53 protein-coding genes and 1 tRNA gene (2 of these 54 running past the window's edge) are annotated in these 57,671 nt (G+C 36.9%); 34 read left to right on the top strand and 20 right to left on the bottom strand.

What is annotated here, in order from left to right:
• A protein-coding gene (locus CRT24_RS20790) for a KGG domain-containing protein (protein ID WP_180269046.1) crosses the window boundary here: on the top strand, nt 1-23 show its final stretch. 670 nt of this gene lie to the left of the window's left edge; the window shows 23 of its 693 coding nt (coding positions 671-693); its start codon lies beyond the left edge, outside the window; its stop codon occupies nt 21-23.
• Nucleotides 24-75: 52 nt separating this feature from the next.
• Nucleotides 76-672 carry a DUF892 family protein gene (locus CRT24_RS02510; protein ID WP_099369682.1) on the top strand — a complete coding sequence of 199 codons (597 nt, stop codon included), beginning with the start codon at nt 76-78 and terminating at the stop codon, nt 670-672.
• Between the two features lie 167 nt (nt 673-839).
• Here the strand turns inward: CRT24_RS02510 and CRT24_RS21145 are convergent, their stop codons facing one another.
• Nucleotides 840-974 (bottom strand): hypothetical protein, encoded by a 135-nt coding sequence (locus CRT24_RS21145; RefSeq protein ID WP_257213947.1) that lies wholly within the window; start codon nt 972-974, stop codon nt 840-842.
• Between the two features lie 286 nt (nt 975-1,260).
• Here CRT24_RS21145 and CRT24_RS02505 point away from each other — a divergent pair, with 286 nt between their 5' ends.
• Nucleotides 1,261-1,539 (top strand): hypothetical protein, encoded by a 279-nt coding sequence (locus tag CRT24_RS02505; RefSeq protein ID WP_099369681.1) that lies wholly within the window; start codon nt 1,261-1,263, stop codon nt 1,537-1,539.
• A 69-nt stretch (nt 1,540-1,608) separates the two neighbouring features.
• Here CRT24_RS02505 and CRT24_RS02500 read toward each other — a convergent pair whose 3' ends face one another.
• Together CRT24_RS02500 and CRT24_RS02495 are read right to left on the bottom strand one after the other, a co-directional pair.
• Nucleotides 1,609-2,403 carry a DNA topoisomerase IB gene (locus tag CRT24_RS02500; RefSeq protein WP_171017554.1) on the bottom strand — a complete coding sequence of 265 codons (795 nt, stop codon included), beginning with the start codon at nt 2,401-2,403 and terminating at the stop codon, nt 1,609-1,611.
• A gap of 25 nt (nt 2,404-2,428) precedes the next feature.
• Nucleotides 2,429-2,617, bottom strand: coding sequence for a hypothetical protein (locus tag CRT24_RS02495; protein WP_099369679.1), 189 nt, complete (start codon nt 2,615-2,617; stop codon nt 2,429-2,431).
• Between the two features lie 958 nt (nt 2,618-3,575).
• On the opposite strand from CRT24_RS02495, the gene CRT24_RS02490 reads away from it, so the two are divergent.
• The 4 genes from CRT24_RS02490 to CRT24_RS02475 are packed head-to-tail and all read left to right on the top strand — an operon-like array spanning nt 3,576 to nt 5,910.
• The gene (locus CRT24_RS02490) at nt 3,576-3,905 is read left to right on the top strand and encodes a helix-turn-helix domain-containing protein (RefSeq protein ID WP_099369678.1); all 330 of its coding nucleotides are present in this window, start codon (nt 3,576-3,578) and stop codon (nt 3,903-3,905) included.
• A gap of 47 nt (nt 3,906-3,952) precedes the next feature.
• Entirely contained in the window at nt 3,953-4,339 is a 387-nt protein-coding gene (locus tag CRT24_RS02485; protein WP_257213945.1) for a MobC family plasmid mobilization relaxosome protein, read from the top strand.
• A complete protein-coding gene (locus tag CRT24_RS02480; RefSeq protein WP_099369677.1) occupies nt 4,320-5,231 on the top strand; it encodes a relaxase/mobilization nuclease domain-containing protein in 912 nt (303 codons plus the stop codon). Before CRT24_RS02485 ends, CRT24_RS02480 begins: the two co-directional genes overlap by 20 nt.
• A 4-nt stretch (nt 5,232-5,235) precedes the next feature.
• A complete protein-coding gene (locus tag CRT24_RS02475) occupies nt 5,236-5,910 on the top strand; it encodes a hypothetical protein (protein ID WP_099369676.1) in 675 nt (224 codons plus the stop codon).
• A gap of 198 nt (nt 5,911-6,108) precedes the next feature.
• On the opposite strand, the gene CRT24_RS02470 is transcribed toward CRT24_RS02475, so the two are convergent.
• The gene (locus tag CRT24_RS02470) at nt 6,109-9,123 is read right to left on the bottom strand and encodes a DEAD/DEAH box helicase (RefSeq protein ID WP_099369675.1); all 3,015 of its coding nucleotides are present in this window, start codon (nt 9,121-9,123) and stop codon (nt 6,109-6,111) included.
• Nucleotides 9,124-9,309: 186 nt separating this feature from the next.
• Nucleotides 9,310-10,683, bottom strand: a complete 1,374-nt coding sequence (locus CRT24_RS02465; RefSeq protein ID WP_099369674.1) for a hypothetical protein — start codon at nt 10,681-10,683, stop codon at nt 9,310-9,312.
• A gap of 365 nt (nt 10,684-11,048) precedes the next feature.
• On the opposite strand from CRT24_RS02465, the gene CRT24_RS02460 reads away from it, so the two are divergent.
• Entirely contained in the window at nt 11,049-11,888 is an 840-nt protein-coding gene (locus tag CRT24_RS02460; RefSeq protein WP_099369673.1) for a tyrosine-type recombinase/integrase, read from the top strand.
• Between the two features lie 133 nt (nt 11,889-12,021).
• On the opposite strand, the gene CRT24_RS02455 is transcribed toward CRT24_RS02460, so the two are convergent.
• Nucleotides 12,022-12,095, bottom strand: a tRNA-Pro gene (locus CRT24_RS02455).
• A gap of 307 nt (nt 12,096-12,402) precedes the next feature.
• Here CRT24_RS02455 and rplS point away from each other — a divergent pair.
• The gene (gene rplS, locus CRT24_RS02450; RefSeq protein WP_099369672.1) at nt 12,403-12,747 is read left to right on the top strand and encodes a 50S ribosomal protein L19; all 345 of its coding nucleotides are present in this window, start codon (nt 12,403-12,405) and stop codon (nt 12,745-12,747) included.
• A 74-nt stretch (nt 12,748-12,821) separates the two neighbouring features.
• On the opposite strand, the gene CRT24_RS02445 is transcribed toward rplS, so the two are convergent.
• A complete protein-coding gene (locus CRT24_RS02445) occupies nt 12,822-13,811 on the bottom strand; it encodes an aldo/keto reductase (protein ID WP_099369671.1) in 990 nt (329 codons plus the stop codon).
• A 260-nt stretch (nt 13,812-14,071) separates the two neighbouring features.
• Here CRT24_RS02445 and CRT24_RS02440 point away from each other — a divergent pair, with 260 nt between their 5' ends.
• Nucleotides 14,072-15,682, top strand: a complete 1,611-nt coding sequence (locus tag CRT24_RS02440; RefSeq protein ID WP_099369670.1) for a CTP synthase — start codon at nt 14,072-14,074, stop codon at nt 15,680-15,682.
• Nucleotides 15,683-15,718: 36 nt separating this feature from the next.
• Entirely contained in the window at nt 15,719-17,542 is a 1,824-nt protein-coding gene (gene yidC / locus CRT24_RS02435; RefSeq protein ID WP_099369669.1) for a membrane protein insertase YidC, read from the top strand.
• Between the two features lie 318 nt (nt 17,543-17,860).
• On the opposite strand, the gene CRT24_RS02430 is transcribed toward yidC, so the two are convergent.
• A complete protein-coding gene (locus CRT24_RS02430) occupies nt 17,861-19,210 on the bottom strand; it encodes an acyl-CoA dehydrogenase family protein (RefSeq protein ID WP_099369668.1) in 1,350 nt (449 codons plus the stop codon).
• Between the two features lie 236 nt (nt 19,211-19,446).
• On the opposite strand from CRT24_RS02430, the gene CRT24_RS02425 reads away from it, so the two are divergent.
• From CRT24_RS02425 to CRT24_RS02380, 10 genes are all read left to right on the top strand, one after another.
• On the top strand, nt 19,447-19,665 hold the full coding sequence (locus tag CRT24_RS02425) for a hypothetical protein (RefSeq protein ID WP_099369667.1): 219 nt from the start codon (nt 19,447-19,449) through the stop codon (nt 19,663-19,665).
• A 417-nt stretch (nt 19,666-20,082) separates the two neighbouring features.
• A complete protein-coding gene (purB, locus tag CRT24_RS02420; protein WP_099369666.1) occupies nt 20,083-21,432 on the top strand; it encodes an adenylosuccinate lyase in 1,350 nt (449 codons plus the stop codon).
• Between the two features lie 75 nt (nt 21,433-21,507).
• The gene (locus tag CRT24_RS02415) at nt 21,508-22,062 is read left to right on the top strand and encodes a NifU family protein (protein WP_099369665.1); all 555 of its coding nucleotides are present in this window, start codon (nt 21,508-21,510) and stop codon (nt 22,060-22,062) included.
• Nucleotides 22,063-22,370: 308 nt separating this feature from the next.
• The gene (locus CRT24_RS02410; protein ID WP_099369664.1) at nt 22,371-23,219 is read left to right on the top strand and encodes a transketolase; all 849 of its coding nucleotides are present in this window, start codon (nt 22,371-22,373) and stop codon (nt 23,217-23,219) included.
• A gap of 25 nt (nt 23,220-23,244) precedes the next feature.
• A complete protein-coding gene (locus CRT24_RS02405; protein WP_099369663.1) occupies nt 23,245-24,198 on the top strand; it encodes a transketolase family protein in 954 nt (317 codons plus the stop codon).
• Nucleotides 24,199-24,211: 13 nt separating this feature from the next.
• On the top strand, nt 24,212-24,757 hold the full coding sequence (locus CRT24_RS02400; protein ID WP_099369662.1) for an RNA polymerase sigma factor: 546 nt from the start codon (nt 24,212-24,214) through the stop codon (nt 24,755-24,757).
• Nucleotides 24,758-24,791: 34 nt separating this feature from the next.
• Nucleotides 24,792-25,727 carry a hypothetical protein gene (locus CRT24_RS02395; protein WP_144034485.1) on the top strand — a complete coding sequence of 312 codons (936 nt, stop codon included), beginning with the start codon at nt 24,792-24,794 and terminating at the stop codon, nt 25,725-25,727.
• Nucleotides 25,727-26,161, top strand: a complete 435-nt coding sequence (locus CRT24_RS02390) for a hypothetical protein (protein ID WP_232046278.1) — start codon at nt 25,727-25,729, stop codon at nt 26,159-26,161. The genes CRT24_RS02395 and CRT24_RS02390 overlap by 1 nt, the downstream gene beginning before the upstream one ends.
• Before the next feature lie 55 nt (nt 26,162-26,216).
• Nucleotides 26,217-27,404 (top strand): aspartate aminotransferase family protein, encoded by a 1,188-nt coding sequence (locus CRT24_RS02385; RefSeq protein WP_099369659.1) that lies wholly within the window; start codon nt 26,217-26,219, stop codon nt 27,402-27,404.
• Nucleotides 27,405-27,447: 43 nt separating this feature from the next.
• Nucleotides 27,448-28,203, top strand: coding sequence for an SGNH/GDSL hydrolase family protein (locus CRT24_RS02380; RefSeq protein ID WP_099369658.1), 756 nt, complete (start codon nt 27,448-27,450; stop codon nt 28,201-28,203).
• 107 nt (nt 28,204-28,310) lie between these two features.
• Here the strand turns inward: CRT24_RS02380 and CRT24_RS02375 are convergent, their stop codons facing one another.
• The 4 genes from CRT24_RS02375 to thrA all read right to left on the bottom strand — a co-directional run bounded on the left by CRT24_RS02375 (nt 28,311) and on the right by thrA (nt 34,390).
• Entirely contained in the window at nt 28,311-29,495 is a 1,185-nt protein-coding gene (locus CRT24_RS02375) for a class I SAM-dependent rRNA methyltransferase (RefSeq protein WP_099369657.1), read from the bottom strand.
• 109 nt (nt 29,496-29,604) lie between these two features.
• On the bottom strand, nt 29,605-30,912 hold the full coding sequence (gene thrC / locus CRT24_RS02370) for a threonine synthase (protein WP_099369656.1): 1,308 nt from the start codon (nt 30,910-30,912) through the stop codon (nt 29,605-29,607).
• Between the two features lie 15 nt (nt 30,913-30,927).
• A complete protein-coding gene (locus tag CRT24_RS02365) occupies nt 30,928-31,920 on the bottom strand; it encodes a homoserine kinase (protein ID WP_099369655.1) in 993 nt (330 codons plus the stop codon).
• Between the two features lie 22 nt (nt 31,921-31,942).
• Nucleotides 31,943-34,390: a bifunctional aspartate kinase/homoserine dehydrogenase I gene (gene thrA, locus CRT24_RS02360; protein WP_099369654.1), complete on the bottom strand. Its 2,448-nt coding sequence runs from the start codon at nt 34,388-34,390 to the stop codon at nt 31,943-31,945.
• A gap of 485 nt (nt 34,391-34,875) precedes the next feature.
• Here thrA and CRT24_RS02355 point away from each other — a divergent pair, with 485 nt between their 5' ends.
• Nucleotides 34,876-35,451 (top strand): C40 family peptidase, encoded by a 576-nt coding sequence (locus CRT24_RS02355; RefSeq protein WP_099369653.1) that lies wholly within the window; start codon nt 34,876-34,878, stop codon nt 35,449-35,451.
• 102 nt (nt 35,452-35,553) lie between these two features.
• Nucleotides 35,554-36,069, top strand: coding sequence for a phosphoribosyltransferase family protein (locus CRT24_RS02350; protein WP_099369652.1), 516 nt, complete (start codon nt 35,554-35,556; stop codon nt 36,067-36,069).
• 42 nt (nt 36,070-36,111) lie between these two features.
• Here CRT24_RS02350 and CRT24_RS02345 read toward each other — a convergent pair whose 3' ends face one another.
• From CRT24_RS02345 to CRT24_RS02325, 5 genes are all read right to left on the bottom strand, one after another.
• Entirely contained in the window at nt 36,112-37,422 is a 1,311-nt protein-coding gene (locus CRT24_RS02345) for a lytic transglycosylase domain-containing protein (RefSeq protein ID WP_099369651.1), read from the bottom strand.
• Between the two features lie 152 nt (nt 37,423-37,574).
• Nucleotides 37,575-37,790 carry a twin-arginine translocase TatA/TatE family subunit gene (locus tag CRT24_RS02340; protein ID WP_099369650.1) on the bottom strand — a complete coding sequence of 72 codons (216 nt, stop codon included), beginning with the start codon at nt 37,788-37,790 and terminating at the stop codon, nt 37,575-37,577.
• A 76-nt stretch (nt 37,791-37,866) separates the two neighbouring features.
• Nucleotides 37,867-39,144 (bottom strand): murein hydrolase activator EnvC, encoded by a 1,278-nt coding sequence (locus tag CRT24_RS02335; protein ID WP_099369649.1) that lies wholly within the window; start codon nt 39,142-39,144, stop codon nt 37,867-37,869.
• Nucleotides 39,145-39,252: 108 nt separating this feature from the next.
• A complete protein-coding gene (locus CRT24_RS02330; protein WP_257213942.1) occupies nt 39,253-40,035 on the bottom strand; it encodes a DUF4292 domain-containing protein in 783 nt (260 codons plus the stop codon).
• Nucleotides 40,013-41,719: a tetratricopeptide repeat protein gene (locus CRT24_RS02325; protein WP_257213941.1), complete on the bottom strand. Its 1,707-nt coding sequence runs from the start codon at nt 41,717-41,719 to the stop codon at nt 40,013-40,015. Before CRT24_RS02325 ends, CRT24_RS02330 begins: the two co-directional genes overlap by 23 nt.
• 382 nt (nt 41,720-42,101) lie before the next feature.
• Here CRT24_RS02325 and rplM point away from each other — a divergent pair, with 382 nt between their 5' ends.
• From rplM to CRT24_RS02270, 10 genes are all read left to right on the top strand, one after another.
• Nucleotides 42,102-42,545, top strand: a complete 444-nt coding sequence (rplM, locus tag CRT24_RS02320; protein WP_093098741.1) for a 50S ribosomal protein L13 — start codon at nt 42,102-42,104, stop codon at nt 42,543-42,545.
• 11 nt (nt 42,546-42,556) lie between these two features.
• Nucleotides 42,557-42,943, top strand: a complete 387-nt coding sequence (rpsI, locus tag CRT24_RS02315) for a 30S ribosomal protein S9 (RefSeq protein WP_093098740.1) — start codon at nt 42,557-42,559, stop codon at nt 42,941-42,943.
• Between the two features lie 18 nt (nt 42,944-42,961).
• Nucleotides 42,962-43,768, top strand: coding sequence for a 30S ribosomal protein S2 (rpsB, locus tag CRT24_RS02310; RefSeq protein WP_099369648.1), 807 nt, complete (start codon nt 42,962-42,964; stop codon nt 43,766-43,768).
• A gap of 191 nt (nt 43,769-43,959) precedes the next feature.
• On the top strand, nt 43,960-44,796 hold the full coding sequence (gene tsf, locus CRT24_RS02305) for a translation elongation factor Ts (RefSeq protein ID WP_099369647.1): 837 nt from the start codon (nt 43,960-43,962) through the stop codon (nt 44,794-44,796).
• 176 nt (nt 44,797-44,972) lie between these two features.
• Nucleotides 44,973-46,037 (top strand): AI-2E family transporter, encoded by a 1,065-nt coding sequence (locus tag CRT24_RS02300; RefSeq protein WP_099369646.1) that lies wholly within the window; start codon nt 44,973-44,975, stop codon nt 46,035-46,037.
• Nucleotides 46,038-46,171: 134 nt separating this feature from the next.
• Nucleotides 46,172-46,915, top strand: a complete 744-nt coding sequence (locus CRT24_RS02295; protein WP_099369690.1) for an SDR family NAD(P)-dependent oxidoreductase — start codon at nt 46,172-46,174, stop codon at nt 46,913-46,915.
• 123 nt (nt 46,916-47,038) lie between these two features.
• The gene (locus CRT24_RS02290) at nt 47,039-47,905 is read left to right on the top strand and encodes a bifunctional transcriptional activator/DNA repair enzyme AdaA (protein ID WP_099369645.1); all 867 of its coding nucleotides are present in this window, start codon (nt 47,039-47,041) and stop codon (nt 47,903-47,905) included.
• Nucleotides 47,892-48,494, top strand: coding sequence for an alpha-ketoglutarate-dependent dioxygenase AlkB (locus tag CRT24_RS02285; RefSeq protein WP_099369644.1), 603 nt, complete (start codon nt 47,892-47,894; stop codon nt 48,492-48,494). The genes CRT24_RS02290 and CRT24_RS02285 overlap by 14 nt, the downstream gene beginning before the upstream one ends.
• A 153-nt stretch (nt 48,495-48,647) precedes the next feature.
• Nucleotides 48,648-50,237 carry an ABC-F family ATP-binding cassette domain-containing protein gene (locus tag CRT24_RS02280; RefSeq protein ID WP_099369643.1) on the top strand — a complete coding sequence of 530 codons (1,590 nt, stop codon included), beginning with the start codon at nt 48,648-48,650 and terminating at the stop codon, nt 50,235-50,237.
• 873 nt (nt 50,238-51,110) lie between these two features.
• The gene (locus tag CRT24_RS02270; protein ID WP_099369641.1) at nt 51,111-51,629 is read left to right on the top strand and encodes a hypothetical protein; all 519 of its coding nucleotides are present in this window, start codon (nt 51,111-51,113) and stop codon (nt 51,627-51,629) included.
• Nucleotides 51,630-51,713: 84 nt separating this feature from the next.
• Here CRT24_RS02270 and CRT24_RS02265 read toward each other — a convergent pair whose 3' ends face one another.
• The gene (locus CRT24_RS02265; RefSeq protein WP_099369640.1) at nt 51,714-54,881 is read right to left on the bottom strand and encodes a TonB-dependent receptor; all 3,168 of its coding nucleotides are present in this window, start codon (nt 54,879-54,881) and stop codon (nt 51,714-51,716) included.
• A gap of 377 nt (nt 54,882-55,258) precedes the next feature.
• On the opposite strand from CRT24_RS02265, the gene CRT24_RS02260 reads away from it, so the two are divergent.
• Nucleotides 55,259-55,792, top strand: a complete 534-nt coding sequence (locus CRT24_RS02260; RefSeq protein ID WP_144034484.1) for a YcxB family protein — start codon at nt 55,259-55,261, stop codon at nt 55,790-55,792.
• Nucleotides 55,793-55,873: 81 nt separating this feature from the next.
• Here the strand turns inward: CRT24_RS02260 and CRT24_RS02255 are convergent, their stop codons facing one another.
• Both CRT24_RS02255 and CRT24_RS02250 read right to left on the bottom strand, forming a co-directional pair.
• Nucleotides 55,874-56,737 (bottom strand): glycoside hydrolase family 16 protein, encoded by an 864-nt coding sequence (locus CRT24_RS02255; protein WP_257213940.1) that lies wholly within the window; start codon nt 56,735-56,737, stop codon nt 55,874-55,876.
• Nucleotides 56,738-56,772: 35 nt separating this feature from the next.
• Nucleotides 56,773-57,671, bottom strand: the 3' portion of a protein-coding gene (locus tag CRT24_RS02250; RefSeq protein ID WP_099369637.1) for a hypothetical protein. Its footprint extends 28 nt past the window's final position; only the last 899 of its 927 coding nucleotides appear in the window; its start codon lies beyond the right edge, outside the window — the gene reads right to left on this strand; the stop codon is at nt 56,773-56,775.

Below are 57,671 nucleotides of genomic sequence, written 5' to 3'. Positions count from 1 at the left end.
TCGGGGGCAGAAGGAATTCTTAATTAATATCATCCTTTCGGTGCCCTATTAAGGGCACTGAAAAAAAAAATACTTATGGCAAAAAAAGAATCGCTCAAAGAAGGGCAGACCACAGGTACCCAGGATACCGATCAAATAAACGAAACTGATAAAAAAGCTGAGCAATCTCCTCAAAAGGGCTCTCAGTTATATGTTTTTTTTCTTTCTGGCCTAAAGGATGTTCTCTATGCTGAAAACAAATTGGTTGAAGCTCTCCTGGAGATGGAAGGTGCAGCCTCTTCAGAGGAGCTTAAAGATGCCTTTGAAGATCATCATCTGTTGACCAAGAAGCACGTCAGCAGGCTCAACAAGATATTCGGTATATTGGAGGAAAAGGCGGAAGCCAAGGAGTGCAAGGCAATAGAAGGTATCCTAGAAGAGGCAAGGGAGATCATCAAGAATACCCCCGAGGGTTCGGCCACTAGGGACGTAGGTCTTATCATTGCGGCCCAAAAAGTCGAGCACTATGAGATCGCTACCTATGGAGGGCTTGCCCAATTGGCAATTACCCTGGGATTTGATAAGATTGCGGATCTTTTGGAAAGAACGCTTGAAGAAGAAGAAGAAACAGATCAGGATCTGACATTTATTGCAGAGAACCATATAAATCCAGAAGCTGAAAAAGAGGATTAAGCGTACATTTGGAACATATCCATAGTCTCTAATATCACAAAACGTCCATTTTTATGGACGTTTTTCATTCTTTGGGTTTTTTCGAATTATACGGCTCTCCCTCTACTCAGAAATAAGAGCCAACAAACTTTCTGCAATTCGAAGGGCGACATTCTCAAAAGATTTAATTAACCGGGAATGTTTCCACTCCATCTATCTTCCTTAGAACCATGCTCTTGACCATTCTCTTCCAAGATAGCTAACAGTAATAGATAATATCCCTTTTCCAGACCAAGTTCTTCTGCTGTTTTAAAATTTTCCATAAATAGTTCCCTTAGTTGATTTATTTTTAGATATTATTTCAAAGACCGTTCAACTTTATATTTTTTTAAGGGATTTTCTTGAAATATTTTATAATCGACTTTTTTCATGGAAAAAAGATCACCTACTTTTGTAAATCTTGTCCTCAACAATGGCTAGAATCGATAGGCCGTAGCTCCTTGTCTACAATTTTTTGATCAAATCATCCAATTTCCCCCAGAATTCTCTCCGAAGGATGGAATTTATATATTTTAGTATTAAAGGTCACTAAATCTACACCACCACCCTATGGAAAGCAATAATATGAACATCCTTGAATATGCGAAAGAAAAAGGTTTTGACGGATATCCCGACCCGACAGATATCCAAAGGTGGCTTAGAAATAAGGATGTGATCGTATTGGTAACGCTCCGGGAGGTTGATGAGGGGGACTTTAGGTTTTCCTATCAGGTTTTTGAACCTTCATCAATCTATTATCACCATCCCCCCCTTAGCTCCACAGTTTATTGGAATATGTACGAAGAGGCCCTAGATCACGGAATAAACCATGGTCTCAGGTTCGTTTGATCGGTGACGCAAGTTTTTCCACCTTAGCAAATTCCCCAGATTTTCAGGATAAAAAGAAAGATGGTCTATCTAACACTCTTTCAATAGCATCAGGAGCTTTTTTTGGACAATGGTATCCTTATCCCTGTTTGCAATGTTTGCATACCTCCTCATCCAGCCGTCAAGACCGCCCTCTGCGAACTTTTTTAAGATAACGGGACAGATGTAGTTCTTTCGTGCCACCGATGGCGTGTTTCCCAAAACGTGCGCGACATAACTGACAAGCTCCCTGCAACTTTTGTTCCTGTTCTTGGTGTTTTCAGGAAAGGTTTCCAAAAGATGTAACAGAGCCAAAAAACATGCATTCCACGTTCTAATGGTTTTAATGGTCACCTCCCCGCCATATATTTCAGAAAGATAGCTGTTCAGATGGCATGGCTTTATGGCCCTTTTTATATTCCTTTCATCCAGGTATTGGAGGAACTGGTTTCCAGAGTGTTGCAATATCTTTTCAACCTTATCATACAGCCTTTTGTTCCTAAATGTTTTCTCCTGCTTTACGCCCTTCTTGCCCCTATATCTCAATATTACCTTTCCTTGATGTAATTTAACATGTCTATTCTGGAGCGTGGTAAGACCAAAGGAACCATTGGAATTTCTATAGATGGTATTCCCTGGGCGTATGGAGGTGTGCTGGATGATCATGATGGCCAGTGCACAGACATATCTCTGGTCACACAGGTCCCTTTTGATATCCTTTTCCAACTGTTTTTTCAAGACTGGCAGGCTCTTTCCGAACAGATATAATCTGCTGAATTTATCCCGGTCCTGAAAAGCTGTCCAGAGCGGATGGTAGATATATTGCTTTCGCTGCCTATTGTCCAAGCCCGTAGCCTGGATATGACCATTTTTATGGTGGACAGATCCATACGTCGGTCCAATTTGGAGGGATCACAAGGGAATGGATCCGAGATAGGACCGCTGGATCCACGATCCTCACCTTTTTTTTGTCGTGGTATTCAAATACCTCACCTTTGTGGATCCTGGAGAATCCCTTTGAATTGCTGTTTACATATTTAAAAGGTTTCTTTGTTTCCATACAATATCATTGAATTATTCCTATTCCATTAATCTGTTTCCTGGGTATATTGTTTTAAGCATGTATGATTTAAGGATATAAATCACGCTATAGATGAGGCACCACCATTAATTTTTAGCACCTGTGCCTTTCATTTTGCGGATTCCTGATGTATTTTCAGGTTTAAGATCAATTCTCTGCCCGTGAATGTCGATACAACTTTCATGGGGTATTTAACTTTTTTTATCAGACATGATGATCAGAAAGGGTCGGAAATCAATTCCCATTGAGAATTTCAGTTTTAAATGATATTTCTGAATGTTAGAAATGGGAACTCGCTTTAGGCGCTAATTTTCTTCTATTGTCAGGCCTTTTTTGGGTATATGAAGATTCCGCGCTATGGCTCTTAAGATAGTATCGTTCTGTAAATTTAAATGCCAACCTAAATGGCTGGCATTTAAGAGAACCTATTTACCAGATATATATTACTCGGCTTTTGAATTTAAGTTCGTAATCAATCCAATAAAGAAGAGGCCGCTAAAGAGGACAGATTCCTGTTGCGCAACTGGGGTTACTATGGCCTGATCGAAAAGATCAGGTACAAGGCGAACATGGCAGGTATTAACGTAATCGTCGAATGAGGCAGGATAATATCTGACAATATTTAACAGCTAACTAAAATCAATTTAAATGAGCAATAGATAAAGACCAGAAAGAGACTGATCAAATCGAAACCTAGAGCTGGTAAATGAACCGGGTTGGACCTAACATATATCTATCTCTGAGAAAAGTTGATCGAACACAACAGTTAATGGCTGTCTCAGCAAAATTACCTCTGAGATCCATAATTAAAAATCCCCATACACTTTAGGTTCATGGGGATTTTTAATTTCTTCAATTCCCAAATTTGTCCATGTTAATTCACTCGAAGAAAGTGGCCACGACTTCGGACCGTTAAACGTGCAAACATGAACAAAGTATGATTCAATTTGATCAAAAAGCCCTTAGGGAATGTATCAAGGATGCGATAAGGGAAGAACTCCAGCCTTTTATTTCAAAGATAAGGGGCTTTTCTGACACTGAAAGAAACGGATTGCCCGAAAGGCTCCTGACCAAGAGGGAGATGGCGGACGAACTCGATATTTCACTTGTCAGCCTGACCGAATGGATGAAAAATGGACGCATCCCCTATATGCGTATGGGTAAGCGGGTATATTTCAGAAAAAGGGAGGTATTGGAATCCATGGAAGGTTACAACAGAAAGACCTCTTCAGGTCGTGGTTTATCCCAGGAAATTGATCGAAGGTAAAAGGAGCAAGGTTGTGTTTTGGTGACCCCAAAACCGATAAGCTCCCGATGGTCGCAGCGAAAAAGAACATCATGACAGACACCAAGAACAAAGGCGGTAGACCCGCACTGGAAAATAAAAAGCGGTTTAGGATCAATGTCCGTTTCGATGAAACGGAACATAAAAAGGTTCTGCAGAATGCAGAAACCGCAGGCATGAGCAAATCGGAATGGGTGCGCAGAAGTGCCATTATGCGAAAGATCGTTCCAAGATTTACCGAGGAACAGATCAAAGCGTTCAGGGCAATCACGGGGGCTTCGAACAACCTCAACCAACTGACTAAAAAGGCACACCAGACAGGACTGTTTGAAGTGGCACAGGAATGCCGGAATACGATCAGCCATATCAACCACTGTATCGATAAACTATTGCACCATGATAGCGAAGATAATTGAGGGACGGTCGTTTGGCGGATGCGTTGGGTACGTGCTAAAGAAAGACAGTGAGATTATTAATACAGTGGGATTGCGGACGGATTCGGCAAAGACCATTGTACAGGACTTTAATTTTCAACGGATGCTGAACCCCAGATTGGGCAAAGCCGTCGGACACATTATACTATCGTGGAATACGGCAGATAAGGATATGCTGAACAACGATATCATGGTATCATCTGCTAAACGCTACCTCGCCAAAATGGGGATCAGGGATACGCAGTGTCTGATGGTCAGACATCACGACCGCAAACATGATCATATCCACATCATCTATAACCGGGTGGACGATTATGGCAAGACCATATCCAACAGCAATCAGCGATATAAGAGTTTTAAGGCCTGCAAGGAACTCAATGCACTGTATGGCTTCAAGCAGTCCGAGGGCAAGCAGAACGTTAACAGAGGGAGGCTCAAAGGATATGACAGGACAAGATACCAGATTTACGATACCGTGAAGGCGGGTATCCGTAACAGCAGGAACTGGTCGGAACTACGGAACTATATCCGCTACAGAGGTGTGGAAATACAGTTTAAATACAGATCGGGGACGGATGAGGTTCAGGGAATTTCATTCAGCAAAAATGGACAGACATTTCAGGGATCAGCCATTGACCGCTCATTGAGCTATGGACAGATCGACAGAGCTTTAAATGGAATCGATAACGCTATGGAACAAACCCATCGGATGGAAAGCAATGTTTCGAGAGGTCAGTCTATAGATACCAATATTGGGGGAACTATCGGTTACTTAGCATCCGCTTTATTTTCGATCCCTGAAATTGCACCGGAGCAGGAAGATCCATTTATCAAGAAGAGAAAAAAGAAAGAAAATTACAGGTTAAAACGTTAAGAATATGCGCACAGAATTAGAAAACTTACAGCAAAAGGTAAACACTTTAGAGGAAAACACAGAACTGATCACGCAGGACATCGTACGGATCATGCCGACAGTAGTATCCCTGCTTTCTGATAACGAGAAAAACATGAAGGATCTTCATGAGATACGGACAAAGGATCAAGAACTATTACGCCAAATACAGATTTTCATGAAGAGCGAAAATGAAATCTTATCTAAAATAGTCAACGATTACGGTTCATTGCAGAATCTAGCAATCCAGATTGCAGATGTGACAGGACAGAATCTAAATAAATTGGTTGATAAGCAAAAAGAAATTGTTTTAAAGCTCGCTGAAATTCCTAATCGGGTCAATGTAAAACATCATTATGGGATTGACCTGAAATCCACGCCTGTCATTATTATCATGATAGTATTGTCGGTCATTATTTCATTGGGCATAGGCACACTATACGAAAAAAGTAGACAACTGGATGATAGAAAGTCATACGAAATGCGCTACCGTATGATGGAATTGGAGTTACCAAATATTACATCGCATATTGACTCCACATACACACTTGATCCCAATAAATTCCATGATCTAGTAATTAAAAGAGAAGAGGAAAATAAATTATTAAACAGCATAGACCGAAAACGTCGGGAGATTAAGAACTTAAACAATTCTGAATAACGGGCCGTGTATTGGCGATAGTGGCGGATTAGAAAGCCTAAACTTTCAATTTTGCACTAAGTAAAGCAACAGCCTTTTATTATTTTCTAAATTTATAAAAAAAGGAAATATAAAAGGCTGTTGCGACAAAAAAAGGAGAAACTTTCAATTTCACCCTTAAACCGCCATTTCGCCAATACGATGTTATACGACGTTCTTTTAGCAGTATATTTTCAGTTTTGCACCAACTTGAGATACACTATTCCATGTAGATCTAATTAAATATATTAATTGTATAGCCTCTGATTTAACTTTAGAAATATCTTTTTTATTTAATTCTTTTTTAAATGTGTTTATGTCAAACATATTTCCAACCATTAACCATACTTCTCTACTTGTTGTAGGATCTGAAATTAGTTTCATGTAAAGATTCCAAAATTGTTGAGGAGTTGCATTATTAGTAATAACGCGATTATTTATCTGCCCAACATTTTTTAGCGACCATGGATTTTTCCATTTATCAATATTTTGTTTTGGAACTCTTTGATAATATGGAGTTAAAAAGTCCAAATTTTTGGTTGCTTGCCCACATACCTCAGTGAAATTAGATGCAGATAATTTTGACTTTTTTGCTTTCGCGTGAATGAATACAACTCTTTTGTTTTTAATATCTAAGCCAATGAAATCTCCAATTTCACTGCCTAAATCATCACAAAGTAAGTAATCAAAATTAAACTCGCTTTCTAGCTTTTTATCATAACCTTTTGCCTGTCTAGCTATTAAACCAAACAAAGTATTCTTATTCCATAAGTTATTACTGATTTTTAACTTGCTATGTCCTTTTTCACTCCTAATTGTTGAAATACAACTATATGGATTAAAAAGTTGGTTTATATCTAGATTTTGTTTTTTACTATTTATATTTAAACTAGGCGTAAAGAAATTTTTATGAGCATAGATATATTTATTACCCTCTAAAACTAATCTAAAGCATTGGTTATTGTTAATGTAAGATAATAAGTTTTGTTCATTTGGATTTAGTGGTTGAATTTTGTCATTTATATCAGTACAACTTAGATAGAATCTTTCTAAGTTTGAATCGTAAACTATAGTAAAAGCAAATTCTTCATTATTTATTTCAACCACAAATTCATTATTAGTAATTAACGCACAATAGTCTTCAATAACTACATCCTTTTTACTATCTTCATAACCGTATCTATAAATTATTTCATCATCAATATCTAGCAAAATAGAGGTAGGGGTTGGATTTAATGGAGCGTCTACTTTTTCCGAAAATCTCCCCATGAAAGAGTTAATTTTATTATTTGTTGTATTTGTATTAATTTCTTGATGTATGCCATTTATCCATTCTATAAATTCGTCATATTCTATTCTTGCATTTGTAAAATCTGTGATCCTACCATTTTGAAATCCAACATATCTTTTTGCATAGTTTCCTTGGGAATCGGATATACTACCTTCAATTCGAGCAGGGAAGTATGAATAATCAGATAGTCCTGGTGCAGTATATTCGATTGCTCCAGCTTGTAATTCTTTGTTTCTAATATTATTTGAACCAATATCTGTATTCATTAAGAATATTTTGTTAACGGCTCTTTTATCTTTAAATAACTTAATTAAGTATTCTCTATTCAAAGGTTTTAAATTATCTAATTGTCGCATTGGAGAACTTTGTATACTATCGTAAAAGTAGATGTAATTACCTTTGATCTTTAAAAAAGTAAGAGCTAAAGTTTGTTCAATGAAAACTCCATTTTTAACTAGTGGTGAGTTTTCATATTTGATATACAAAACAAGTAATGTATCTGAATCAATACTTTGATGTTTTAATATGTGATAATCTCTACTTTCCCATTCTTCAAATAAATAACTACATAATTCTTCAAAATCTACTGTGCCATCATGTATATAAGCGTTTATTTTTTTCTGAAACAGTATACTTTCTTTAAGATTTATATTGGTAACATCAACTAATTCTCTGAAAGTACCAGAAAAATATAAAGTTTCTACCTCTTTGTTAACTTTTAAAATATCTGTAACATCGAATAGCTTTTTCTTTTCTGTTAGTAGAGAATCATATTTTAGATATTTTGTCCATTCATCATTTAGTGATTTTACATTTCTACAAAATAGATATGCAATTTGGTCCTTTAACTTTTGAGGATTGCGGAGAACTCTTCCTATCTGTTGAATAAGAAGACGGGTGCTTTTAAAATCCGAATATATTGCGACAATGCAAAAATCTGGGTTATCAATACCTTCTATAAGTTTATATTGATGAATGTAAAAATCATATTTTGATTGCTCACTATGAGGAGGGATCTGCTTTGAGTAATTTGCTCCTTTGGGTAGATTTTCATGTATTCCAAGTACTCTTTTTTTTAGTTTTTTTAAAGATATAACCATCCTTTTAATGTCCTCGACATTTTCACAACGAATTATTATTTTAGGATTATTAATACCCTGTTTTACAAGAACTGGTTCAAGTTTATTAACTTCTGATAATAAATCATTTAGAAAAGTTGAAGTATTATATGGGTTTGGATTTAAACTCTTGATTTCTAAATTTCTCAAAAAGTTTTGAGAAACACTATATTTATGTTCTAATGCAAAAAAATTATTTTTGTCAATGTTAAAAATCTTATAGTCATTCCTATATGGAGTTGCTGAAAATAATATTGTAGGAATTTTAAAAGATCTAATAGTTTCTCCCCAAGTATAAGCTGGCTCTTTATGTCCCTCATCAAATATTATACAATTCGGTAGTTTTTTAAATTCATTAAATTCATTTTCAATTTTTTTATTAGTTGAAATAGATTGAAGTGCTTGAATTGTAGTTACTATAATGAATTTATCATTTTTGATTTTTTCATATGTATCAACAAAGGTACTAGGAAGTAAGTCTTCAATAATCTGATTTTGTAGTTTAGTTAAATCATATCCGATTTTATTCCAAAACCTATCTTTTAATTCTGCAATTATTTGATCTCGTAACGACGTACTGGGTGTTACAATTATATAATTTTTTTTAGGATATACAATTCGAGTTAATGTAGCAAAAACACCTGTTTTTCCTGTACCTGTTGGCATCTTTACTAAATATGATTTTTCAGATTTTGATTTAAGATATTCTGAAATATTTGTAATAGCGTCTTTTTGATGATCCCAAATATTTAAAGATAACAAAGACTTGATTATTTTCTTGGCCATGGTTACAGTTTGTGAAAGAATGTCGTATAACGAGCCGCGTATTGGCGATAGTGGCGGATTAGAAAGCCAAAACTTTCAATCTTGCACTAAGCTAAACAACAGCCTTTTATTATTTTCTAAATTTATGAAAAAAGGAAATATAAAAGGCTGTTGCGACTAAAAAAGGAGAAACTTTCAATTTCTCCCTTAAACCGCCATTTCGCCAATACGATGTTGGTGGCTGCCTTTTTTATTTCTTAAAATCCTCGAATAATGTAGCAATAAAGGAGCAATAGGTTGAAGTCTTTTCCCAGACCATATAATCTCCTTATTTAAATTGCTTTTTCTATACTCTTTCAATGTATTATTCAATGGAATACTATGAAAACTAAATTGAAATTTATATAATTCTATAATTATCAAATTTTTTGTGATAAATATTGGAGCAGAAAAATTGTCATTCTCAATTCTGTCAGTTATCAATTGAGATAGGTAAGTTTTAAAAAAATACATATCCTTAAACTTTTGTTTTTCTTTACCGCTTATTTTACTGTCTAGTTTTCTGCTTAAAAATGCATTTATTAAATTGAAGCAACACAATGAATGAAAAAGGTCATCATTATCATTAGGATGTATTTTTAAAATGCCATATGCTTCCATTAAATCAGATTTTTTTATTTCGTATTCATTTTGTGTAGGATTGTTTATTTCCGCCAATAATTTATTATAATCAATATCTTCTGATTTATTTAGGTGATTTTGAAGAAACCGAATTTGTCCCTCATATTTATTCCTTATTTCAGAAGATTGTTTTTCAGAAAACTCATAAATCGATATAACTTGTGTATTTTGGTATTGACATCTTTGATATTTGGTATAAGTAGGATTGCAATAAACAACAATCAAGTTATGACATTGATTTGCGTTGTAAAAGGCTACTCTGTGTGCTTTTTCTTCTGTAAAAGAATAACATATCCATAATTCTCTACCTACGCTATATATTGGAGAATAATAGTTTATCTTTTTTCTTGGAAATTGTGGGTGTTCAGGAATATCAATAATGCCTTCTTTTGTAAATATAAATTCTTCGTTGTGTTTTCCGTTCAAATATGTTTCCTCTGCTATGTGAAGTATTAACGTCCTTATTAAAAGTGCAGAAACCGGGATTGATCTTTCATTATTAATTTTTTGAAAATTGCCTTTCATAAATCGAACGACATAATCTTTAGAAGGGTCTTCCTTTTTAGAAAATATCGTAATAAACTCATTATTGGGTGTATAAACTATTTGAAAAGTCGTATTCCACTTTCTTTGTTTCCATTCTTGTATTTTTGATTTTGGAAATGTAGCAATGTCAAACGTTGTTCTGAAGCGTCCGTTTTCCTGTAATTCAATTTTGGTTATTGTTACAAAGTAAGAAATGCCACTAAAATCAATTTGTTGCTCTTTATCAATTAAGTCATTGTCAAAGTTGATGTTTTTAAAAACATTGAAAGGGTATAGCTCCCTACACCATTTGTCGTTATGGTCAGGCGTATGATTTTTTTGCCATTGTTCAAAATTTAAATTTTTGAGTTTCATTGATTGTTTTCTGTCAACTTAAGGTTGCCACTAATGACTCGGCGACTTGGCGAAGTAGCGAAGCTGTATCGAAGATACAAAAGCGGAGCTATTTAGCCAAGTCGCTTGTTGTAAGCAGTCCGCGAAGCGGCGGCTTACGGCAAGCGACGTAAGTCGCCGAGCCATTGTTAGCAAGGAGCGCAGCGGATTGCTAACAACATATTCTTTAGCGAAGCTAATATACAAAAATTTCGCCAATCCGCCTCTATAGACGCACTTCGCCTTACAGACCCAAAGACGATATAACAGACTATATTTTAACATATTGACACAACATTAAATACCGTAAAGCGAAACAATTGATATGAATAAATCGTTATCTCTATATGGATAACGAAACTATACTGAAAACATTTGAAAAAAAGCTGACTACGCAAAGATATGCTCACAATACAGTTAAAGCATATAAAGATTATGCCCGTTTATTTCTCAAATATGTTGATAATTATCCCTCTTTAGAATCTATACCAATTACTATTATAGAATCCTTTATAAATGAAAAAGTTCAAAAAGAAAAAATCAGTATTTCCTATCAAAAAGGTTTAGTTGGAGCTATTAAGAAAATTTATGAATTGATACTGAATGAAAAAATTAAACTTGATTACTTATACCCTAAAAGACATTTAAACAAACTGCCAAAATTCTTTTCCAAAGAAGAGATCAGACTACTATTAGATAATACGGAAAACATTAAACATAAGGCCATATTAACAACTATATATAGCTGCGGACTACGCCTTAGTGAGTTACTAAACCTCAACATAAAAGATATCCGATCATCTGATAAGATGATACGTATCAACCAAAGCAAAGGAAACAAAGACCGAATTGTTTCATTACCTGATAAGTTGCTAGATATTTTACGCGAATATTATCTAATTTATAAACCTAGCGACTATCTTTTTGAAGGAGAAAGAGGAAATCGATATAGTGAAAGAAGTGTTCAGCTTATTTTAAAAAAATCATTATCAATGGCTAAGATCAAAACCGAAGGTACAGTCCATACGTTACGACATTCGTATGCTACACATTTAATTCAGTCCGGTATTGATATTCGAATTGTTCAGGAATTACTAGGTCATGAGAATATCAAGACTACCATGATCTACACACATATCACAGATATTGATAAGAAAAAGACCCCAAGCCCACTAGATTTTTTATAATTTCTAAGATAAACACTATATGAGACTACCCTAATCTAGACTTACCTATCTTAATATTAAGTTGAAAAATAAGTGATTTTTGTCCGAAATATGTCCGAAAACAGAAAAAGCCACTGAAAATCAGTGGCTTTTGTCGGGGTGGCAGGATTCGAACCTACGACCTCCACATCCCAAATGTGGCGCGATACCGGGCTACGCTACACCCCGAAAAGGTATCACCTTTGTTTTGTGTGGCACAAATATACGGCGAAAATTAATTATGTCAAGGATTTTTTAATAAAATTTCCTAATCCACTCATTTTATGAGGATTATTTTTTGTGACAAATATTATTTTCAATTATTTGGACTTTATTGATTCAATCCTATGGAAATCGAAGAGAATTTGATTACTTTTGCAGGCATTCTAGAAAATCTAGAATATTTTTAAAAAAGTATTTTCAAATATCAAAATAAAGCTGTAATATTGCATTCCGATTTTTACAGGTTAAATATCGTTATTAATTACTCAGAATCATGGATTTAGTAAAATTTGTAGAAGAACAAGCGGTAGTAAAAAATGAAATTCCCGCTTTCAAAGCCGGAGATACCATCAGCGTTCATTATAAAATTCGCGAAGGAAATAAAGAGCGTGTACAGGTGTACCAAGGTGTGGTAATTCAATTAAACAGCGAAGGAGCTAATGCTACTTTTACCGTTCGTAAAATCTCTAACGGTATTGGTGTAGAGCGTATTTTTCCTGTAAACTCTCCAAACATTGAGAAAATAGAAGTTAACAGCATTGGTAAAGTACGTCGCGCTAAATTATTTTATTTACGTGGTCTTACCGGAAAAGCTGCTCGTATCAAATCAAAAAGATAATCGAGTAACTCAAAAAATTATATTTAAGGGCTTGGCAATGCGCGAAGCCCTTATTTATTGTTTCTATACGCCAGCTAGTTTTGGATAACAACCGGACTAGTACCCATAATGGAATCTATCCTTTGCTTAACATCTTCCGTCAACAAAGGAAGAACATCCAATGCTTTAAGGTTTTCAGTAAGTTGACTTTCTTTTGTTGCTCCCAATATAGCAGTCGTCACATTTGGATTGCTAATACACCATGCAATGCTAAGGGTAGGTAATGTTACGCCTAATTCATTTGCAAACTCACCTAAAGCCTTTACACGATTTAATTTGTCATCAACTACAGATTTGTCACGAAGCCATTCATAGCCCTCTAAAGTCATCCTTGAACCTTCTGGAATCCCATCATTATATTTTCCAGTCAACAACCCTGACGCCAATGGGCTCCAAATAGTAGTACCCATCCCTATATTCTTGAAAATGGGAGCATAATCTACCTCTATTTTTCTTCTATTGAAGAGGTTGTATTCGGGCTGTTCCACAGCAGGACCTTCCAATCCAAATTCTCGCGCAATCATATGAGCCTCTACAATCTCCGCAGCAGACCATTCTGAAGTTCCCCAATAAAATATCTTTCCTTGTTGAATCAAAGTGTTCATTGTCCGGACAACTTCTTCGATTGGAACATTTTTATCGGGACGATGGCAATAATACAAATCCAAATACTCTACCTGTAATCTTTCTAATGCTTCATGGCATGCTTCCATCAAGTGCTTTCTGCTCAAGCCATGTTGATTTGGCTTCTTCCCCTCACCTTTCCACCCAAAAAAGGCCTTGCTCGACAATACAAAAGATGATCTATCCCAATTTAATTTCTTCAGCACCCGTCCCATCATTTCTTCTGATAATCCAGCAGAATAAACCTCAGCATTATCAAAGAAATTCACTCCAGCATCATACGCCTGAGCCATTAACCGTTCGTTGGTATTATCATCAGTTTGTCTAGCAAAAGTAACCCAAGATCCAAAAGACAGAGCACTTAATTGGAGACCACTTTTCCCCATTCTTCTATATTCCATATATTCAATTTTTAAAATAAAGTATATTCATTTTTATGATAAAGTTAAGAGAATTCTAGGTTCAAGGACATCTGTACAAAGTAAAATAATCGCTAAAAAAAGTCTCAAGTAATTGACTATAGTTCCTTTAAGCTGCAAAATGCCCTAGAACTATTTTTTTTAACCTTATTTCAGAAAATTTCGTACCTTTGTATCCCGTACATAGAGCAGATGAACGATGCTTTTTTCAGGAGCATCTAAGTTAGAAATCCATTATTGTTATGACTAAATATATCTTTGTTACGGGCGGCGTAACTTCGTCGTTAGGGAAAGGAATTATTGCAGCTTCCCTTGCCAAGCTTCTCCAAGCGCGTGGTTTAAAAGTAACCATCCAGAAATTTGACCCGTACATCAATATTGATCCAGGAACATTAAATCCATATGAACATGGCGAATGTTATGTTACAGAAGATGGTGCTGAAACCGACCTTGACTTAGGTCATTATGAGCGATTCTTAAATGTTCCGACTTCCCAAGCAAACAATGTTACAACAGGCCGTATCTACAGCCATGTAATTGAACAAGAACGTGCAGGAGCGTACTTAGGTAAAACCGTACAAGTTGTTCCACATATCACGGACGAAATCAAACGTCGTATGTTGTTGCTGGGCCAATCAGGAGAATACGATATCGTCATCACAGAATTGGGTGGAACTGTAGGAGATATTGAATCTTTACCTTTTATCGAAGCAGTTCGTCAGTTACGCTGGGAGTTGGGCAATAACGACTCGTTGGTGATTCACTTGACACTTGTGCCTTATCTTGCCGCTGCAGGTGAATTAAAAACTAAACCTACTCAACACTCCGTAAAAACTTTATTGGAATATGGTGTGCAACCAGATATCCTTGTGTGTAGAACAGAACACAAATTAAACAATGATATCCGCAAAAAATTAGCTTTATTCTGTAATGTCAACATCAACGCAGTAGTAGAATCTATCGATGCGCCTACGATCTATGATGTTCCTTTGAATATGTTGAGAGAGCAGTTGGACAAAACTGTTTTAGCAAAACTTAAATTATCTACTAAGAATGAACCTGATTTAGAAAACTGGAAATCATTCTTAGGGAAATTGAAAAACCCTACGGACGAGGTTAATATCGGATTAGTAGGAAAATATGTAGAATTGCCTGATGCTTATAAATCGATTGCAGAAGCATTTATTCATGCTGGTGCAACCAATGAAACTAAAGTAAAGGTAAAATATATCGCTGCAGAAAGTGTGAACCAAGAGAATGTTGCAGAGAAATTAAAAGGATTGGACGGCGTTTTGGTAGCACCTGGATTTGGTGAGCGCGGATTAGAAGGAAAATTAGAAACAATTCGTTTCGTTCGCGAAAATAAGGTTCCGTTCTTTGGTATCTGTTTAGGTATGCAATGTTCTGTGATTGAATTTGGACGTAATGTATTGGGTCTGAAAGGAGCAAACAGTTTCGAGATGGACGACAAAACTCCTCATCCAGTAATTAACTTGATGGAAGAACAAAAAACGATCAAGAACATGGGTGGAACCATGCGCTTAGGAGCTTATGATTGTGAAATCAAGAAAGGAACTAAAGCATTTTCTATCTATGGAAAGAGCAAAATTTCTGAAAGACACCGCCACCGTTATGAATTTAACAACGAGTATCTAAAAGATTACGAAAAAGCAGGAATGATAGCTTCAGGTATCAATCCGACCACTGGATTGGTTGAAATTGTGGAGTTAAAAGACCATCCTTTCTTTGTGGCAGGACAATTTCACCCAGAATTAAAATCAACAGTTGTGAATCCTCACCCACTTTTTGTTAGCTTTGTAGCCGCTGCTTTGGCTCATAAGAAATCAAAGTAGGTTTAAGACCATATAATATATAGTAATAAATAAACAATGGATAGAAATAACATTCTAGGTTTTGTATTCATCTTTGCCATCTTGGCGGGATCCTTCTGGTTGATGAAGCCCTCGCAAGATGAGATTAAAAAAGAACAACAATTACAAGATTCTATTAAAAGAGCGAAAGATGGATTAGCTCCTATCAGCGATTCTCTTAAAGCTGTCAAAGAAACTCCAAAAGTTGCTGATTCGGTATTATTGGCTCAACCATTTGGAGCGGCTTCAGTAGGTACTGAGCAAATCGTTACAATCGAGAACGAATTATTAAAAGTTAATGTTAGTTCTAAAGGTGGTCGCGTAAAATCTGTCGAACTTAAAGGCGAAACGAATTTTGACGGTTCCAAACTTGTCCTTTTTGATGGTGATGACAATAAATTCGGACTTGAATTCAATATCCCAGGAAAAGCTGTAAAAACCAATGACTTGTTCTTCCAAGCTCAGGGAGCAGAATTCACAGTGGCTGGACAAGATGCAAAATCATTGACTATGCGTCTTTCCTATGCTCCTGATAAATACATCGACTATATCTATACCTTAGCAGGCAACAATTACAACGTACAGTTTGATATTAAGACTGTGGGTATCGGTAACTTAGTTGATGTTAGTTCCAAAAAGATGTTGTTGAATTGGGAAACAACATTGAAACAAAAAGAACGCAATGCAAAATCTGAGCGCGAAAAATCAACCATATTCTATAAAGAAGCTGATGGTTCTGTAGATCACTTATCAGAATCTAGCGATGAAAAAGAAACCATTGAAGAAAAAGTTTCTTGGATTGCCTTCAAGCAACACTTCTTCTCAACAGTATTAACAAGCAAAGAAGGATTCAACAACCCTGAATTGGCTGTGACTTTTATCACACAAGACAGTATTGTAAAGAATTACAGAGCAAATGCTGAATTGACCTTCAACCAGCAAAATGATGCACAATATGGCTTTAGTTTCTTCTTCGGTCCCAATAAATATAAGACCTTAAAAGCTGAAGGCAACGGATTCGACAAAATCATCAACATGGGTTGGGGACCAATGGGCTGGATCAACAAGTTTATAACTGTTCCAATCTTTGACTTCCTTGATGGATTCAACATGAACTATGGTATCGTTATCCTGATCCTTACTTTATTCTTGAAATTATTGATGTTCCCATTAACATACAAGTCTTACCAATCAATGGGTAAAATGCGTGTGTTAAAACCTCAATTGGATGAAATCAAAGCTAAGGTTGGTGATGACAACCCTATGTTATTGCAACAAGAGCAAATGAAGTTATACAAACAAGCTGGTGTAAATCCTCTTGGTGGATGTTTGCCATTATTACTTCAAATGCCATTTACCTTAGCATTCTTCTTCTTCTTCCCGAACTTATTTGAATTACGTGGAGAGAGCTTTTTATGGGTAAAAGATTTATCAACTTATGATGCACCAATAACATTTGCTCCTATTTTTGGAGTTGACCACATTTCATTTATGTGTATCCTGATGACATTGACTACTTTGTTAACTACATGGTATAACAATTCAACTTCAGGAGCGGTGAACAACCAAATGAAATATATTGGTTACATCATGCCATTGATTTTCTTCTTCGTTTTGAATAGCTTCCCTGCAGGTCTGAACTACTACTATTTCCTTTCAGCAGTTCTTACCTTCTTAACTCAAGTGATTATCCGTCAATTCGTAAATGATGACAAAATCCTTGCAAGCATCGAGGCTAACAAAAAGAAACCTCAAGGCGAAAAGAAACAATCTTCTTTCCAAAAGAAAATGGAAGAAATGATGAGACAACAACAAGCTGCACAGCAGAATAAGAAAAAATAAGTCCAAAAAAAATCCCCGGTTCTTTAAAAACCGGGGATTTTTTTTGGACTAGACATGAGATGTGAGATATGAGTATTGAGATAGAAAACGACAATATTTAATTAGCTATCATCGATCATATAATGGATTAGATTTGAGATTTGAGTATTGAGAAAGAAAACTGACGATATTTTAATCAGCTATCATAGCTAATATAAAATAACTTTTTTCTTATTAACTTTCTATCTCACATCTCACATCTCACATCTCATATCTCACCTCTCACATCTATAAAACCCTACCTATCTCACATCTCACATCTCATATCCCACATCTACCTTATACAAACGCACTAAACCCTGTAATGCTTCTTCCAACGATCAAGGAGTTGATTTCTTTTGTTCCTTCGTATGAATAGATTGCTTCGGCATCGGCCAAGAAACGGGCAACATTATATTCTAATAGAATACCATTACCTCCCATTACTTCTCTAGCTTTCGATACTATATCTCGCATTCGGAGGGTACAGAATACTTTCGCTAAGGAAGCGTGTTCATCTTTCAGTTTATCGTCATCTTGCAATTCAGATAAGCGGAATACCAATGTTTGCATTGCTGTAAGATTGGAAAGCATTTCAACCAGATGGTTTTGAATTAATTGGAAAGATGCAATAGGTTTTCCAAACTGTTCTCTTTTTATTGTATAATCTAGAGCGTTTTCGTAGGCTCCTCGAGCACATCCTACTGCCATCCAAGCTACACCTGCCCTTGTCATTTGAAGTACCTTTGCGGTGTCTTTAAAGGAATTGGCGTATGGAAGACGGTCAGATTCGGGCACTACGCAATCTGTCAACGTAATCAAACCATTCTGAACGATACGCAGAGCCATCTTATCCTTGATTTTCTCTACAGCAAAGCCTGGATTCTCTTTGCGGACAATAAAACCTTTCACCTGCTGATCATCTAAATCTCTTGCCCAGATTATTGTGATATCAGAAAATGTGGAGTTTCCAATCCATTTTTTCTGCCCATTTAGTATCCATTTGTCACCATCTCTTTTACAAGTTGTTGTTAGTCCACCTGCCGTTGCAGACCCCACTAAAGGTTCTGTAAGGCCAAAGGCACCAATCTTGTTAAGTTGTTGCATTTGAGGTAGCCATTCATTTTTCTGTTCTTCAGAACCACACATATAAATGGATCCCATGGCTAATCCGCTTTGAACACCAAGGAAGGTAGCGATCGAGGGGTCTACCCTGCCAAATTCTGCAGCGATAATACCGTCCATTAAGGAACTTCCTCCAGCGCAGCCATATCCCTCATATACATATCCACATACATTCAATTCCCTAAGCTTAGGAATAATTTCGAACGGGAATTCATCACGCAACCAATATTTATTTACTAATGGTTTGATTTCAGTTTCAAGAAAGGAACGGACTTTCATCTGTAGGGCTCTGTCTTCTTCTGATAATTTGGCTGAAATATCATAAAAGTCGGCATTGATAGGAGGTGGATCTTTTTTCTTTTTACTTCCTGTCAACATTTTCATAGCCATTTTTAGCTGATTTTCGTCCATTTTAGATACTGCGCCCAAAACTTCTGCTAAATCTACTTTTTTTGATATTTTTTCTAATTGCTCCAAATCCACTGATTTAATGAGCTTTAGGATATTTTTTACCTTATCTAACATATTATTTGTTTAAATATTTAACAGAAATATAACAATTTTTGTGTTTTAATGTTGCAAATCAACAAAACAGTAGTATATTTGCCCTGCCTTTAGAAAAATAATTAAAAACAACACACTGACTATCAGTGGGTTTAATAAAAAAATTAAAAAAATATTATTTCTTGGGTTACCTTTTTAGGTATTGGGTATTAAGAATTAAATAAACAAATTTGTTTCAACTAAATAGAAAATTAAAAATGAAAAATTTATTCAAATTCGGATTCTTAGGTTTAGCATTAACTATCGCTGTTGCTTCTTGTAACAACGCTGAAACTAAAACTGAAGAAACAGCTGACTCTTTGTCAAACGTTGTTGATTCAACTACTGAAAACGTAGCTGATTCATTAGAAAACGTAGCTGATTCAGTTCGTGCTACTGGTGATTCAATCGCTGATTCATTGAAAAACGTTCAATAATCCGAACAGATTAAAAAATACTTCAAAAGCCCGTTTTAGAAACGGGCTTTTGTTGTTTAAGGGTAGATGTGGGATATGAGTTATGAGATGTGAGATAGAAAGCGACAAACTATCTAACTCTAACTTTCCTCCTGTCGCAAATCTCATATCTAACCTCGCATATTAAACCTTCCCCTATCACCCCTACTGTCACAAATCCCATATCCCACATCTCATATCCAGTTCCCCTATCACCCCTACTGTCTCATATCCCATATCTCACATCTCATATCTGATTTCCCCTATCACCCCTCCTGTCTCATATCCCATATCTCAAATCTCATATCTGATCTCCCCTATCACCCCTACTGTCGCAAATCTCATATCTCATATCTCATATCTATTTCTTATTTTTGCCTTCATACTAAAAAATACAGAATGACTTTATCAGCATTAACTGCAATCACTCCCATTGATGGCAGATATTACAATACCACAAAAGATCTATCGAATTACTTTTCTGAATTCGCATTAATAAAATACCGCGTTTTAGTGGAGGTTGAATATTTCATTTCCCTTTCGGAATCTGGCATTCAACAATTAGCTCATTTTGATGGCAGCTTAAATGATAAGTTACGCGATATCTATCGCAATTTTAGCTTAGAAGACGCTCAATGGATCAAGGATACAGAGAAAGTAACCAACCATGATGTCAAAGCAGTAGAATATTTTTTGAAGAATGAATTCGAAAAATTAGGTCTTAATGATTCATTAGAGTTTATCCATTTCGGGTTAACTTCTCAGGACATTAACAATACAGCAATACCTTATTCGTGGAAAGCAGCATTGAAAGATGTTTATCAGCCAGCAATTAATGAATTGGTTGACGAGCTCAAAAAATTAAGTGCAGAATGGGAAAATGTATCTATGTTGGCACGTACTCATGGTCAACCGGCATCACCTACTCGCTTAGGAAAAGAAATCAAAGTTTTCATCGAAAGAATTGAAAAACAATTGAACTTATTGAACCAAGTTCCATTTTCAGCAAAATTTGGAGGTGCAACCGGAAACTTCAATGCACATCACGTTGCTTACCCACAGAACAATTGGGTTGAGTTTGGAAATAAATTCGTCAATGAGGTCTTAGGATTAGATAGATCACAAACAACGACACAAATTGAACATTACGATAATTTTGCTGCAAGTTGCGATGGACTAAAACGCATCAATAATATTATGATCGACCTTTGTCGTGATATATGGACCTATATCTCCTTGGATTACTTTAAGCAAAAAATTACAGCAGGTCAAATTGGATCTTCGGCGATGCCTCACAAAGTTAATCCAATTGACTTTGAAAATGCTGAAGGAAATTTGGGATTGGCAAATGCGGTATTCGAACACTTAGCTGCTAAACTTCCGATTTCAAGATTGCAAAGAGATTTAACCGACTCTACTGTCTTGAGAAATATCGGTGTTCCTTTTGCTTACACCTTGATCGCTATTAAATCAACCTTAAGAGGATTGAGAAAATTGATTTTGAATGAGTCAGCTTTCCAAGAAGACCTTGAAAACAACTGGGCAGTAGTGGCGGAGGCGATTCAAACTATCCTACGCCGTGAAGGTTATCCAAAACCTTATGAGGCTTTGAAAGATTTAACACGTACAAATACGCATGTTACAAAAGATACTATTGCTGCCTTCGTTGACCAATTAAATGTGAGCGAAGAAGTTAAGGAAGAGATCAAATCAATCTCTCCTAGCAATTACACTGGTGTTAAGCTGTAAAGCTTTTACCATGTAATGACGTATCCGAACGGGTATTTACAGTATATTTGTTTTTTCAAATTAGAATTTTAGAACATGGCAACTATTAACGTATATACAGAGAGCACTCCAAATCCTGCTACAATGAAGTTTTTGGTTAATAAATTATTGATCAACGGCAGTTTGGATTATCCTGATAGAGAAAAGGCTCAAGAGTCTGCTTTCGCAAAGGAATTATTCAAGTTCAATTTTGTGAACGGAGTATTCTTTGCCAGCAATTTCGTTACCATTACCAAGACTGATGATGCGGAATGGTCTGATATCGAAGCTTTATTGAAGGAGTTTGTGAAAGGTGCTGTTGAATCAGAGCTTGCTGTAAAACCTATCGAACATTCAGAAGATGTTGTATTCGAAGGATCTGATGTTGAAGTTAAGATTCAACAAGTATTGCATGATTATGTACGCCCTGCGGTAGAACAAGATGGTGGAGCGATTGCATACAAATCTTTCGAAGATGGCAAAGTAACCGTTGAACTTAGAGGTTCATGTTCAGGATGTCCTTCTTCAACAATTACGCTTAAAGCAGGTATCGAAGGCTTATTGAAGCGTATGGTGCCAGAAGTAGAAGAAGTGGTAGCAGAAGCAATGTAATTGTATTAACAAACACATAGATAAAGAATTAAAGAGCTTGGGAATAATTACCAGGCTCTTTTTTATGGATTTAATTCTTCAAAAATCCATTCCGAAAATCCAAAACCTTCCTTATTTTTTAACTTATGTCTAGTCATTATCCATAAGTGCAAATTATCTGATCTCAAATGCTTCAGCATTTTCTATCTCAAATCCCATATCTCAAATCTCACATCCAGCTCCTTAATTAAATAATTCAGTTTAAGCCCCTGTAGTCCATTAAAAATCATTAACTTTATCCGCAAATTATCGAAATATTATACTTTAAAATGAGTGCAGACATAAACAAACTTGAACAAATCGCTTCACAAGTAAGAAGAGACATCGTTCGTATGGTACATGCATGTCAATCAGGTCACCCAGGGGGTTCTTTGGGCTGTACTGATTATTTCGTTGCATTGTATTTTCATGCGATGAAGCATGATCCATCATTTAACATGGATGGTATTGGGGAAGATATATTCTTCTTATCAAACGGTCACATTTCACCTGTTTTCTACAGTACATTGGCAAGAGCTGGATATTTTCCAGTGAGCGAATTGTCAACTTTCAGAAAGATTGACTCACGTCTTCAAGGCCACCCTACTACACATGAGCACCTTCCAGGTATCCGTGTAGCATCAGGATCTTTAGGACAAGGATTATCGGTTGCTTTAGGCGCAGCGCAAGCTAAAAAGTTGAACAAAGACAACAATTTAGTTTACGTATTAATGGGTGACGGTGAATTGCAAGAAGGACAAGTTTGGGAAGCAGCGATGTATGCCCCTCACAATAAAGTAGACAATATTATTGCTGCTGTTGACTACAACCGTGCACAAATCGATGGCTCTACTGACCAAGTACTTTCATTAGGTAACCTACGTGCTAAGTGGGAAGCTTTCGGATGGGATGTTCTAGAGGTGGACAATGGTAACAACATGGCAGCAGTAATTGCTGGCTTGGACGAGGCTAAATCTCGTACTGGCAAAGGAAAACCAGTTATTATCCTATTGCACACAGAAATGGGCTCAGGTGTAGATTTCATGATGGGATCTCACAAATGGCATGGTGTTGCTCCAAATGATGAGCAATTAGAATCAGCTTTAAACCAAATCCCTAGAACCATAGGTGATTATTAATATTCTTTAGACGTTAGTTTTTGTAATGAAAAAATATACATACACAGAATCAAAAGATACACGTTCAGGTTTCGGAGCCGGTTTATTAGAAGCTGGTCAACAAAATGAGAACGTAGTAGCCTTATGTGCTGACTTAATCGGTTCATTAAAAATGAACGACTTTATAAAAGCATTCCCTGAGCGTTTCTTCCAAATCGGTATTGCGGAAGCAAACATGATGGGTATCGCTGCGGGTCTTACTATCGGTGGTAAAATTCCTTTCACTGGTACATTCGCAAACTTCTCTACTGGCCGTGTTTACGACCAAATCCGTCAATCCATTGCTTATTCAGGTAAGAATGTAAAAATCTGTGCTTCACACGCAGGTTTGACCCTTGGAGAAGATGGCGCTACTCACCAAATCCTTGAAGATATCGGTTTGATGAAAATGTTGCCAGGCATGACAGTTATTAACCCTTGCGACTTCAACCAAACAAAAGCAGCTACTATTGCGTTAGTAGACCATGAAGGTCCTGCATATTTGCGTTTTGGCCGCCCTGTAGTTCCGAACTTCACTCCTGCTGATCAAAAATTCGAAATTGGCAAGGCAATCATGTTGAATGAAGGAACTGATGTTACTATCATCGCTACAGGTCACTTAGTATGGGAAGCAATCCAAGCAGGTGAGGAATTAGAAAAATTAGGTATCAATGCCGAAATCATCAATATCCACACCATTAAACCTTTGGATGAAGAAGCTGTACTTAAATCGGTTACAAAAACAGGATGTGTAGTTACTGCTGAAGAACATAACCGCTTAGGTGGTCTTGGTGACAGTGTGGCTCAATTATTGGCTAAGAAATTACCAACTCCGCAAGAATACGTGGCAGTGGACGATAGCTTCGGTGAATCGGGTACTCCAGCACAATTGATGGAGAAATACGGTCTAAATGCTGCAAATATTGTAAATGCAGTACGTAAAGTAATTACAAGAAAATAACAATCAACTATCTATGGAAGATTCCCTGATAATAGCAAAGTTTGCGGATGAGAAAACTCGTGAAGAGGCTTTCCGTTTACTGCTAAAAAAATATCAGCAAAAGATTTATTGGCATGTCAGAAGAATGGTCATTGACCACGACGATGCTGATGATGTTGTACAAGATATATTTATCAAAGTATGGCGTAATCTTGAGAAATTCAGGGAAGATTCTCAGTTGTATACTTGGTTATATCGCATTGCAACCAATGAGTGTATCACCTTCTTGAACAAGAAAAAACAAAAGCAGAGTGTTTCATTAGATGATGAAAACTCTGCTTATTTATCTGATTCCTTGGCAGACGGTGCTTATTTCAATGGTGACAAAGCGCAAATGAAATTACAACAGGCATTATTAACCTTGCCTGACAAGCAACGCTTGGTATTCAACATGAAATATTTTGAAGATATGAAGTATGAAGAAATATCAGAAGTGTTGGGAACAAGTGTAGGAGCATTAAAAGCTTCATACCATTTAGCAGTTAAAAAAATAGAGAACTTTTTTGCCTCAAACGATTAAACCTTTTGACGCAAAACCTATCTATTATGGTACTATGAAAGAAAATAACACATATTACGAAAACTTAGGAGACAATCAACTACCTAACTCGTTGCGTGTCAACCCTTTCATTGTACCTGAAAATTACTTTGAAAAGCTAGCCGAAAGAAGTTTATTCTTTGCTAAATTGGATCAAATTTCAGACACAGGAAAAATAGGATTGAGCACACCAAAAGGATTCTTCGAACAACAAGAATCTCAATTGTTAGGTCAGATTAAGATCGAGCAATTCAAGGATGCCGAAACATTCTCCGTACCTGATCAATATTTTGATCAAATGAGCGACCAAATTCTTGCCCAAGTGAAAATCGATGGGATTAAAGAATTGGAAAATGAAGAAGTTCCTACGGGTTACTTTGATGACTTAACTGCTCGAATTCTGAATAGAATTGAAGAAGAAGAGTTAACACTGGAAATTGCAGAACCAGGATTTACAGTTCCAGAAGGATATTTTGAACAAGCCGATGATCAAATCATGGCTTCAATTTATACCGAAGAATTGAAAACTCAGGTTCAGACTGAAGGATTTGAAGTCCCTGCGGGATATTTCGACCAAATGTCTGCTGCAATCCTTGACAAAGTTCAGGACAAGAAGGTTATACAATTGCCTTCACGTGATGAGTCTAAAACTTCAGATTCTAGGAAGAAAGGGAAAGTCTATGCTTGGTTAACTTCAGCAGCAGCAGCTTGTGTGGCAGCTGTAATCGGAGTATCTGTGTACAATGCAGATAATAACCAACCCATGGAAGCGGAACAGTTGTCGTTGAATGAAATTCCTGAAGAAGAAATCATCAACTACCTGTCAAACTACAGCGATGCTTCGGATCTAGAGTACTATGCAGAGTACATCTATCAACCAGAAGAATCTAAAGGCGTAGGGTCGGGAATTGATAAAGACGTTTTAGAAGATTACTTAAATTATACCTTATAATGATTCGTTTAAAACATATTATTTCAACGCTTTTTTTGATTTGGATAGCTTGTTTTGTTGCGAATGGACAGTCTCGCCAAGAAAGGTTTGAACAAATTGAGAACCAAAAAACGGCATATATTACCAAACAACTGAGACTGACTCCTACTGAAGCGCAAAAGTTCTTTCCATTATACAATCAGTATACGAAAGAAATTAGAAGTGTCAAATCAAAAAAATCAAGAGGCAATCAAATTGATCGCACAAGAGGTAATTCGTTCAGACCAGGAAACGATGCAATCGAATTCGACGCTCAAGAAGTAGATATCAAGAAAAAATACAGAGCCAAGTTCGCAGATGTTGTAGGCCAGTCCCGAGCATCACAATTCTTCTCTGTAGAACAAGAATTTATAGAACTGCTATATAAAGAACTTAATAGCAGAAGACAACATTAAAGAAAGAAGCTCAAATATTAGAGCTTCTTTTTTTTATCCCTATCTTTGCCCAATCATGATTAGCAATAGAGAACTTTTCCTAAAAAACACTGCTCAGACTTCCAACTCACCACGATTATTAGAAATTGAACGCGCCGAAGGCGTTTATCTATATGGTCCAAACGGTGAGAAATACATGGACTTGGTTTCAGGTTTTAATGTAAGCAACATTGGGCATAGACATCCAAAGGTTTTAGAAGCCATTCAAGATCAATTGAATCGTTTTATGCATGTCACGGTTTATGGAGAATTTGTTCAGGCTCCACAAGTCCAGCTGGCAACAGAATTATTGGAAGTACTTCCAAATTCATTTCAATCTGTATATTTCACCAATTCCGGAGCTGAAGCTGTGGAAGGTTCGATGAAAATTGCTAAAAAATATACAGGCAGACGTCAGATAATTGCAGCAAAACATGCCTATCATGGTAGTACCCAAGGTGCACTTAGCTTAATTGGCAATGATGAATATAGAGCAGCCTATGCTCCCCTACTTCCAGAGATATCATTTATTGAGTTCAACAATATCGATGACCTAGCCAATATTACCGAGAATACCGCAGCAGTAATAGTTGAAGCGGTTCAAGGTGAAGCAGGTGTAAGAGTTCCTTCAAAGGAATATATGCAAGCTTTAAGGCAAAAATGTACTGAAACAGGGACTCTTTTAATTTTCGACGAAATTCAAACTGGATTCGGTAGAACAGGAAAACTATTTGCCTTCGAACACTTCGAAATTATTCCAGACATTTTGATGCTAGCAAAAGGAATCGGCGGTGGAATGCCTCTCGGAGCTTTTGTCGCACCAAAAGAAATCATGGATGTTATAAAAGATAACCCTATGCTTGGACACATCACGACTTTCGGTGGACATCCCGTAAGTTGTGCTGCAGCAAGAGCCTCCCTAAAAGTTATTCAAGAAGAGAGCCTAGTTCAAGATGTTGAAAGAAAAGCAAACTTGTTCAGGTCTGAATTGAATATCCCTCAAATCAAAGAAATCCGTGGATTGGGACTTATGATGTGCTTACAGCTGGAAAACTTTGACCAAGTATATCAGGTCAGCAATTATTGTGCAAACCAAGGATTAATCATCGATTGGTATTTACATTGTGAAACAGCCTTACGAATAGCACCACCATTGACAATTTCTGATCAGCAGATCATTGAATCTTGTAAAATAATTAAGGCAGGAATTGCCAAATTCTGTTAGAATAATTAAATTGCTTATACAATATCAACCTATATAAGCAAAAATGGATAATAGAAGAGATTTTTTAAAGAAGAGCTTGTTGACACTTGGAGCAGCTGGCTTAGGAACATCATTGGCTAGTGCCATTGACTTTTCAACAGGTGCAAAAGCCAAATTAAGCATCAACAAAGGGGATGTCATTTTATTTCAAGGTGATTCCATAACCGATGCTGGCCGAAACAAGCAAAATTTAAAACCTAATGATGGGAATGCCTTCGGCAATGGATATGCCTTTATGGCAGCGAGCACTCTTCTTAACAAATATGCAGATAAAGACATTAAAGTATATAACAGAGGGATTAGCGGCAACCGCGTTCCAGACCTGATCAATCGTTGGCAAGAGGATGCCCTAGATATTAAACCTAATATCTTGAGCATTATGATCGGAGTTAATGATTTTTGGAGAACAATGGATAGCGGTGCTAAAAACACACCCGCCGAATATAAAGCCCAATATAAACAATTATTGGACTCAACAAAATCAGCATTGCCAAATGTAAAATTGATTATCATCGAACCATTTGGAGTGAAAAATGTAAAACATGTAACTGATGCTTGGTACCCTGAATTCCCAAAATATCAAAATGTCGCAAAAGAGATAGCCCAAGAATATGGCGCGATCTTCCTTCCATACCAACAAATTTTTGATCAAGGATTGAAAAGAAATAGCGACGGTGGTTATTGGACAACCGATGGTGTACATACAACCATGGCTGGAGCAAATCTGATGGCTGAGGCATGGTTGAACCTGATTAAATAATATACGAAGAGAGCATCATAAAATATAAATCTTAAATAAAGAAAAACAGGTTGGAACATAATCCAACCTGTTTTTCTTTATCAACATATTTTAGACGAAAGCAATGTTTAGACAACCCTTACCAACAATCCTTTCAGATATTCTCCTTCGGGAAAAGATGCTCTTACGGGATGATCTTCAGGCTGGCAATACTGGTAGATAAATTGTATTTCTTTACCAGCATCCAATGCCGCCCAGGCAATAACCTGTTTAAAGGTTTCAATATCCATAGCACCAGAACATGAAAAAGTAGCCAACAAGCCCCCACTGTTCAATAGCATTAAGCCACGTCTATTCAAATCCTTGTAAGCCCGAGAAGCTTTTTCAAGAGCTGCCCTTGATGGCGCATATTTTGGAGGGTCCAAAACAATAAGGTCAAATTTCTCTCCTTGTTCCCCTAATTCACGCAGGTATTTGTTAACATCTGATTGAACAGCAACATGGTTTTTACTGTCGAACCCATTGATTTTTATATTATTGTTTAATGTTTCAATGGCCAATGCAGAGCTGTCAACTGAGGTTACAGAACTTGCTCCCTCGCGAAATGCATTTAAAGTAAATCCTCCTGAATAGCTAAAGCAATCCAACACTTTTTTGCCCTTTACATATTTTGCAGTGATAGCGCGGTTCTCACGTTGATCACAGTAGAAACCAGATTTCTGTCCTTCAACGATATTGACTTGATAATGAATTCCATTTTCAATAATATCGACGAATTCTGGAGGTACATCTCCAAATAATTTCCCATTGGTATCGGGAAGCCCTTCATATTCTCTCGATTTCAGGTCGCTGCGCTCATATATTCCTTTGGGTTCAAGCAATTGAGCCAATTCGTCTATGATGATATCCTTGACCCGCTCAATACCAGCAGAGTGGATTTGGACTGAGATATAATCTGCATATTTATCAGCTATTAATCCAGGAAGGAAATCTGCCTCCGCAAAGATTAACCGCACTGTATTGTTTTGGTCGGTCAATAGACTTAAACGATTATTTACAGCCTTCTTGACACGATTCCGCCACCATTGCTCGTCAATCTCATTTCGAGGATCCCATTCCAATAAACGGACTGCCACCCTGGAATTTCCATTGTACATACCATAGGCAATAAACTCATCTTCTATATTGTAAACAGAAACGATATCTCCATTTTGTGGTTTGCCAAGAGCCTTTGAAATAGCTCCAGAAAAAACCCATGGGTGTAATTGCCAAGCGGCTTTATCCTTTCCTTTGTTCAGGATTATTTTATTCATGAATGCAAAAATAAATAGAATTGGAAGAAAATATTTAATCCGCAAATAAAAAAGGCAGAATAAAATTTATTCCGCCTTCCTTTTCTACTTAGATTAATAGAGGATTGGTTTAATTGTTTCTTATTAAATAGTCCTTGAAAGCAGTGTAATCCACTTCCAGGTCTTCAGCTAGTTTCGGCTTGCCATGTAGGTTTTCTGCTCCAACAGGCAATTTTACTTGTTTGTAAACATCAGAATCTATTGCCTCAGGGAATTTGCATGGATGCGCAGTCGAAAGAAAAACAGAAGCGTACTCACCTGGATGTTCCTTTCGATAAGCCTCAGATGCTAGATAAGCTATGGCTGTATGTGGGCAAGCAACATATTTGTATTTATTAAATAATTCGTCCATACCCACTTTTGTTTCTTCATCCTTATAAGTATATGAGCTGACCATACCTTTCAATTCTTCAAAATTATTTTCAAATAAATCCTGAATACGAACCCAATTACTAGGATTCCCAACATCCATAGCATTTGCTAAAGTTTGTATCGAAGCTTTTGGTTCATAAGCTCCTGAATTCAAAAACCGCGGAACAGTATCATTAACATTCGTTCCTGCAACAAAATGAGAAACAGGCAAGCCCATTTTATAAGCTAATAGGCCAGCCCCAATATTTCCAAAATTTCCACTCGGAACTGTAAAAACAACCTCATTCAATCCTTGGGATTTTAATTGAGCGTAAGCCCAGAAATAGTAGAATGTTTGAGGGATTAATCTCGCAATATTAATTGAGTTAGCTGAAGTCAATCTCAGTTTCTGGTTAAGCTCAGGATCATTGAACGCTTGCTTGACTAATGCCTGGCAATCATCAAAGGTTCCATCAACTTCCAATGCCCTTATATTTTGTCCATTCGTTGTCAACTGCTCTTCTTGCACCTTTGATACTTTTCCTTTTGGATACAATATGGTTACACGAGTACCCTCTACTCCAAGAAACCCCAATGCTACGGCTCCCCCGGTATCACCAGAGGTAGCCACCAACACATCTAATAATTGGTCACCTTTATTGGAAAAATAACCCATTACTCGGCTCATAAATCGTGCTCCAAAATCTTTGAAGGCATAAGAAGGACCATGAAACAATTCCAAGACTGCCGTTTCCGAATTTAAAAAAACCAATGGAGCATCAAAATTAATCGCTTCATTGATAATCTTCTTGAGGTCATCCGCAGGAATATCCTTGCCTATGATGGCATTGGCAATTTGAAAAGCAATCTCCTGAAAAGAATATTGTTGAATGTTTTTTATAAAATAAGGATCCAATTGAGGAATCGCCTCGGGCATATATAACCCTTTATCCTGAGGCAATGAGTTGAATACAGCCTCTTGAAAGGAAACTCTTAAGTCTTTATTGTTAGTACTGTAAAATTGCATTTTGTTAGGTTTAGATTAAGATAAAACTTTTGGGCCTTCTGCATTAACCGCAGAAACAAATTGTAAACTCTCGATGCCATTTGCGGTCAAGTGTTCTTGAATCCGGTCGACTGCTAGTTGGGCTGCTTCAAAACCTTTACTAATAGCAACGACAGAAGGTCCTGAGCCTGATATACCAAAGCTCAAAACACCTGAATCCATCGCAATTCGTTTCATTTCATAGAATTCCGGGATAAGGATAGCGCGAGTTGGTTCAATCAGTACATCATGCATGCTTCTGCTGATCAACTCATAATCATTGCGGTACAAGCCAGATACAAGGCCAGCAATGTTTCCCCATTGAACTACTGCATCCTTTAGGGAGACCTTTTCCTTGATCAATTGTCTGGCATCTCTCGTTGGCACATCAACCTGTGGAAACACTATCCCAGCAACCAATTGGTCAGGTACAGGCAAATTTATTATATCCAATGGTTGGGAACCACGGATCAATGTTATCCCCCCCATTAGGGCAGGAGCAACATTGTCTGCATGACCATGTCCACAAGCAAGTCTTTCACCTTCAACACAGAATGGCATTAATTCATCCTTTGTTAATGGATTACCTAGTAAGGTATTGATGGCAAATAAGCCAGCTACGGTACTTGCAGAACTCGACCCCAAACCACTTCCAATGGGCATATGCTTTGTTAATTCTATCTCAACTCCAATTTCAGTTTCTAGACCAAGATGGGCCAAGAGCATCATTACACAAGCACTTACTGTATTTTTATCCGGATCTAGAGGCAAACGGCCATCATCTCCTTTTATTGAACGGATCCTTACACCAGGATTACCAACCCTTTGCATATACACCTCGTCGCCAGGCTTGTCAACGGCAAAACCAAGAATATCAAATCCACAGATCATATTAGCTACGGTTGCTGGGGCAAATACCCTAACTTCATCTAGCCAGTGATCTTGATTTATTTTGCTTTGCTTATTTAATACTTGTTCAGGATTTGACATTTTTTCTTTATTTATATTTGAATTAAGCGCCTACGTTTACTAAATCTGCAAATACGCCAGCAGCGGTAACTTCAGCGCCTGCACCAGGTCCTTTCACAACTAATGGACGTTCCTTATAACGCTCCGTTGTGAAGGAGATAATATTATCACTTCCAGATAGCGCATAGAATGGATGACTTTCATCAACCATTTGAAGGCTGATAGATACTTTCCCATTTTCAAGAGATCCAATATATCGAATTACTTTCCCTTGCTCCTCCGCCTCTCTCTTTAGATTGTTGAAATAATCATCTGCTTTCAAAAGTTCTGCGTAGAATTCATCTACAGAATTTGCTTGCAAACAACTCTCAGGCAAAATATTCCCCAATTCTACGTCTGAAGATTCAATAGGATAACCCGCATCCCTTCCAAGAATCAACATCTTGCGCATAAAATCTATTCCTCCCAAATCATCTCTAGGATCGGGCTCAGTAAAACCAAGTTCCTGAGCCTTCTTCACTACATCATAGAAAGAAGCATCTCCTTTAAAGTTATTAAAGATATAAGAGATTGTACCTGAAAGAATGGCCTCAATCTTCAATAATCTATCGCCGCTCATCATCAGGTCTTTTAATACCCTCACAATTGGCAAGCCTGCACCGACATTCGTTTCATAAAAGAAATCCACGCCATGCTTGCGAGCAGTCTCGTGTAACAATTTATATTGGGAATATTCACCAGAATTGGCAATCTTATTACAAGTCACTATGGAAATATTAGACTGAAAAATATTTTCATAATAGGTTGAAGGCAATTTGCTGGCTGTATTATCTATGAACACACAATTCGGAAGATTCATCTCCTGCATTTTGGAAATAAAGGTCGCTAAATCGGCAACTTCGCCATCATTTTCCAATTCTTCTTTCCAGCTGTTCAGGTCAATTCCATCCTCATTGAAATACATCCTGCGCGAATTAGAAATCCCAACGACTTTGATTTCGATATCATTCTGCTCTTCCAGAAAGTCATGCTGTTTATTTAGCTGACTAAATAATGTTGACCCTATATTACCAGTTCCTATATTGAACACATGAAGAGTTTTCTTCAACTCAGCAAAAAAGGCATCATGCACAGCATTGAGGGCTTTTGATAAATCCTCCTTGTTGATGATAACAGATATATTGAATTCTGAAGATCCTTGCGCAATAGCTCGAACATTGATACCATTCCGACCTAAGGCATGGAATAGTTTTCCAGACATACCTGGAGTACGTTTCATGTTCTCCCCAACAATCGCCAAGATAGATAGGTCTCCTTCAACTACTGGCATGGACAATTTATTCGCCAATAATTCAAGCTCAAACTCATTTTGAATCAACTCAACAGCCTTTTGAGAATCATTTGGATTTACCGCAAATGTAATACTGTGTTCAGAGGACGATTGGGTAATTAGAATGACATTGATCTGCTCTCGGGCAAGTAGCGTGAAGAGCCTTCCGCTGAAACCTGATTTACCAACCATTCCAGAACCAGTCAGATTGATCACAGATACTTCTGAGATTGAAGATATACCTTTGATTGGATAAGCTGATTTACCACTCTCAAATTGAATAACCGTTCCTGGAAATTTCGGCTGAAAAGTATTGCGGATAACAATAGGGATTTTTTTCATGAAAGCTGGAACCATGGTCGGTGGGTAAATGACTTTTGCTCCGAAATATGAAAGCTCCATAGCTTCAGTATATGAAAGCAAAGGTAAAGAAAAAGCCTTTTTCACGATTCTAGGATCAGCAGTAAGCATTCCATTTACATCTGTCCAAATTTCAATCGCTGTAGCATTTAATACAGAACCAAAAATAGCAGCCGTATAATCAGAGCCTCCACGACCAAGAGTGGTAATACGTCCTTTCTCGTTAGAACCAATAAATCCTGTTACAAAGAGGAGTTTATCAGCATGTGTTTGAGAGAGTGCTTGAATAAGCTGATTAGTCAATGGTTCATTCAGGTGGGCATTCCCAAAATTTGAATCTGTCTTTATATAATATGACGCATTGATATACTCTGATTCGGGGATTTCTTGTTCCATTATTTTTGAAACAAGGTAATTGCTACAACGCTCACCATAGGAAATAATAAGGTCTTTACTTTGGTTGCTGAGTTCCTTTAGTGCTGTTACCCCCTGCAGAAGATCTTCAAGTTCATTGATTAACAATTTAAGTCTTGTAAGAACAGGGTTTTGAAATTTCACAGCAATCAATTTCTTGACTACTTCGAAATGTTTTTCTTCCATTAACTTGAGGTCCTCAGCGAAAGGTTTGCCTTCTGCAGCATCTTCAGCCATTTTTGTCAATAGGTTGGTGATTCCAGACATGGCTGACAGAACGACTAAAGGCTTTTCACCAGCATCATAAGATTCTTTGACGATGGATAGAACTGCTTTGATACTTTCTACGGAACCTACGGATGTTCCGCCAAATTTTAAAATTTTCATGTGCTTTAAAGCTGTTTATTTACTGTTAGTTTTGTTTTTTCAAAATAAAAAAGCCCTCCTCGTAAGAGGAAGGCTTCTAATATCTGTACTATTTACTATACAATAGAGTCACTTCCTCCTGGTTTCTGCCCCGGTGGTAATGATAATTGTAATAATAATAGATGAGTTTAACATTAAATTTGATTTTGATTTCTCAAATATATTATAAAATTTCATATATCTGATAAGTTTTATTAAAAAATTATTAAAAAACATAAAAAAGAGAGATACCAGGCGATAGAGCCTATTTTCGGGGATTTTTTTTCAAAAATGTAGATGATTATCGATTTTGGTTAAATGTTAAAAGTGTTAAAACTTTGTTAAATTTATGAAGGATTGTTTTGAATTCTATACAGTATGTATTAGATTTGCTTCAGCTCGTTTGAAAAATTACAGTAAAATGAAGGATTTCAGGGAGCATATGGTTGTATAAATTTAGCGAATTAATGAAAACAAAGAAACTAGTGGCAGTGATGCTATTCATAGGCTTATGTCTATTCTCGCAGGCTCAAACCAGCCAAAAATCCTCAGACCCTGATAACCTAGCAAAAGAGTACTTCTCCCAAATCATGGGCGTTGCCTCAAACGCTACTACAAACACTAAACTTTATCAATTTGTATACGAATGGTTAGGAACTCCTTACCGTTTAGGTGGTGATTCTAAAAGAGGTATTGACTGTTCTAAATTCTCTTTAGCAGTTTACGAAAATGTATTTAATACTACTATTGGCTACAATAGTCGCAATCAATATTCCAATGTAACTCCTATCCGTAAGAATGATTTACAACCTGGAGACTTAGTATTCTTCAAAATCAGAAGCAGAAGCATTACACATGTTGGTGTTTATTTAGGTGACGATAAATTCGCACATGCATCATCTAGCAAAGGTGTTATGGTTAGCAATTTAAATGAAGCATACTGGAAAAGATATTATTATAATGGTGGACGCCCTAAAGTGGATGAATCAGAACGTATCATGACGGCAGATGCAAACCCAACTAATAAATCCAATCTACACTAGATCGATCAAAAAATATTAAATATAAAATAAAGTCCGAGAGTCATACTTTCGGACTTTATTTTTTAAATTTTTGCTAAATTTACCCCTATTAAAATAGCTACAATGTCATCTAAGAAAACACTTATATTAAATAAGGAGCAAATTTTACAGAAGTCCAAAAGAATCGCATATCAAATCATCGAAGACAACTTTGATGAACCAACTATTGTGTTGGTAGGTTTGGCAGACAGAGGATATGTTTTTGCCGAAAGATTACAGAAAATATTAAAGGAGATAGCTCCAGACAAAACATTTGAATTGATCAAAGTAACAGTTCAAAAAACTAAGCGCAATCTGGAAGCCACAACAGACGTACCAGTAGAGTCTGCGAAGAACAAGGTGGTAATATTAATAGATGATGTTTTAAACAGCGGAAGGACCCTGGCATACGGACTTGGAGTTTTCCTTGATGTGCCGTTGAAAAGAATGCGGACAGCTGTCCTAATAGACCGTAGCCACCATCAATTCCCTGTATTTAGCGATTATTATGGTTTGAAGCTTTCAACTATCCTAAAAGAACATGTTGAGGTAGTATTAGAAGAATACGACAAAAAAGAAGATGCGGCATATTTATCATAGCCGCATCTTTTTTTTATTCTATTTGTTTAGGCAAAAACCTCACTAACTTTTCCCTTTATAAATCTTAAGTTTCTGACCAATCTTAAGATGTGAACCTCTAATATTATTATCAGATTTTATCTTCGTAACAGTAGCTCCTCGATGTTTATTTGCAATGTCTGATAAAGTATCCCCTTTTCTGACTACATAGATTACAAAGGTTGGGCTATTCTTTTTTGCAGTTGATTTCGATACCGCAGCCACCTTCTTAGTAAACTCTTTATATTCCTTATCCTCTTTAACCTCTACTGCAGCAATAGCTTGTTGTATAGCCTCATCTTGAGGGCTATTTAAAGCAGCATAGATCAACGAATCGCTCATAGATGCATTGACTGGAATTACTAATCGTCTTTGCTTCTCTGGGCTTGCGATTACAACATCACGCTTGTATCCAGGATTTAGTTGCCTAAGGACATCTGGAGAGCAAGTTAATGCCGACGCAACCTTAGTTAAATTTACAGATTTGTCAAGCATTAAAACCTTATGTTCAGATTGAAGATCATTAACCTGTGGAGTTAATCCATATAATTCAGCATGATTTAGCACATAAGTCATAGCAATGAATTTAGGAATGTAATTCTGGGTCTCTTTTGGTAAATAAGGGGACAATTGCCAATAGTTTGGACTTCTCAAGCCCGAACGGATTATTGCTCTTCTCACACAGCCTCTACCGCAGTTATAGGAAGCTAAAGCCAACAGCCAATCGTTGAACTCGTCATAAGCATCCTTCAGGTAAGTTGAAACAGCATAAGTAGTCGAATACACATCCTTTCGTTCATCAAAGTTTGAATCCATCGTCATGTTGTATCCTTTGGCTGTACCATAGATAAACTGCCATGGTCCTACTGCGCCGGATGTAGAAACAGTATGCGGATTCAAAGAAGATTCGATTACTGAAAGATACCTAACCTCTTCAGGGATACCCTGCTCGGCAAAAATCTGATTATATATAGGAAAATAATACTCACTCAGACCAAGTAATTTTTCCATATAAGGCTTATAATTTCTGGAAATATATTTATCCAGGTAAGCTTTAACGCGATGATTGTACTCTAAAGGAACAGTTTTTTGAATTCTAAGGATTCTTTGAGCAATATTAACGTCCTCATCACTGAATACGATGGAACCACCACTTACTTGTTTGATGGAGTCGAGCATGGAAAATGTCTTCTCCTTATCTTTCTCAATCTGATCAATTATGGAAGCCTGAAATGTCTCGGCATAAATTGATGGCTCTAAGTTTTGTTCCTGTGCGTCGCTGATCTTAAAGGCACACAAGCCTATTGTAACTAGGAAACTAATTTTTTTGTTCATGAGTATTGTTAGGTACGATTAAACTATCTGTGTTAGTTCTTCGCTTATCGTTGGCAATTTGTGCCAAATATAATGGTTAGTTATAAAAAAAAAGTTTCACCAGACATAACAGTATATCTAGTGAAACTTTTAAAAATCTTTAATGACCTGTATTAACGTTGGTTGTTAACTGTATCATTATTAGTTGTTGTATTTGTATTGCTTTCCGCATTTTGATCATCTTTTTGGCCTTCTTTGAATTCTTTCACGCCACGACCCAAACCACGCATCAATTCAGGAATTTTTTTACCCCCAAATAACAACAACGCCAATACCACAATTATAATAATCTCATTGGTACCGATAAATAATAATCCTGATGTATACATATTCTACTTATTTACTAATTCGTTTCAGTTGGTATATCTAACAAATATATAGATAAATTATTTAAAAACCATGTAACTATCTTGCTATCCAGATCGATGGATTCATAGATGTTGTACCACGGTATACACTTAAATCAATGTATGAATAACCCACTTCTGGATCTGAATCTGCCGCACCGATAACGGTTCCTGTCGAGATCTTCTGACCCTTTCTAACTGATACCGATTTCAAGTTAGAATAAGCAGTAAGGTACTCACCGTGCTGAACAACTACAGCATATGAACCAATATTGATAACCTGCAGTACAGTACCCTCAAATACGGTTTTTACAGGCGCTCCATCCGAAGTACGAATCCTGATATAATCATAGAAATCACGAACCCCACGCTCAACCGTAACACTACCATAATTACGGACAATATTACCCTGTCCTACTGGCCATGGAAGCCTACCTCTGTTGGACGAAAATCCTGCTGACAACTTAGTCGCTTCTGGCGAGTTGTTCAACACCGAAGAACCTGTTTTCTTTTCAATTTTCTTCTCAGCCTCTGTAACAGTAGTACCTGTTTTCTTAGCCTCAGCTTCAGCAAGTCTTCTTCTACGTTCTTCTTCTGCCCTTCGTGCAGCTTCTACTTCTCGAGCAATAGCTGACTTGATAGCAGCATCCAAACGTTTCTTCTCTTGTTGCTTCTTCGTCAACTGACCACGGAAAGTACGTTCTTCCCTTGCCAATTGATTCAACTCCTGCGAGTGAGCAGCCTTATCCTTAGCAATCGTATTACGTTCAGCTTCCTGTTCTTTTAACAATGACTGCTGTGTCTTCTTATCTCTTTCCAATTGAGCAATCTTCAACTCAATCTGCTTTTTAGTACCTTCGATTTCAGCAACCTTGATTTTACGTGCATCTGTAAACTGCTGTAAATATTTAACACGTTTAAATGCCTGATTAAAATCCTTCGAAGCAAAAATAAACATCATCTTGTTGTACGAGTTCTTATTCCTAAATGCGAAAAGGATCATTTTCTCATAATCCTGTCTCATCTTTTCGAGCTCCGCTTTCAGCTTGTCAACAATAGCGTGATTTGATGAAATATTTTTATTGATGATACGCAATTCAGAATTGATTGTACTGATTTTATTCTCCCTCAGATCCAATTGCTTGCTCAAAGCAGCAACCTCCTGTTGGGATAAAATCTTTTCTTGAGTCTTTGCGCTTAATATTTTTTGAAGTTCAGCAATCTCCCTATCTATTCTTTCTCTTTGTTTCTTTAATTCCAAACTACTCTGACCATAGCTTAGGCCAACAAAAAGTAAAAGGGAAAATATACTGAGTACAATCTTTTTAAAATCCATGAACTGCTAAATTCTTTATATCTAGTTTTTGTAGAATTTCCAAAAATAAGGATATAGTTAATACGAAAATAAAAAAAACACAATTTCTTTAATTTCGATCTCTCCTAATTAATTGATTGCCTTATATCTCGAAGGGATATTAAATGGCATTTCAACTGTTTTGTTAAATTCTGACTTGTTATATAGCATATCAGAAGACACTTTCGCGCCACTTCCTTCAATGTTTAACGTGAATCTTTGCGGAAAATTATGTCCATCAATAACTGCAAAATCACTGTAATGTGCTTCTAATTTATTGGTCTTTCCAAGCTCCATTAAATTAAATGCAAATGGCCTGTTGCTTTTATTGACACCATAATGAAAGGTTAACCCTTCCTTCACCCCTATTACTTGAACATCATCCTCACTTGTCGCAATTTGTAATTGGTCCGTACGCAACATTTCAGTTGATATATTTCCAATTAAAATATCCTCAAGCATTTTAAAAGTAATACCTGGGTTGGTATATTTATAAATGTAGGAAAATGGTTTCGCCACATATTCACTCTGCAATCTATTCATGATTTTTACACTGTCTGGAGTGATCAAAACTCGAGCAGCCTCAATCCCCAATAATGCAGTAACTGAAATCCAGATCGCCTTACTCCGTTCCATCCTGATGTTCAAAGTCACGTTTTGGGTTTCTTCACCAAATTGAACCTTAGCTTTTGCCCTCCCTGAAAAGGTAATAAAATTTAAGTTATTCAATTCATAGGTACTCAATAGATCCTTACCCTTTGCTGCTATGCCGGAATCATCTTTTTTCACTGCTGCCTTTTTACTTGCACATGAATATGTCAAGACCAAAACAGCAAGCACCAAGCTTAGTTTACTCAATATATTTTTTCTCACTTATTTTCTTTTTTAATTTCTCTTTATCAATAGAACTTCCATCTGCCAAGGTCAATGCCTTTTCCCACTGCTTCACGGCTTCTTTATTCTTACCAACTTTAGAAAGGATATCTCCATAATGTTCAAACAAAACCCCTGACGGTTCAGAATTTTTGATTGCTTTTTCTATCCAAGGGAGTGCCTCTTGATACTTCCCTTGTTGAAACAATACCCAGGCATATGTGTCTTGGAAGGTGCCGGAGCTAGGCTCAAGCTCATTAGAACGTCTGGAATATTCAGCCGCTTTTTCAAGGTCCTTTTTCTGTAACGCTAGGTAATAAGCTGCATTATTCAATACGGTAACATTATTACTGTCCAATTTGATGGCCTCGTCATAAGCAACTTCTGATGCCGATTCCATTTTAATCTCATGGTATAGATCACCCAATCCACCATATACCATCGATTTCACAAAATCGTTCTCATTCGCACTTTGGTCCAATGCTCGCTCAAGATATAACCTAGCATTATCGGTATCCTTTTTCATCATATAGGCAACACCTACAAAATAAGTAATGATAACATTGTTAGGATTGTTCCTCAGAGCTTCATTGCCGTCCACAATAGCTTCATCCAATTGATTGGCAGCCAACTCAACATTAATCAACTTACGCCATGCTTCAACATGTTGAGGATTCATCGTTACCGTAGTCAGGTATAATGACTTCGCCTGATCCAATTCACCGCGCATCCATAAAATGTCCCCTTTAAACATATGGCTATCCGGCATACGAGGATGTTTTAAAACTAGAACATTTGCCAGATCCTGTAATTGGTCCTTGCTGAAATCCTTGTTATTGTTCACCAAGCTCATCATGACGCGATGCTTATCAATAAAATTGACAGTATTCGACTGAAATGATTTCTTTATGTTTTCAAATGCTTGTGGACTTTTCTTTAATGCCATATTAGCATCCGCCATATCCATATACAGTAGATCATCCTTCGTCGTTACCAAACCTTCTTCCAAGACATCCAGTGCCTCTTTCGGTTTGTTTTGATCCATCATGATATAGCTTAAGGTACTATAGACTTGTCGAATTGGTGATTTCTTCTTGCGCCAAGTCTGCAATAGATCGTTTGCTTCTTTTGTACGGTCGAGGTCCATTAAAATTTCCGCCTTCAATACATCTAAAGTATCAGTTTCACCAAACTTGGCTTTAGTTTCGTCGTAGGTTTTTAATGCATCTTCAGATTTTTTACCTGCATGCTGCATCATTATTTTTTCACGGTAAACCTGTGGATTGTCGGGTTGGGTTTTTATAAAATCATCCAACAGCTGAACAGCAGAATCAAAATCACCCTTACTTTTATACAGTTCAAGGAGGTGATTATTATACAGAATGTTTTCCGGGGCGATCTTTACAGCCTCTTCAGCAGCAGGTAGAGCGACTTCAAAATTTCTTGCTTGAGCATATAATAAAGATTTAGCATAGTATACCTCAGCGCCTTTGGGATATCTTTCAAGTGTTTCTTCGATACTTTGTAAGGCATTTGCCAAATCGCCACTCTTCAGTTTTGACTCTATCGAAGCTAATTTTTCCTTATATCCCTTATCATCTTTCAATTCTTGCGCAAACAACACCTGTCCCGCCATCAACATTACCCCCAACACGAGAGGTTTGCACCATTGTGATTTTCTCATCTAAATCTCTTTAATTTTCTCCTATTATCTTGCCTATTGCACAGTCTAAGGCAATTCAAGGTAACAAATTAATTTTAAGAGCACAAAAATGCAGAAAAGTTTAAAGGATAAAGTTTAATAAATGTTAAATAAGAGATCCAAACGGAAAAGTTCCATACCCTCCTATAACACCGGCTTAACAAGATTATCAGCTAGGCTATACGAAGGTAAAATTTTGAACTTGGAGCTCATTGGAAATGAAAGAATTAGGTTTGTTAGGAAAACTTGCTTTAAAAAATAAAATTGGCTTTGATAATTGAATTAAATTATTGTACCTTTGCAGACCTCTTTGTAGTGATTACAAAAGGATTTAAAACATTATTAATTAATTAAATAAAAGCAAGTGAATACGTTAAGTTACAAAACTGTCTCTGCTAACAAGAACACCGTTAACAAAGAATGGATCGTTGTTGACGCTGAAGGCGAGATTTTGGGGCGCTTGGCAAGCGAAATCGCGAAAGTGATTCGTGGAAAACACAAGCCTTCATTCACCCCACACGTAGACTGTGGAGATAACGTGATTGTTATCAATGCAGACAAAGTTAGATTGACTGGAAACAAATTGGGCGACAAAGTTTATGTTCGCTACACAGGCTACCCAGGTGGTCAGCGTTTCGTTTCTCCAAAAGAGTTAATGGCAAAACACCCAGAGCGCATCATCGAGAAAGCTGTTCGCGGGATGTTACCTAAAAACCGTCTAGGACGTCAATTATTTAAAAACCTTTATGTTTATGCAGGTACAGAGCACAAACATGAAGCGCAGAATCCAAAACCAGTTAAATTTTAAGGAGAACGACTATGTCAACAACTAACACTTCAGGAAGAAGAAAAACTGCTGTTGCCCGCATCTACTTAACTGCTGGCAATGGAAATATTACCGTTAATGGTAAAGATTACAAGGAATATTTTCCTACATTACCTTTGCAATACATCGTTACTCAATCTTTATTGGTAGCTGATTCTCTTGCAAATTTTGACATCAACGTTAACGTTCAGGGTGGTGGGGTTAAAGGTCAAGCTGAAGCAGTTCGCCTAGCGATCGCTAAAGCTTTAGTAGAGCTTAACCCAGAAGTAAAACCTGCTTTGCGTGCTAAAGGATTAATGACGCGTGATGACCGTATGGTTGAGCGTAAAAAACCAGGACGTCGTAAAGCTCGTAGAAGATTCCAATTCAGTAAACGTTAATATAAGGAGGATCAAAAAATGGCAAGAACAACATATCAAGAATTATTGGATGCAGGTGTTCACTTTGGTCACCTTACTCGTAAGTGGGATCCGAAAATGGCTAAGTACATTTTCATGGAACGCAATGGTATCCACATTATCGACTTGAACAAGACTCTTACAAAATTAGAAGAGGCTGCTTCAGCGATCAAACAAATCGTAAAATCAGGTCGTAAAGTATTATTTGTAGCTACTAAAAAACAAGCTAAAGAAATCGTAGCAGAACAAGCGAAAGCAGTTAATATGCCTTTCGTAACAGAACGTTGGTTAGGTGGTATGCTTACTAACTTCGCAACTGTGCGTAAATCAATCAAAAAAATGTCAAACATCGATAAAATGCAAAAAGATGGCACTTACGATGTATTGTCTAAAAAAGAAAAATTGATGATTCAACGTGAGCGTATTAAGTTAGAAAACCTTCTAGGAGGTATCGCTGACTTAAACCGTTTGCCAGCTGCATTGTTCATTATCGACGTGAAAAAAGAACACATTGCAGTTGCTGAGGCGATGAAATTAAACATCCCTACTTTTGCAATGGTAGATACGAACTCTGACCCTACGAACATCGATTTCCCAATCCCAGCAAATGATGACGCTACTAAATCAATCAGCTTAATCGCTAGCGTAATTGGTAAAGCAATCATCGAAGGATTAGAAGAACGCAAACGCGATAAAGAAGAGGACGCGGAAAAAGAAGCTGCTGCTGCTAAAGCTGCAGTAGATAATGGTGAAGCTACTGAAGCTGCTCCAGGAAAACGCACTCGTAAAGCGAAAGACGTAGAATAATATTATTCTATTATATAAGCCGGATAGACTAGTGTTGGTTTCTGGAAGATCTGCTTCCTTTTACCGCAACTGTCTACCCGGTTTTTTGCTAAAAAGCAAAACCTATTGAACAAATAAAAAGTTAACATTCTCTTGTTATTAAAACAAAGAATCCTTAACACATCAATTGTAATTTTAACAAAAAATATACTATGTCAGTACAAATTTCTGCATCAGATGTAAACAAATTGCGTCAACAAACTGGCGCTGGTATGATGGACTGTAAAAAAGCATTAGTGGAAGCTAATGGTGATTTCGAAGCTGCTGTTGACTACCTACGTAAAAAAGGTGCTAAAGTTGCTGCTAGCCGTCAAGACCGCGACTCAAACGAAGGAGTAATCATTGCTAAAGCTTCTGCGGATGGCAAATCAGGTATCGTAGTAGAAGTAAACTGTGAAACTGACTTCGTAGCTAAAAACGCTGACTTCGTAGCATTTGCTGAATCAGTAGCTGACGCTGCATTGGCAAACAGCCCTGCTTCTCTTGAAGACTTAAAAGCATTAGAAATCGGTGGTACTAAAATCGCTGACTTATTAATCGAACAAACTGGTAAAATCGGCGAGAAAATCGACGTTTCTAAATTCGAAGCTGTTGCTGCTGATAAAGTGGTTGCATATATCCACGGTAACTACCGCCTAGGTGTATTAGTTGGCCTTTCTGCGGATGCTGAAGGAGCTGAAGAAGCTGGTAAAGACGTAGCTATGCAAATCGCTGCAATGAACCCAGTAGCTATCGATAAAGATGGTGTGGACTCTAAAACTATCGAACGCGAATTAGAAATCGCTAAAGAACAAATCCGTGCTGAAGGTAAACCTGAAGAAATGGTTGAAAAAATCGCTGCAGGTAAATTGAACAAATTCTACAAAGAAAGCACTTTGTTGAACCAAGAATTCGTAAAAGATTCTTCTAAAACTATCGCTCAATTCTTAGACTCAGTTGCTAAAGGATTAACAGTGACAGCTTTCAAACGTGTTCAATTAGGAGCATAAGCATATTAAAACAAAATAAGAATCCCATCCCATAAAGGATGGGATTTTTTTTGCCCCAAACAATAAGATCAACTTCTTTGTCTTTCCATTATAAGATATCAATATATGGGATTTGTCAAATCTCATATCCCATATCTCACTACTATTCCTTAAATTGTTTGCAGATTAAACCACATATGAGAATTAAGCAAATTAATAACAACTCCATCAATCAGATCATGTTGATACTGATCATCATCTTGATCTGTATCCTTATTTTCAAGAATCTATACTATTATCTTCCAGGCTTTTTAGGTGCAATTACGCTTTATGTTCTCTATAGAAATAGCTATTTCAAATTGACAGAAAAAAGAAGATGGAACAAACCCCTTACCAGTCTGCTCTTTATATTGATTTCCATAGTTTTTATTGTACTTCCTATTTGGGCATTGGTAGATTACCTTGTTCCCCAAATAACAAGTTTCTTAAACAATACAGATAAAATAGTCTCACAATTTAATATGTTGAAGGAATATATGGTAGATAAGCCTTTCCTCAAAGATATAGATATGTCAGACCAAGCTTTGTTGTCTACGCTACAAGGATTTACCAAATACGTGCCTACAGTCCTAAATTCCGTTGCTGAGGTAATGGTCAATATACTTGTAACTTTATTTGTTCTCTACTTTATGCAGGTTTATGGAAGACAGATGGAAGGATATATAGCCAGAGGTATTCCATTCTCACCAAAAAGTAAACAGGAACTTTGGAAGGAGTTTGATTCCATGGTTAGGTCAAATGCAATTGGAATTCCAATCCTAGGTTTCTTCCAGGGCTTAGTGGCAGTAGTAGGTTATTGGATATTTGGAGTAGAAAATTTTATCCTTCTTGGAATGTTGACCGGTATAGCTTCAATCGTGCCCGTGTTGGGAACCATGACCATATATGTTCCGTTGGGGGTAATAACCCTGGCTGGCGGAGAAACTGGTAATGGTATCGGAATATTATTGTATGGATTGTTATTAATCGGAAGTATAGATAATATTCTGAGATTCACGATCCTTAAAACATTGGGAAATGTTCCTCCATTGATTACGGTCTTCGGTGTACTATTGGGCCTGAAAATGTTCGGGATGTTGGGCCTAATATTTGGACCATTGATCCTTTCCTCAGTTGGCGTTTTAATAAAAGTATATTCAAATGAATATGGAAAGGGCGATTCCATAATCCTCAGCAGTGAATTCCCAGAAAAAAGAGAATAACTTTTATCAAAGATTTGTAACCTTTCTTATCATCTTTCCCATTAAAGTCATAATCAGTATTTTGTATGACTTTAGTCACACTTTGACTTTAGTATTCTTCGTATCTTATGTTAAAACTTAATACAAGGTATAAAATGAAACAACTAAACGACAAAGTGGCTATTGTAACTGGAGGAGCTTCAGGAATTGGAAAGGCTATCGTTGAACTTTTTGTAAAAGAAGGCGCAAAGGTAGTTGTAGCAGATTTGAATGAAAAACTTGGCAACGAGCTTATCAATAGCCTTGGAGATGCAGATGTAATCTTTATCAAAGCAGATGCATCCTCAGCAGAAGACAACAAGAAAATTGTTGACGCAGCTATTGAAAATTTCGGAGCATTACATATTGCTGTCAACAATGCTGGAATTGGCGGTGAAGCAAATCCAGTTGCTGATCTTTCTATCGAGGGATGGAAAAAAGTAATTGACATCAACTTAAATGGTGTGTTCTACGGGATGCATTACCAAATCCCTGAAATTGAAAAAGTGGGTGGCAGTATTATCAATATGGCTTCAATCTTGGGAGCTGTCGGATTTGCTCAATCTTCAGCTTATGTAGCAGCAAAACACGGCGTTGTTGGATTGACAAAATCTGCAGGTTGGGAATATGCAACTAAAGGTGTACGTATAAATGCGATCGGCCCGGGATTTATATCAACCCCATTGGTTGATGATAACTTAGATGCTGATACCCTAAAATACCTCGAAACACAACATGCTTTCCAAAGATTAGGAAAACCAGAAGAAGTAGCTGAGTTAACACTTTGGTTGGCATCAGATAAAGCCTCATTTGTCACAGGATCTTATTACCCTGTAGACGGTGGTTATTTAGCAAAATAAATTCCCTAATATTTAGTTTATTCTGAGAGGCATTTGATTTTTTCAGATGCCTTTCTATTTTGCAGTTTCGTAACTTAGCAAGAATCGGATTTTAATTTCTGCCAAGAGTAAGGAAATTTGAATATGGAAAAGACACAAAAAGAATTGAATTACGAAAGAATTGCAAAAGCAATTCAATATATCCAGGATCATTTCCAAGAAAAACCTAGCTTGGAAGAAATCGCTGAACATGTTCACTTAAGTCCATTTCATTTTCAAAGATTGTTCACTGATTGGGCAGGAACAAGTCCAAAGAAATTCTTGCAGTACACGCAAGTCAATTATGCCAAGAAACTTCTGAAAGAAGAACAAAAGACTTTATTTGAAACGCATCTGTTGACAGGCGTGGGCAGCACCAGCAGGTTGCACGATATGTTTGTACAGATTGAAGGGATGACACCTGCCGAATTCAAACAGGCTGGTGAAGGACTGACCATATCCTATAGTTTTCAAGAAACCCCTTTTGGAATCTGTTTAGTAGGATCTACCGAAAAAGGGATTTGCTATATGGCATTTGTAGACAATCAAGCAGCAGGACGAAAAGAACTGAAAGAAAATTTTGAAAATGCTGAATTTATAGAGAATGAATTACCTATTCATCTCGAAGCGATCAAAATCTTCAACCCAGAAGATCAATCCTTAAATAAGATAAAATTGCATCTGAAGGGCACAGCCTTCCAATTAAAGGTATGGCAAGCGCTGCTTCAGATTCCTCTAGGTAAGGTCAGCAGCTATAAAGATATTGCCATTGCGATCGATCAACCCTCCGCTTCTAGAGCAGTGGGAACTGCTATAGGACAGAATCCAATTGCCTTCTTGATACCATGCCACAGAGTAATTCAAACAACAGGACAAACAGGTGGATACCGTTGGAAACCAATCCGTAAAACCGTTATTTTAGGTTGGGAATTCGCACACAAAGACAAAGACATCACACATGAAGCTATTTAATACGGCAGAACCTTCAAAAAACCTAATACCTCAGGATGGGATTGTAAATTATTACGGTGTAATCTGTGATAATCCCAAATATTATTATGACCAACTTCTAAATGGAATAGAATGGAAAAATGATCAAGCCATTATCTTTGGGAAACATATCGAAACTAAACGCAAAGTCGCTTGGTATGGTGACAAACGATTTGAATACAGCTATTCCAATATCCAAAAAGTCGCCCTCCCCTGGACAAATGAACTGTTGGAGCTGAAATCCCTCGTAGAAAAAGAATCTGGAGAAACATTCAACTCCTGCCTATTGAACTTATACCATGATGGATCTGAGGGAATGGCCTGGCATAGCGATGGTGAAAAAGATCTGAAAAAACATGGTGCCATCGCCTCACTGACTTTTGGGGCAGAACGTAAATTCTCATTTAAACACAAAACCACCAAAGAAAAAATTGATATAATATTGGAAAATGGAAGCTTATTGGTGATGAAAGGAAGTACTCAAGACCACTGGCTACATAGACTCCCTCCAACTAAAGTCGCGTATGGCCCAAGGATAAACCTAACTTTCAGAACCATAGAAAATGCTTAAAAGCGAAATTTTTATGCTATTACAAAAAAAAGCTATATTTGCATAAATCTTAATACAAAACAAAATATATGTAATACCAGAAATTCTTTCAGAAAAACAATTCAAAAAGGCTGTTACAGCTTTTAATGGTTTTATCCCAAAAAGAAAGAATTTATGATTATTATACAGAACGCAACATATATTCATCCCAACAAGGACATATTATTTCAGGAAATCAACTTGACTATAGCAGATCAAGAGAAAATTGCTTTGATAGGCAACAACGGTTCTGGAAAGTCTACTCTTTTAAAAGTTATAGCAGGTCAGTTACAGCTTAACAATGGCACTGTCAGCTGTGATTCCATACCCTATTATATTCCACAATTGCTCGATGAATATAAAGATCTGACCATCGCAGCAGCATTAGGTATTGAAGAAAAATTAAGAGCCTTCAAGGAGATTCTATTAGGAAATATGACTGAACATAATCTCGATCTCCTAAATGATGATTGGAGCATTGAAGATCGTTGTCAAAATGCACTTTCAGAATGGAAATTGACAGATATTTCTCTTGACCATAAAATCGGGGAACTGAGTGGTGGCCAGAAAACAAAGGTATTTTTAGCCTGTATTACCATTCAGGAACCTCAAATAATTTTAATGGATGAACCCAGCAACCATCTAGACCACGAATCTCGGGAATTGCTCTATCAATTTATCAAAGATTGTCGGAAGACCCTTTTAGTCGTTAGCCATGACCGGACTTTGCTTAACCTAATTCCTGAAATCGCTGAAATGACCAAACAAGGCATCGTGAAATATGGTGGGAATTACGAATTCTTTGCCGAACAAAAAGAACAGGCCATGAATGCATTGGACCATGACGTCAAATCTAAAGAAAAGGAACTTCGCAAAGCTCGGGAAAAGGAAAAAGAAGCCTTGGAAAGGCAGAATAAACTCAATGCCAGAGGAAAGAAAAAACAAGAAAAAGCTGGAATACCTAAGATATTGATGGGCGGATTGAAAAACAAAGCAGAAGGGAGTAGTGGAAAACTGAAAACTGTACATGAAGAGAAAATATCTGGAATCAGAATGACCCTCCAGGATCTTAGAACCAATTTGCCCGAAATTGACCAAATGAAATTTGGTTTTGAAGAATCTAGCTTACATATTGGCAAAACTCTAGCTGAAGCAAAAGAGGTCAACTTGAAAATTAACGGAAGAAATTTATGGCACCAAAATCTAAATTTCAAGATCAAATCGGGAGATAGAATTGCATTAAAAGGAACCAATGGATCTGGAAAGACAAGTTTAATAAATTTAATCATTGGAAATAGACAACCCACTTCCGGAGAAATCTCTCAAGCAAACTTCAATTACGTATATGTTGACCAAGACTATTCCTTGATCAAAACGGAAATGAAAGTTTACGATATGGCACAATCTTTCAACCATTCAGGACTCCAGGAACATGAAATAAAAATTAGGTTGAATAGGTTTTTGTTCTCCAAGGATACTTGGGACAAAAGTTGTCTGTTTCTTAGTGGTGGCGAAAGAATGAGGCTATTGTTATGCTGTTTAAATATTCAAAGCCAAGCCCCTGACATGATAATTTTAGATGAACCTACCAACAATATCGATATTCAAAACATTCAGATCTTGACCGCAGCAATTCAATCTTATCATGGCTGTCTTATCGTTGTTTCACATGATCAATATTTCATGAATGAAATAAATATTCAGGAAACAATACAGCTTGGTTAATAATAGACAATAGACATAAGACAATAGACATTAGAAACTGAACACCGCCATGGTTGGTGTCCCCACCAACCATCACTTTCGTTAAAACCAACCCCATCGGAGGCATGTTTGTTAAATTCTCTGCTATAATAGTGTCAGCCCGATGGGATTATACTATTTTCTTATCCAAGGTGGTGACTGCGGCACGGCTAGCCAACCCCAGAGGGGTGTAACTATTATAGAATGAATTTAGCACCCCAATGTAACCCTGTAGGGGTGCAACTATTATAGAAAAAAACAAGGCCATTGGCATATTTTCAGTGGCAGGTGTGGACAACTGCCACGGCGAGATAGCCCCATCGGGGTGAAATGCCAGAGGCATGAAATATTTCTTAAATGCCATCGGCATGGAATATCTATAGAAACGAAAATCGCATCAAACACCAACGCCGTAGGTGTGGCATGATTGTTAAATTCCCTGCTATAATAGTGTCATCCCGATGGGGTTATACTATTTTCTTATGCAAGGTGGTGACACTGTGGCACGGCGAGCCAACCCCAGAGGGGTGCAACTATTATAGAAATGATTATATAACCGCCATGCAACCCTGTAGGGGTGTCACTATAAATTTCTGTATTAAAAATCCATTACCTATTCTCCTTAACCAATTTCTACAGATTATTTAAACATAAATTTTATTTCTCCGTAAGAAAATAGTAAATTTCACCCGTATTAAGAAACAGATTTATCGATTTGATAAAAACTTGATCAAAACACAAACAAATATTAACACATAAGTGTTTGATTATAACAGAGTTTAACTTAAATTTGATTAATCAAAGCTCATTTAACCTTTTAACAATTATTAAAAAGTCCTCAATTAGAACCAAAGCATGAAAGATAAATTGCTATTCTTACTGTTCATTGCCTTTCTCATAGGTTGTAAAGAGGAGGACATGTCTCTAGTTGATGGAGGGTTAAATCAAGCTATCCTGGAGAAACATATCTGGAAAAATGAAATATTGATAGATGAAGTTTTTACAGATAATACAACTCCCGAACGTTATTCTAGATTTACTACTTTAAGTTTCACTGGTACTCAATATTCACATTCAATACAAGACTCTATAAAAGAGAACTTCTTAAATAATTCAAATGTTGATCCAACATCAGGAAGATTAAGAGAATTCTGGGGAGATTATACCATTGACCCAGTAGACTCAACATTGATCCTGTCCTATAGAGTTAATGAGAAAATTCAGTCTGCAATGAATATACCTTCCGATTCACTGGTAATATCTACAAAATATAAAATCCTCAAACTTTCCGAAAATGAACTAACCGTTCAGATGAGGAATGACTCAACCTCTTATATTTATAATACACCGATGACCTTTAAACCGGTCAAGTAAATTCATCAGAAATTTAAAATAATTATAATAACAAAAAGGAAAGACAATTTAATTGCCTTTCCTTTTCCAATTTATGTGAATTAATTAAAACGCGTAGCGAAGTCCCAATTGAATCTGGAATGGATTTCCATTTAAATTCGAAACTCCAGTTTTTGAAGTAATTTTATAATTATACTCTTGTTTAGCAGCATCAAAACTGTTGATTGTATATAGATTCTGCTTACCTAAATTATGCCCAACACCCCATTCTTTGTTCAATAGGTTTGCCACATTGAAAATATCTATAGAAGCTTCAATACCATGAGTTTTATAGAATTTGAATTCTTTGGCCAAGTGTAAATCAAATACTCCATAAAACCCATTTACACCACCATTTCTTTCCGCCACTCTTCCAATATTGCTATTGATATAATCCTTAATACTCTGTTCAGCATCTGGATCTTCCAGAATTTCGGTAATGCCTTTTCTAATATTTTCTGGCGTAGATGGATTATTAGGATCGAAAATAAATGCCAAATCATTTGAATTTACAAAATCCCCATTCACGTTGCCATCAACAGCCAATGAATACCTTGTTCCAGCAACTCCACTAAATCGTAATCCCATAGATACACCCCAAATTGATGGCATCGTACCATAAAACACAACTTTATGACGGTACTGATTATCAGAATAGGTCATCGTACTCAAATTACGTGGGTCATCCTTTACCATTAAAGATAAGGTTGCCGAGTTAGCCACATTCCCATTGTAGGAAGTATTGTCCCTTGAATCGTTCCAAGTATATGACATCGTTACCTGACCGTCTTTATAGTAACGGTAAGTACCATCAATAACGACTGTATAGGTATTGTTCTTACCCTCTGAATTCATTTCCAAAACTCGACCAATAGCCTTTGTTTTTCTTCCATTAACCCAGTTTGCAGCTCCATTTTTCTCATTAATAGTGTTTGCAGGTACAAAAACACCCCTATCTCCTTCATTCTTTAATCTGAAATATGGGTCATCCACCATGTTACGATCTACGTACATATAATTATTTCTTGCCCAAGTACCAAATGCGGTAATACCAACACGTAACGATGGTGTAAAGAAGTGATTTAGGGAAAGGTTCGCTTTATATACGGTAGGTACCTTTACATCTTTATTGTTCATATTGATTGTCACCAATTTCTCCACTCCAGGTTGGTTTAACAAGTCTTTCCCAGGCGCAGTATTGGGATCTTGTCTATACCCAGCAAAATTTGGCTTAGGCATCAATCGAGGGTCAATAATATCAACTCCAGCAATACGGGTTCCATCAAACAACATGTTGTTCAACATGGAATAAGGATTCAATGAGGAACCAAAAATCCCTCCACCAAAACGGATGATATTTTTTCTTTCTTCGTTCACATCCCATGTAAACTGAATCCTTGGTTGAATTTGGAATGTATTGATTCCATTATCTGTAGAAAGGCCTAACTCATCATAGACAGTTTGATTAAAATTTGCCTTTTTTAGGTACTGTGTGTTGTCCAATCTAAGACCAGCGACCACATCTAATCCTCTGGTAATTTTAGCCTCCATCTGACCATATAATCCTACTGCAAGGTTATTGACTTGTGTATTTTCTTTATCTGTAATATATACATCTCTGGCATAACGGTAAGGCGTCAGGTTATCAAAGTTTTCCATACCGGTGAAATAAAATCTACCGTTCATCTCGCTTCCATAACGGAAATCCATGTTTGTGTACATGATATCTGCCCCGAAGATGTATTTTATTTTTTCTGTATTATAATACAAGTTGTTCACAGCCTGCACCATATTTCCATGGAACCACTCAGGGGAAAAACGTTGACCACCAATTTGAATGCTTCTGCTATAATTGTTCGTGCCATCCGTCGAAGTTACCTTTTCTACAATAGCTCTTGGAATACTTTGATCCTGCCCAATACCTTTTACATTATGTAAAGCGTCGGAGCTTTCATAAAAGTGCTGAACCTTAAAATCATTGGTCAATCTTGGACTGATCGATGTTCTCAAGGATGCCATTAAACTATTATTGATATACTTCCTGTTCATATGGGATTCGTAGGCATTTATATTAGAATTGTCACCTTCTTGCTGATTATCCTTATCATAAACAAAGTTATTCCTTATGGTTAATAGATTTTTATCGTTCAATTGCCAGTCTATCCGGGCAAACGCGGCATCTGTAATTTTCTTTTTATCGAATGCACCAAATAATTGACTAGGATCAGTTCCATACTTCTGTTCAGCGATCGCAGAAAATTTGTCCAACGTTTCTTGAGTTACCTTATACCTGGCAATATCCTCAGCATTTTGAATATCCGCAATATACAATGGCCTTGTATCAGTTTGATGATCCCAAGCAACAAAGAAATGTGCTTTATCTTTGATAATCGGCCCCCCAAGAGAGAAACCATATTGGTAGGTAGAAAATTCTTGCTGCCTTGGAGTACCATTCAGATTATACTGACTAGATAACCAGTCCGTCCTACCGAATGTGAAAGCACTTCCTGTTAAGGTATTTGTACCAGATTTTGTGACGGTTGTAACACTTCCACCACCACTGCGACCATAAGTAACATCATAGTCATTGGTCACAACTTTAAATTCTCGAATAGCTTCCATAGAAATAGAATACGCACCACCACTGTTTCCTCCAGCTACAGTACTTCTGGAGTTCATACCATCAACAGTAAAGTTTGTAGATGAAGCTCGCTGACCAGCTAAGTTAGACCCTGTACTAATTGGAGACAGGTCTATCAATGAGGAGAAATTCCGACCATTAACTGGCATTTTCTTCAGCTCATTGGCAGTAATCGCCGTTGAGGACCCTAATGACCTAATCTTATTCTGCAATCCTTGACCTTGGATGACTACTTCGTCAATGTTGTTTGATTCGTTGGTCAATTCCAAGTTGACGGTGATCTCATCACCATAATTTAATTTATAATCTGTTTGTTTCTGTTCATGATAACCTAGGTGGTTGGCAGTAACAGTGTAAGGACCGCCAAGAGGCAGTTGTTGAAAGGTAAAAATTCCATTTTGATTGGTTACGGTTTTCTGACTAAAACCAGTGGATTCATTTCGCACTGTAATTGTTGTCCCATTTAGTGCTCCATCTGAATCAGTGATTCTCCCCGTAATGGTAGCCTCAGTACTTTGAGAGAAACCTGCAATTGGTAAACAAAATAGAAGTAATAGACAGAAAATAGTCTGGAAACTCAAATTTTTCAGCATAGTGTAGTTTTTCGTTTAGTTGATTAGCGATACGTAATTTTTGGTATCGTTTAATTTGGTCACGAAAGTATTGCTGAGATGTTTTGAAAACGTTACCTTGACATTAATTAATGTTTAAATTTTATTGAATTATCATTTTTAATATTACCTTTTCTTAAGAAAAAACGTGTAAAACTATTTCAAAAACAAGGATTTATAATGTTAATAAATACTTAATTTAAGGAAATAAAAAATCAAGGATTAAACATAAAAAATTGTAAAAAGCGACAATTGATTGTAACTTGATTGAGAATCCGTTCCAATTGCCATCAATAGATAAGTTGTTGGTTTGCCAATTCTTTTCAATTAAATTATATTTGATTCAAATCAGAAATTCCATGAGATTCGAAATCAAACCAACTGAAGAAGATTATCTAGCCTTTCAATTATTTGCAGCTTCACAGTCAGAAAGGATACAAAAAAGAATTAGAAATTCTAAATGGCTCATAAGTGGATTCTTTTTAATGTTTGCTCTTTTCTATTACTTCGACGGAGAAAATATATTCTTAACGATCTATTTTATTGCCTTCAGTTTAGCTTGTATTGTGTTTTACAAACGATATGCGCTTTGGATTTATAAAAGACATTATAAAAAACATGGACAAGAGGTTTATTCAAAGAAGTTCGATCAACCCGCAATTGTAGAATTTACCGAAAAAGCATTACACACAAGTGACTTCACTGGTGAAGGAAAATATTATTATAGTCAATTAATTTCTGCTCCTGAAACAGATAATCATTTTTTTATTACCCAAACTTCTGGTATTGGAATAATAATCCCTAAAAGAGATTTAAAAAATATTGATGAATTTCGGGATGAAATTCTATCTCACGGAATCCCAATTGAGTATTTTAAGGGATGGAAATGGTAAGAGCATGAATAAAAAAGGGCCTGCATCAAAGATTTGATGCAAGGCCCATCACCAATAACTAAACTTATCTATTTACCCAATTTATGGATTCAATAATTCATAAACCCTTACAAAATCCACTTGATAAACTGCTGGGAAGGCGGTATCATCAATACCTTTTAAACCGCCCCAATTGCCACCAACAGCCAAGTTCAGCAACCAATGAAACCTTTTGTCAAAAGGCCATACCCCACTGCCCTTGCCTTCATTAGGAAAATGTAGGATCTGCTCCCCATCAACAAAACCTCGAATGTATTCTGGCGTCCAGTCAACACGATATTCGTGAAATTCAGTGGTCGCATTTTGAATCTTCTTGATGGCTTCTTTTTGGGTGCCCTTAATATGATTGTAATCATTTGTATGCATCGTGATATGCACGACATCAGGTTCATAACCTACATGTTCTAAAATGTCGATCTCCCCAGAAGCTGGCCAACCGCCATAAGCCCAGTCAGTTGGCAACATCCATGCTGCCGGCCAAGTTCCCCTCCCTTGAGGAACCTTTGCCCTAACCACAAATCTTCCATACAGGAAATCTCCTTTCCCCTTACTGATCAATCTCGTAGACGTATATTCTGAACCTTCATATTTTTCCTTCCGCGCAGTAATACTTAAAATCCCATCTGCGATATTGACATTCTCAGGTCGTGCATCAGTATAGTATTGCAATTCATTGTTCCCCCAACCACTGTCTCCGATTCCAACATCATAACCCCATCTCTCCGTATTTGGCAACCCATCAACATCAAACTCATCAAACCAAACTGGAGTTTCCGAAAACTTATATTCCTTTGGCTTTGGAGCAGTAGGTGGTTCCGGCACAATAATATTGTTCACATTAGATTTATCTGAACATGACAATAGCACAAGTATAGGTAAGATCCAAAAACTCATATTTCTTCTCATTTTTTATTAATTTATAAAATAAAATTGACAGCCAATTAAAATGAACGTAACGTTATTGTCCACCAAGCATCACCACCAATATTCACTCCGATCTTCATAATATCATAACCAGCACCATCTTTATTCTTAGTCATTTCTAAAATATCATATAGAACAAAATCATTTGCAGGACCAGTGGCAGTTTCGCCACCATTATGTGCTTTTTTCACACCGATATGTGCTCCTTTTCCAACTAATCTCAGTTGTCCCAATTTTTTGACCCCAGCACCTTCAGTTACTGAAAACTTAAAAGTCCCGGAATTCCACAAAGCTTGATCACCCGTCAGGTTGGAGGCAGGCTCGCATCCTGTAGTTTTGTTTCCTAGATATCCGTCCGCAAAGAAATCACCTTTGTTATCATATCCAAATGTGCCCTCTGCGTTAAAAGAAAAAGTAAATTCATCATTGAACTCGCAAGCTCTACCTGTTACTTCGCCTTCACCACTACTCCACCAATCACCATTATCAGCTCCAGGACCAACTTTAAATGCTCCTGCCTGCGGATTCAGTTTCCATTTCTTTTGCGTGCAACTGGCAATAAAACCAAGTGCTGTTTTATCATCACAGGCATTCGGGTCGCTTTGTTTTACGGTGATCGCCTTCGTCACACTTGCCATTCCACCCTGACCCACAACATCTAGTTTCACATCATAGTTGCCAGCAAAAATCAAAGAAACCTCTACAACATCTCCAGTCAACTTCTGGCCGCTGGACACGATCGTCCAACTAGGAATAGTTGGGGTACTCGTAATGTTTTTCAGTTGTATACGTCCTGGCGCTACTTCAACTGCTTCAAACTCTGGATTTGGCAATGCGCTCAAAGTAAGGTTATCACCCTCAGGTCGGCAGGCAATGATGACCAACGAAAAAAGCATAACCTTCCATAGGTTCTTAT

It is taken from the genome of Sphingobacterium sp. 1.A.5, assembly GCF_002734235.1.
GTDB lineage: Bacteria > Bacteroidota > Bacteroidia > Sphingobacteriales > Sphingobacteriaceae > Sphingobacterium > Sphingobacterium daejeonense.
Note: the sequence above shows the minus strand (reverse complement) of the source record. Positions and strands in the feature narration are given on the sequence as shown.

Bases quoted from the DNA above. Each gene is read 5' to 3' on its own strand.
- CRT24_RS02510 (WP_099369682.1), top strand. From the start codon at position 76: ATGGCAAAAAAAGAATCGCTCAAAGAAGGGCAGACCACAGGTACCCAG.
- CRT24_RS21145 (WP_257213947.1), bottom strand. From the start codon at position 974: ATGGAAAATTTTAAAACAGCAGAAGAACTTGGTCTGGAAAAGGGATAT.
- CRT24_RS02505 (WP_099369681.1), top strand. From the start codon at position 1,261: ATGGAAAGCAATAATATGAACATCCTTGAATATGCGAAAGAAAAAGGT.
- CRT24_RS02495 (WP_099369679.1), bottom strand. From the start codon at position 2,617: ATGGAAACAAAGAAACCTTTTAAATATGTAAACAGCAATTCAAAGGGA.
- CRT24_RS02490 (WP_099369678.1), top strand. From the start codon at position 3,576: ATGATTCAATTTGATCAAAAAGCCCTTAGGGAATGTATCAAGGATGCG.
- CRT24_RS02485 (WP_257213945.1), top strand. From the start codon at position 3,953: ATGGTCGCAGCGAAAAAGAACATCATGACAGACACCAAGAACAAAGGC.
- CRT24_RS02480 (WP_099369677.1), top strand. From the start codon at position 4,320: ATGATAGCGAAGATAATTGAGGGACGGTCGTTTGGCGGATGCGTTGGG.
- CRT24_RS02475 (WP_099369676.1), top strand. From the start codon at position 5,236: ATGCGCACAGAATTAGAAAACTTACAGCAAAAGGTAAACACTTTAGAG.
- CRT24_RS02470 (WP_099369675.1), bottom strand. From the start codon at position 9,123: ATGGCCAAGAAAATAATCAAGTCTTTGTTATCTTTAAATATTTGGGAT.
- CRT24_RS02465 (WP_099369674.1), bottom strand. From the start codon at position 10,683: ATGAAACTCAAAAATTTAAATTTTGAACAATGGCAAAAAAATCATACG.
- CRT24_RS02460 (WP_099369673.1), top strand. From the start codon at position 11,049: ATGGATAACGAAACTATACTGAAAACATTTGAAAAAAAGCTGACTACG.
- rplS (WP_099369672.1), top strand. From the start codon at position 12,403: ATGGATTTAGTAAAATTTGTAGAAGAACAAGCGGTAGTAAAAAATGAA.
- CRT24_RS02445 (WP_099369671.1), bottom strand. From the start codon at position 13,811: ATGGAATATAGAAGAATGGGGAAAAGTGGTCTCCAATTAAGTGCTCTG.
- CRT24_RS02440 (WP_099369670.1), top strand. From the start codon at position 14,072: ATGACTAAATATATCTTTGTTACGGGCGGCGTAACTTCGTCGTTAGGG.
- yidC (WP_099369669.1), top strand. From the start codon at position 15,719: ATGGATAGAAATAACATTCTAGGTTTTGTATTCATCTTTGCCATCTTG.
- CRT24_RS02430 (WP_099369668.1), bottom strand. From the start codon at position 19,210: ATGTTAGATAAGGTAAAAAATATCCTAAAGCTCATTAAATCAGTGGAT.
- CRT24_RS02425 (WP_099369667.1), top strand. From the start codon at position 19,447: ATGAAAAATTTATTCAAATTCGGATTCTTAGGTTTAGCATTAACTATC.
- purB (WP_099369666.1), top strand. From the start codon at position 20,083: ATGACTTTATCAGCATTAACTGCAATCACTCCCATTGATGGCAGATAT.
- CRT24_RS02415 (WP_099369665.1), top strand. From the start codon at position 21,508: ATGGCAACTATTAACGTATATACAGAGAGCACTCCAAATCCTGCTACA.
- CRT24_RS02410 (WP_099369664.1), top strand. From the start codon at position 22,371: ATGAGTGCAGACATAAACAAACTTGAACAAATCGCTTCACAAGTAAGA.
- CRT24_RS02405 (WP_099369663.1), top strand. From the start codon at position 23,245: ATGAAAAAATATACATACACAGAATCAAAAGATACACGTTCAGGTTTC.
- CRT24_RS02400 (WP_099369662.1), top strand. From the start codon at position 24,212: ATGGAAGATTCCCTGATAATAGCAAAGTTTGCGGATGAGAAAACTCGT.
- CRT24_RS02395 (WP_144034485.1), top strand. From the start codon at position 24,792: ATGAAAGAAAATAACACATATTACGAAAACTTAGGAGACAATCAACTA.
- CRT24_RS02390 (WP_232046278.1), top strand. From the start codon at position 25,727: ATGATTCGTTTAAAACATATTATTTCAACGCTTTTTTTGATTTGGATA.
- CRT24_RS02385 (WP_099369659.1), top strand. From the start codon at position 26,217: ATGATTAGCAATAGAGAACTTTTCCTAAAAAACACTGCTCAGACTTCC.
- CRT24_RS02380 (WP_099369658.1), top strand. From the start codon at position 27,448: ATGGATAATAGAAGAGATTTTTTAAAGAAGAGCTTGTTGACACTTGGA.
- CRT24_RS02375 (WP_099369657.1), bottom strand. From the start codon at position 29,495: ATGAATAAAATAATCCTGAACAAAGGAAAGGATAAAGCCGCTTGGCAA.
- thrC (WP_099369656.1), bottom strand. From the start codon at position 30,912: ATGCAATTTTACAGTACTAACAATAAAGACTTAAGAGTTTCCTTTCAA.
- CRT24_RS02365 (WP_099369655.1), bottom strand. From the start codon at position 31,920: ATGTCAAATCCTGAACAAGTATTAAATAAGCAAAGCAAAATAAATCAA.
- thrA (WP_099369654.1), bottom strand. From the start codon at position 34,390: ATGAAAATTTTAAAATTTGGCGGAACATCCGTAGGTTCCGTAGAAAGT.
- CRT24_RS02355 (WP_099369653.1), top strand. From the start codon at position 34,876: ATGAAAACAAAGAAACTAGTGGCAGTGATGCTATTCATAGGCTTATGT.
- CRT24_RS02350 (WP_099369652.1), top strand. From the start codon at position 35,554: ATGTCATCTAAGAAAACACTTATATTAAATAAGGAGCAAATTTTACAG.
- CRT24_RS02345 (WP_099369651.1), bottom strand. From the start codon at position 37,422: ATGAACAAAAAAATTAGTTTCCTAGTTACAATAGGCTTGTGTGCCTTT.
- CRT24_RS02340 (WP_099369650.1), bottom strand. From the start codon at position 37,790: ATGTATACATCAGGATTATTATTTATCGGTACCAATGAGATTATTATA.
- CRT24_RS02335 (WP_099369649.1), bottom strand. From the start codon at position 39,144: ATGGATTTTAAAAAGATTGTACTCAGTATATTTTCCCTTTTACTTTTT.
- CRT24_RS02325 (WP_257213941.1), bottom strand. From the start codon at position 41,719: ATGAGAAAATCACAATGGTGCAAACCTCTCGTGTTGGGGGTAATGTTG.
- rpsI (WP_093098740.1), top strand. From the start codon at position 42,557: ATGTCAACAACTAACACTTCAGGAAGAAGAAAAACTGCTGTTGCCCGC.
- rpsB (WP_099369648.1), top strand. From the start codon at position 42,962: ATGGCAAGAACAACATATCAAGAATTATTGGATGCAGGTGTTCACTTT.
- tsf (WP_099369647.1), top strand. From the start codon at position 43,960: ATGTCAGTACAAATTTCTGCATCAGATGTAAACAAATTGCGTCAACAA.
- CRT24_RS02300 (WP_099369646.1), top strand. From the start codon at position 44,973: ATGAGAATTAAGCAAATTAATAACAACTCCATCAATCAGATCATGTTG.
- CRT24_RS02295 (WP_099369690.1), top strand. From the start codon at position 46,172: ATGAAACAACTAAACGACAAAGTGGCTATTGTAACTGGAGGAGCTTCA.
- CRT24_RS02290 (WP_099369645.1), top strand. From the start codon at position 47,039: ATGGAAAAGACACAAAAAGAATTGAATTACGAAAGAATTGCAAAAGCA.
- CRT24_RS02285 (WP_099369644.1), top strand. From the start codon at position 47,892: ATGAAGCTATTTAATACGGCAGAACCTTCAAAAAACCTAATACCTCAG.
- CRT24_RS02280 (WP_099369643.1), top strand. From the start codon at position 48,648: ATGATTATTATACAGAACGCAACATATATTCATCCCAACAAGGACATA.
- CRT24_RS02270 (WP_099369641.1), top strand. From the start codon at position 51,111: ATGAAAGATAAATTGCTATTCTTACTGTTCATTGCCTTTCTCATAGGT.
- CRT24_RS02265 (WP_099369640.1), bottom strand. From the start codon at position 54,881: ATGCTGAAAAATTTGAGTTTCCAGACTATTTTCTGTCTATTACTTCTA.
- CRT24_RS02260 (WP_144034484.1), top strand. From the start codon at position 55,259: ATGAGATTCGAAATCAAACCAACTGAAGAAGATTATCTAGCCTTTCAA.
- CRT24_RS02255 (WP_257213940.1), bottom strand. From the start codon at position 56,737: ATGAGAAGAAATATGAGTTTTTGGATCTTACCTATACTTGTGCTATTG.